The organism is Sulfuricurvum sp. PD_MW2 (assembly GCF_002633015.1).
Lineage (GTDB): Bacteria > Campylobacterota > Campylobacteria > Campylobacterales > Sulfurimonadaceae > Sulfuricurvum.
On the sequence record NZ_NSIU01000009.1, the window covers coordinates 1 to 57,527 of the forward strand.

The 57,527-nt window shown below is 43.4% G+C and carries 64 protein-coding genes (1 of these 64 running past the window's edge); 37 read left to right on the forward strand and 27 right to left on the reverse strand.

Going from position 1 to position 57,527, the window contains the following annotated elements:
* From CJD30_RS05645 to CJD30_RS05695, 11 genes are all read left to right on the forward strand, one after another.
* Positions 1-541: hypothetical protein (locus CJD30_RS05645; RefSeq protein ID WP_294917221.1), on the forward strand; the 541-nt coding region annotated here is incomplete at its 5' end.
* 71 nt (positions 542-612) lie between these two features.
* Positions 613-1,101 carry a hypothetical protein gene (locus CJD30_RS05650; protein ID WP_294917223.1) on the forward strand — a complete coding sequence of 163 codons (489 nt, stop codon included), beginning with the start codon at positions 613-615 and terminating at the stop codon, positions 1,099-1,101.
* A gap of 156 nt (positions 1,102-1,257) precedes the next feature.
* Positions 1,258-1,584, forward strand: coding sequence for a hypothetical protein (locus CJD30_RS05655; protein ID WP_294917225.1), 327 nt, complete (start codon positions 1,258-1,260; stop codon positions 1,582-1,584).
* A gap of 91 nt (positions 1,585-1,675) precedes the next feature.
* Positions 1,676-1,981 carry a hypothetical protein gene (locus CJD30_RS05660; RefSeq protein WP_294917228.1) on the forward strand — a complete coding sequence of 102 codons (306 nt, stop codon included), beginning with the start codon at positions 1,676-1,678 and terminating at the stop codon, positions 1,979-1,981.
* Positions 1,982-2,020: 39 nt separating this feature from the next.
* Positions 2,021-2,647, forward strand: a complete 627-nt coding sequence (locus CJD30_RS05665) for a phosphatase PAP2 family protein (protein ID WP_294917231.1) — start codon at positions 2,021-2,023, stop codon at positions 2,645-2,647.
* The gene (locus CJD30_RS05670) at positions 2,647-3,033 is read left to right on the forward strand and encodes a diacylglycerol kinase (protein ID WP_294917233.1); all 387 of its coding nucleotides are present in this window, start codon (positions 2,647-2,649) and stop codon (positions 3,031-3,033) included. Before CJD30_RS05665 ends, CJD30_RS05670 begins: the two co-directional genes overlap by 1 nt.
* Before the next feature lie 54 nt (positions 3,034-3,087).
* Positions 3,088-3,327 carry a hypothetical protein gene (locus tag CJD30_RS05675; protein ID WP_294917235.1) on the forward strand — a complete coding sequence of 80 codons (240 nt, stop codon included), beginning with the start codon at positions 3,088-3,090 and terminating at the stop codon, positions 3,325-3,327.
* 137 nt (positions 3,328-3,464) lie between these two features.
* Entirely contained in the window at positions 3,465-3,899 is a 435-nt protein-coding gene (locus tag CJD30_RS05680) for a hypothetical protein (protein ID WP_294917238.1), read from the forward strand.
* Between the two features lie 11 nt (positions 3,900-3,910).
* Positions 3,911-4,933, forward strand: a complete 1,023-nt coding sequence (locus CJD30_RS05685) for a sensor domain-containing diguanylate cyclase (RefSeq protein WP_294917240.1) — start codon at positions 3,911-3,913, stop codon at positions 4,931-4,933.
* A 30-nt stretch (positions 4,934-4,963) separates the two neighbouring features.
* Positions 4,964-5,794 carry a DNA/RNA non-specific endonuclease gene (locus CJD30_RS05690; RefSeq protein ID WP_294917243.1) on the forward strand — a complete coding sequence of 277 codons (831 nt, stop codon included), beginning with the start codon at positions 4,964-4,966 and terminating at the stop codon, positions 5,792-5,794.
* Positions 5,795-5,813: 19 nt separating this feature from the next.
* Positions 5,814-6,050 (forward strand): hypothetical protein, encoded by a 237-nt coding sequence (locus CJD30_RS05695; RefSeq protein WP_294917244.1) that lies wholly within the window; start codon positions 5,814-5,816, stop codon positions 6,048-6,050.
* Between the two features lie 48 nt (positions 6,051-6,098).
* On the opposite strand, the gene CJD30_RS05700 is transcribed toward CJD30_RS05695, so the two are convergent.
* Entirely contained in the window at positions 6,099-6,476 is a 378-nt protein-coding gene (locus CJD30_RS05700) for a hypothetical protein (protein ID WP_294917246.1), read from the reverse strand.
* 97 nt (positions 6,477-6,573) lie between these two features.
* On the opposite strand from CJD30_RS05700, the gene CJD30_RS05705 reads away from it, so the two are divergent.
* From CJD30_RS05705 to CJD30_RS05760, 12 genes are all read left to right on the forward strand, one after another.
* Positions 6,574-7,140, forward strand: a complete 567-nt coding sequence (locus CJD30_RS05705) for a hypothetical protein (RefSeq protein ID WP_294917249.1) — start codon at positions 6,574-6,576, stop codon at positions 7,138-7,140.
* Between the two features lie 43 nt (positions 7,141-7,183).
* The gene (locus CJD30_RS05710; protein ID WP_294917250.1) at positions 7,184-8,098 is read left to right on the forward strand and encodes a DUF234 domain-containing protein; all 915 of its coding nucleotides are present in this window, start codon (positions 7,184-7,186) and stop codon (positions 8,096-8,098) included.
* 283 nt (positions 8,099-8,381) lie between these two features.
* Entirely contained in the window at positions 8,382-9,026 is a 645-nt protein-coding gene (locus CJD30_RS05715) for a GNAT family N-acetyltransferase (protein WP_294917252.1), read from the forward strand.
* A gap of 27 nt (positions 9,027-9,053) precedes the next feature.
* Positions 9,054-9,332 carry a peptidylprolyl isomerase gene (locus tag CJD30_RS05720; RefSeq protein WP_294917254.1) on the forward strand — a complete coding sequence of 93 codons (279 nt, stop codon included), beginning with the start codon at positions 9,054-9,056 and terminating at the stop codon, positions 9,330-9,332.
* A gap of 38 nt (positions 9,333-9,370) precedes the next feature.
* Positions 9,371-9,583, forward strand: coding sequence for a hypothetical protein (locus CJD30_RS05725; protein ID WP_294917256.1), 213 nt, complete (start codon positions 9,371-9,373; stop codon positions 9,581-9,583).
* Between the two features lie 6 nt (positions 9,584-9,589).
* Complete coding sequence (locus CJD30_RS05730) at positions 9,590-10,858, forward strand: NAD(P)/FAD-dependent oxidoreductase (protein WP_294917258.1); 1,269 nt, start codon at positions 9,590-9,592, stop codon at positions 10,856-10,858.
* A gap of 8 nt (positions 10,859-10,866) precedes the next feature.
* The gene (locus CJD30_RS05735; RefSeq protein ID WP_294917260.1) at positions 10,867-11,823 is read left to right on the forward strand and encodes an HlyD family efflux transporter periplasmic adaptor subunit; all 957 of its coding nucleotides are present in this window, start codon (positions 10,867-10,869) and stop codon (positions 11,821-11,823) included.
* A complete protein-coding gene (locus CJD30_RS05740) occupies positions 11,810-12,736 on the forward strand; it encodes an ABC transporter ATP-binding protein (RefSeq protein WP_294917262.1) in 927 nt (308 codons plus the stop codon). Before CJD30_RS05735 ends, CJD30_RS05740 begins: the two co-directional genes overlap by 14 nt.
* On the forward strand, positions 12,714-13,856 hold the full coding sequence (locus CJD30_RS05745) for an ABC transporter permease (protein ID WP_294917264.1): 1,143 nt from the start codon (positions 12,714-12,716) through the stop codon (positions 13,854-13,856). The genes CJD30_RS05740 and CJD30_RS05745 overlap by 23 nt, the downstream gene beginning before the upstream one ends.
* A gap of 39 nt (positions 13,857-13,895) precedes the next feature.
* Positions 13,896-14,672, forward strand: coding sequence for a polysaccharide deacetylase family protein (locus tag CJD30_RS05750; protein ID WP_294917267.1), 777 nt, complete (start codon positions 13,896-13,898; stop codon positions 14,670-14,672).
* A 109-nt stretch (positions 14,673-14,781) separates the two neighbouring features.
* Positions 14,782-15,921, forward strand: a complete 1,140-nt coding sequence (locus tag CJD30_RS05755) for a hypothetical protein (RefSeq protein WP_294917269.1) — start codon at positions 14,782-14,784, stop codon at positions 15,919-15,921.
* Positions 15,922-16,003: 82 nt separating this feature from the next.
* Positions 16,004-16,417, forward strand: a complete 414-nt coding sequence (locus CJD30_RS05760) for an Rrf2 family transcriptional regulator (protein ID WP_294917271.1) — start codon at positions 16,004-16,006, stop codon at positions 16,415-16,417.
* Here CJD30_RS05760 and cobA read toward each other — a convergent pair.
* The 9 genes from cobA to CJD30_RS05805 form a co-directional block, all read right to left on the reverse strand.
* Positions 16,410-17,219, reverse strand: a complete 810-nt coding sequence (gene cobA, locus CJD30_RS05765; protein WP_294917273.1) for a uroporphyrinogen-III C-methyltransferase — start codon at positions 17,217-17,219, stop codon at positions 16,410-16,412. The genes CJD30_RS05760 and cobA overlap by 8 nt on opposite strands.
* A complete protein-coding gene (locus tag CJD30_RS05770; protein ID WP_294917275.1) occupies positions 17,216-18,523 on the reverse strand; it encodes an aminotransferase class V-fold PLP-dependent enzyme in 1,308 nt (435 codons plus the stop codon). Before CJD30_RS05770 ends, cobA begins: the two co-directional genes overlap by 4 nt.
* Entirely contained in the window at positions 18,495-20,075 is a 1,581-nt protein-coding gene (locus CJD30_RS05775) for a nitrite/sulfite reductase (RefSeq protein ID WP_294917277.1), read from the reverse strand. The genes CJD30_RS05770 and CJD30_RS05775 overlap by 29 nt, the downstream gene beginning before the upstream one ends.
* Before the next feature lie 12 nt (positions 20,076-20,087).
* Positions 20,088-21,497: a sulfate adenylyltransferase subunit CysN gene (cysN, locus tag CJD30_RS05780; RefSeq protein WP_294917280.1), complete on the reverse strand. Its 1,410-nt coding sequence runs from the start codon at positions 21,495-21,497 to the stop codon at positions 20,088-20,090.
* Complete coding sequence (gene cysD, locus CJD30_RS05785) at positions 21,497-22,408, reverse strand: sulfate adenylyltransferase subunit CysD (RefSeq protein WP_294917282.1); 912 nt, start codon at positions 22,406-22,408, stop codon at positions 21,497-21,499. The genes cysN and cysD overlap by 1 nt, the downstream gene beginning before the upstream one ends.
* A 120-nt stretch (positions 22,409-22,528) precedes the next feature.
* Positions 22,529-23,236, reverse strand: coding sequence for a phosphoadenylyl-sulfate reductase (locus CJD30_RS05790; protein WP_294917284.1), 708 nt, complete (start codon positions 23,234-23,236; stop codon positions 22,529-22,531).
* 8 nt (positions 23,237-23,244) lie between these two features.
* Complete coding sequence (locus CJD30_RS05795) at positions 23,245-23,475, reverse strand: DUF2061 domain-containing protein (RefSeq protein ID WP_294917287.1); 231 nt, start codon at positions 23,473-23,475, stop codon at positions 23,245-23,247.
* A gap of 23 nt (positions 23,476-23,498) precedes the next feature.
* Positions 23,499-24,434: a cysteine synthase A gene (gene cysK / locus CJD30_RS05800; RefSeq protein WP_294917288.1), complete on the reverse strand. Its 936-nt coding sequence runs from the start codon at positions 24,432-24,434 to the stop codon at positions 23,499-23,501.
* A 225-nt stretch (positions 24,435-24,659) separates the two neighbouring features.
* The gene (locus CJD30_RS05805; protein ID WP_294917290.1) at positions 24,660-25,217 is read right to left on the reverse strand and encodes a bifunctional precorrin-2 dehydrogenase/sirohydrochlorin ferrochelatase; all 558 of its coding nucleotides are present in this window, start codon (positions 25,215-25,217) and stop codon (positions 24,660-24,662) included.
* A 120-nt stretch (positions 25,218-25,337) separates the two neighbouring features.
* Here CJD30_RS05805 and CJD30_RS05810 point away from each other — a divergent pair, with 120 nt between their 5' ends.
* Positions 25,338-25,907: a hypothetical protein gene (locus CJD30_RS05810; RefSeq protein ID WP_294917293.1), complete on the forward strand. Its 570-nt coding sequence runs from the start codon at positions 25,338-25,340 to the stop codon at positions 25,905-25,907.
* On the opposite strand, the gene CJD30_RS05815 is transcribed toward CJD30_RS05810, so the two are convergent.
* Positions 25,904-27,523: a YcaO-like family protein gene (locus tag CJD30_RS05815; protein WP_294917295.1), complete on the reverse strand. Its 1,620-nt coding sequence runs from the start codon at positions 27,521-27,523 to the stop codon at positions 25,904-25,906. The genes CJD30_RS05810 and CJD30_RS05815 overlap by 4 nt on opposite strands.
* Before the next feature lie 105 nt (positions 27,524-27,628).
* On the opposite strand from CJD30_RS05815, the gene CJD30_RS05820 reads away from it, so the two are divergent.
* Both CJD30_RS05820 and CJD30_RS05825 read left to right on the forward strand, forming a co-directional pair.
* The gene (locus CJD30_RS05820) at positions 27,629-27,961 is read left to right on the forward strand and encodes an SHOCT domain-containing protein (RefSeq protein WP_294917297.1); all 333 of its coding nucleotides are present in this window, start codon (positions 27,629-27,631) and stop codon (positions 27,959-27,961) included.
* A gap of 106 nt (positions 27,962-28,067) precedes the next feature.
* A complete protein-coding gene (locus CJD30_RS05825; protein ID WP_294917298.1) occupies positions 28,068-28,553 on the forward strand; it encodes a rhodanese-like domain-containing protein in 486 nt (161 codons plus the stop codon).
* 51 nt (positions 28,554-28,604) lie between these two features.
* Here CJD30_RS05825 and ppsA read toward each other — a convergent pair whose 3' ends face one another.
* Both ppsA and CJD30_RS05835 read right to left on the reverse strand, forming a co-directional pair.
* The gene (gene ppsA / locus CJD30_RS05830; RefSeq protein WP_294917301.1) at positions 28,605-31,001 is read right to left on the reverse strand and encodes a phosphoenolpyruvate synthase; all 2,397 of its coding nucleotides are present in this window, start codon (positions 30,999-31,001) and stop codon (positions 28,605-28,607) included.
* Positions 31,002-31,092: 91 nt separating this feature from the next.
* Entirely contained in the window at positions 31,093-31,623 is a 531-nt protein-coding gene (locus tag CJD30_RS05835; protein ID WP_294917302.1) for an EF-hand domain-containing protein, read from the reverse strand.
* A 170-nt stretch (positions 31,624-31,793) separates the two neighbouring features.
* Here CJD30_RS05835 and CJD30_RS05840 point away from each other — a divergent pair, with 170 nt between their 5' ends.
* A complete protein-coding gene (locus CJD30_RS05840; RefSeq protein WP_294917305.1) occupies positions 31,794-33,296 on the forward strand; it encodes a B12-binding domain-containing radical SAM protein in 1,503 nt (500 codons plus the stop codon).
* Between the two features lie 132 nt (positions 33,297-33,428).
* Here the strand turns inward: CJD30_RS05840 and CJD30_RS05845 are convergent, their stop codons facing one another.
* The 4 genes from CJD30_RS05845 to CJD30_RS05860 all read right to left on the reverse strand — a co-directional run bounded on the left by CJD30_RS05845 (position 33,429) and on the right by CJD30_RS05860 (position 37,677).
* Positions 33,429-34,742 (reverse strand): hypothetical protein, encoded by a 1,314-nt coding sequence (locus CJD30_RS05845; protein WP_294917307.1) that lies wholly within the window; start codon positions 34,740-34,742, stop codon positions 33,429-33,431.
* Positions 34,743-35,034: 292 nt separating this feature from the next.
* Complete coding sequence (locus CJD30_RS05850) at positions 35,035-35,451, reverse strand: hypothetical protein (protein WP_294917309.1); 417 nt, start codon at positions 35,449-35,451, stop codon at positions 35,035-35,037.
* A 12-nt stretch (positions 35,452-35,463) separates the two neighbouring features.
* Complete coding sequence (locus CJD30_RS05855) at positions 35,464-36,189, reverse strand: sulfur oxidation protein (protein WP_294917311.1); 726 nt, start codon at positions 36,187-36,189, stop codon at positions 35,464-35,466.
* Positions 36,190-36,273: 84 nt separating this feature from the next.
* Complete coding sequence (locus tag CJD30_RS05860) at positions 36,274-37,677, reverse strand: FAD/NAD(P)-binding oxidoreductase (protein ID WP_294917313.1); 1,404 nt, start codon at positions 37,675-37,677, stop codon at positions 36,274-36,276.
* Between the two features lie 328 nt (positions 37,678-38,005).
* Between CJD30_RS05860 and CJD30_RS05865 the strand changes: the two genes are divergently transcribed.
* Positions 38,006-38,305: a chorismate mutase gene (locus CJD30_RS05865; RefSeq protein ID WP_294917315.1), complete on the forward strand. Its 300-nt coding sequence runs from the start codon at positions 38,006-38,008 to the stop codon at positions 38,303-38,305.
* A 32-nt stretch (positions 38,306-38,337) separates the two neighbouring features.
* Here the strand turns inward: CJD30_RS05865 and CJD30_RS05870 are convergent, their stop codons facing one another.
* Entirely contained in the window at positions 38,338-39,555 is a 1,218-nt protein-coding gene (locus CJD30_RS05870; protein ID WP_294917317.1) for an amidohydrolase family protein, read from the reverse strand.
* A gap of 62 nt (positions 39,556-39,617) precedes the next feature.
* Between CJD30_RS05870 and CJD30_RS05875 the strand changes: the two genes are divergently transcribed.
* Genes CJD30_RS05875 through CJD30_RS05885 form a run of 3 tightly spaced genes read left to right on the forward strand, consistent with a single transcriptional unit; the run spans position 39,618 to position 41,544 of the window.
* Positions 39,618-39,977: a c-type cytochrome gene (locus CJD30_RS05875; RefSeq protein WP_294917319.1), complete on the forward strand. Its 360-nt coding sequence runs from the start codon at positions 39,618-39,620 to the stop codon at positions 39,975-39,977.
* The gene (lpxB, locus tag CJD30_RS05880; protein ID WP_294917322.1) at positions 39,974-41,017 is read left to right on the forward strand and encodes a lipid-A-disaccharide synthase; all 1,044 of its coding nucleotides are present in this window, start codon (positions 39,974-39,976) and stop codon (positions 41,015-41,017) included. The genes CJD30_RS05875 and lpxB overlap by 4 nt, the downstream gene beginning before the upstream one ends.
* Positions 41,017-41,544, forward strand: coding sequence for a hypothetical protein (locus CJD30_RS05885; RefSeq protein WP_294917325.1), 528 nt, complete (start codon positions 41,017-41,019; stop codon positions 41,542-41,544). Before lpxB ends, CJD30_RS05885 begins: the two co-directional genes overlap by 1 nt.
* A gap of 4 nt (positions 41,545-41,548) precedes the next feature.
* Here CJD30_RS05885 and CJD30_RS05890 read toward each other — a convergent pair whose 3' ends face one another.
* The 3 genes from CJD30_RS05890 to dsbD form a co-directional block, all read right to left on the reverse strand.
* A complete protein-coding gene (locus CJD30_RS05890) occupies positions 41,549-42,301 on the reverse strand; it encodes a hypothetical protein (protein WP_294917327.1) in 753 nt (250 codons plus the stop codon).
* Positions 42,302-42,428: 127 nt separating this feature from the next.
* Entirely contained in the window at positions 42,429-42,812 is a 384-nt protein-coding gene (locus tag CJD30_RS05895; protein WP_294917329.1) for a thioredoxin family protein, read from the reverse strand.
* 2 nt (positions 42,813-42,814) lie between these two features.
* Positions 42,815-44,617, reverse strand: a complete 1,803-nt coding sequence (gene dsbD, locus CJD30_RS05900; protein ID WP_294917332.1) for a protein-disulfide reductase DsbD — start codon at positions 44,615-44,617, stop codon at positions 42,815-42,817.
* Positions 44,618-44,756: 139 nt separating this feature from the next.
* Between dsbD and CJD30_RS05905 the strand changes: the two genes are divergently transcribed.
* Positions 44,757-46,670 carry a thioredoxin domain-containing protein gene (locus CJD30_RS05905; RefSeq protein ID WP_294917335.1) on the forward strand — a complete coding sequence of 638 codons (1,914 nt, stop codon included), beginning with the start codon at positions 44,757-44,759 and terminating at the stop codon, positions 46,668-46,670.
* Between the two features lie 22 nt (positions 46,671-46,692).
* Entirely contained in the window at positions 46,693-47,640 is a 948-nt protein-coding gene (gene ppk2 / locus CJD30_RS05910) for a polyphosphate kinase 2 (protein WP_294917338.1), read from the forward strand.
* A 19-nt stretch (positions 47,641-47,659) separates the two neighbouring features.
* Here the strand turns inward: ppk2 and thrC are convergent, their stop codons facing one another.
* Entirely contained in the window at positions 47,660-49,129 is a 1,470-nt protein-coding gene (gene thrC / locus CJD30_RS05915) for a threonine synthase (RefSeq protein ID WP_294917340.1), read from the reverse strand.
* Positions 49,130-49,244: 115 nt separating this feature from the next.
* Here thrC and aas point away from each other — a divergent pair, with 115 nt between their 5' ends.
* Positions 49,245-51,374, forward strand: a complete 2,130-nt coding sequence (aas, locus tag CJD30_RS05920) for a bifunctional acyl-ACP--phospholipid O-acyltransferase/long-chain-fatty-acid--ACP ligase (RefSeq protein WP_294917342.1) — start codon at positions 49,245-49,247, stop codon at positions 51,372-51,374.
* Positions 51,371-52,633, forward strand: a complete 1,263-nt coding sequence (locus tag CJD30_RS05925; protein ID WP_294917344.1) for an MFS transporter — start codon at positions 51,371-51,373, stop codon at positions 52,631-52,633. Before aas ends, CJD30_RS05925 begins: the two co-directional genes overlap by 4 nt.
* Before the next feature lie 7 nt (positions 52,634-52,640).
* Here CJD30_RS05925 and argB read toward each other — a convergent pair whose 3' ends face one another.
* The 5 genes from argB to CJD30_RS05950 form a co-directional block, all read right to left on the reverse strand.
* Positions 52,641-53,492, reverse strand: a complete 852-nt coding sequence (gene argB, locus CJD30_RS05930; protein WP_294917347.1) for an acetylglutamate kinase — start codon at positions 53,490-53,492, stop codon at positions 52,641-52,643.
* Positions 53,476-54,390, reverse strand: a complete 915-nt coding sequence (locus CJD30_RS05935; RefSeq protein ID WP_294917349.1) for a tetraacyldisaccharide 4'-kinase — start codon at positions 54,388-54,390, stop codon at positions 53,476-53,478. The genes argB and CJD30_RS05935 overlap by 17 nt, the downstream gene beginning before the upstream one ends.
* Complete coding sequence (locus CJD30_RS05940; protein ID WP_294917351.1) at positions 54,387-55,505, reverse strand: DegT/DnrJ/EryC1/StrS aminotransferase family protein; 1,119 nt, start codon at positions 55,503-55,505, stop codon at positions 54,387-54,389. The genes CJD30_RS05935 and CJD30_RS05940 overlap by 4 nt, the downstream gene beginning before the upstream one ends.
* Positions 55,506-55,519: 14 nt before the next feature.
* Entirely contained in the window at positions 55,520-56,320 is an 801-nt protein-coding gene (locus tag CJD30_RS05945; RefSeq protein ID WP_294917353.1) for an NAD+ synthase, read from the reverse strand.
* Between the two features lie 61 nt (positions 56,321-56,381).
* The gene (locus CJD30_RS05950; protein WP_294917356.1) at positions 56,382-57,194 is read right to left on the reverse strand and encodes a ferritin-like domain-containing protein; all 813 of its coding nucleotides are present in this window, start codon (positions 57,192-57,194) and stop codon (positions 56,382-56,384) included.
* A gap of 50 nt (positions 57,195-57,244) precedes the next feature.
* Between CJD30_RS05950 and CJD30_RS05955 the strand changes: the two genes are divergently transcribed.
* Both CJD30_RS05955 and CJD30_RS05960 read left to right on the forward strand, forming a co-directional pair.
* Positions 57,245-57,508, forward strand: a complete 264-nt coding sequence (locus CJD30_RS05955; RefSeq protein WP_294917358.1) for a GIY-YIG nuclease family protein — start codon at positions 57,245-57,247, stop codon at positions 57,506-57,508.
* A protein-coding gene (locus CJD30_RS05960) for a transglutaminase-like domain-containing protein (RefSeq protein ID WP_294917360.1) crosses the window boundary here: on the forward strand, positions 57,493-57,527 show its start. 727 nt of this gene lie beyond the right edge of the window; 35 of the gene's 762 nt are visible here — the first part of the coding sequence; its start codon is at positions 57,493-57,495; its stop codon lies beyond the right edge, outside the window. The genes CJD30_RS05955 and CJD30_RS05960 overlap by 16 nt, the downstream gene beginning before the upstream one ends.

A 57,527-nucleotide genomic window follows, 5' to 3' on the forward strand; every position in this document is an offset into this window, starting at 1 on the left:
ACTGTTAGTGATTCCAGTAAGCTCCAAAAATTCACTTGCAGATATTTATGATAAAGCAAAAGAAATTCACACAGAAAAATATACATATGATACTACAACGAGAGAAGAAGAAAGTGGGAATGATAAAACTCCAATACATTCACAAAGTTATGTCATCTCAAAATTTAATGGTATTTCTACGGTTCAAATTGGCTCTATTGTATATTCAAAATATGACAGCAATAACACAGTTGGAGCAAAAGAATCAATTCACGCTATTATCAATTGTGATATTGAACGTAATACAGGAAAAGATTGTCTCGATAATACCGATATGCTTGGAAATGGAATTATGTTCTCTTTCTTAGAAGCTTACGATGCAAATAAATCTGAGATATATCATCAAAAGATCATGAAATGTATTCATGACCAAACATGTAATAATGAAGTAGAAGATGGAAACTTAATTTTTCATGTCTTTCGCAAACCAATCAAAATTACGGAAAACAATATTGAATGGAGTGATATTATTGATGATATTTCTATTACTATCATAAAATAATTTTTTCCCTCCTTTCCACTCTCCTGAGTGGGAATATGCTACTATTCCGCCAAAAAATCTTTAAGAGTCTTATGCATATACTTCCCGTCACCGAAACCAATCTCCATATCTATCATAATCTCGCCCAATGCTATGAGGCTGAGTTCTCTCCCCTCACGGGTAAAAAACCCGATGAATCAGGGTTCTTTGCCCTCGATACCGCTATAAGAGATCATGTACTGGGCTATCTGCTCTATATCGGTGAGACTCCCGCTGGGCTCGCCGCGATTGCATCCAAAGAAAACAATTGTTTCGAAATGTGCGAATTCTATGTCGTTCCCCTCTTTCGCAAAAATGATGCTGGGATGCGCTTTGCTCACGCAATCTGGACACGCCACCATGGAACATGGGAGATTAAACAGATCGAGGGGGCTGAGTACGCCACGGCATTTTGGCGCAAAGCGATCCAACGCTTTCACGATACTCCCTATAATGAAGATCACTACAACGACCCGTATTGGGGCAATGTCCTTCGTCAAACATTTACTATCACTTCATCAAGCATACAAAATCTCTCTTGATTTCAATCAATCCCTTTTCTCTGTCTCTCTCGTATAATTCCCTATTATTGATCTAAAGGGGTCACCATTTTTTACACGACCATTCATACCATTCATCTCCTCTCGGCATTTGTCTATGGAGGATTTTTATTTGTTGATTATCTGTTCCTCTCCAAAATGACGCAAACACTTACACGCGAAGAGCATGCTCGGGCTCGCGAAGCGATCATGATGCACGTGCGCAAAGTTGTCCCTTATGCGCTCTTTGTCGCTGTTGGGAGCGGAATGTACCTTATCACTCAAGTATTCGGTGAAATACGTCCTGAGGGATTGAGTATGTTTCAAACCCTTTTACTTATCAAAGCCCTATTTGGAATGTGGCTTGGGATACGGGGATTTAACCAAAAAATATTCGGCATAAATCCATGGGTATTTAAAACGCATACCCTCCCCTTTTTTCTTGTCGTTGCAATACTCATCCTCTCCCAATTTATGCATTTATAACTCCGCCTATTTTATCTTTGAATATTCAAAGATAACACTATCCTACTTTGCTACAATATAGCACTTCAATCTATTTCACACGGAGATATGTATGAAACAAAAATACCTTCTTACGGCGCTTTTAACCCTCCCTCTCACGGTATTCGCTTACGGACCGATCAACACATGGTACGGCGGTACCACATACGTCGGCAATGTAGAAACATCCGGGTTGATATGGAATTGTACGGGTGGAACCTGTATCCTAAAAGGTCCTTATGGCGATGGGTTGAACATGGCTGTCTGCCAAGATCTATCACGCAAAGTCGGAGGTTTGAGCTACTACTATAATGATACGGGAATGGTCTGGAGCAAGACGAAAAATTCAGCGCTTTTGGATCAGTGTAACGGGAAATAATAAACCCGCGTAAATCCAAGAATATCTAGGAGGGTCATTGTGAATCGGATAATGCTCGAATCGGAATTCTTTCCAATACTCGTGATTTTATTCCTAGGCGTAGCTCTATGGCTGCTCCATATCGGTGTCCAAAACCATTATCTGCTCTCACTTGATCAAAAAGCAGCAGAGTGGTTTCATTCCATCCGAAATCATCGATTGGACGATTTCTTCTCAACCGTTACGTGGATGGGATCGCTTTGGATTCTTCTGCCGTTGTACATTGCTATCATCCTTGTATTTCAACATGACAATACCTCTTTAGAAAAATCACTTGGGATTGCTTTTTTCGGTACGATTGTTACCACATACGCACTCAAATATATGCTGAATCGTCCTCGTCCTCACCTATATGCAATGATAGAGGAGGTACCTCTCGACCCCTCGTTTCCAAGTGCCCATTCTGCCCAAATTGCCGCTTTTTCACTGGGGATTCTCCTCGCTGTCCATCATAATGCCGGATTATTAACCGTTATGACAATCGTGCTTGGGAGTGTTTGCCTCTTGGTTTTCATGTCGAGGATGTATCTTCAGGTTCATTTTCTAACTGACGTTCTATCTGGAATTTTAGTCGCTCTCATCTGGGGAGTCATCTCTTATTCGATTGTACGCAAAGGGGGCATATAATGAAAAATAAATTTCTCGAAACTGGCGAACAGGGATACCATCCGCTACGCAAATTTAAAATCATACTCTCGGGACTGCGATACGCCGTACTCCATGATTTCAGTGTCCTTTATAAAATTGTCGTATCACTGATTTTGCTCATTCCGGTAATGATCTATAGAGAATGGCTTGACGCTTCACTGATTATCCTCGCCACCGGTTTTATGATTGCCGGAGAGATTTTCAATACCGCTATCGAAGCCGTTTGTGATTTTATGGAAACCCGTTATAACGAGAAGATAAAAATCATCAAAGATATCTCCGCAGCCGCAGCCGGAATCACGATATTTGTATGGATGGCTGTATTGGGATATGAGTTGTTTAAAGTGTTACCTCATTTAAGATAGCATCATTGAACAACACAGAAAATTATTACCGGATATTTTTCAAAAAGGCAAAAAATGAAACATTTTGATACAGGTTCTATCGTCGTGATCGCTATCACCTTTATCCTCTTTTCGCTGGCTCTGTTTTTTACGGGATTTACACACGATCTCCTACTGGAAGCGGGAGTTTTTCTGGTTTCGGTGAAATTGATCATCATGAACTATAAATCAAGTGTCTCAGCAGAACGTATCCACAATGAGCTTGGAGAGATCAAAACATTACTTGAAGAACTCAAACACACGAAAGAGCTATAAAAACTATCTCTATCAGGGAAGTATTTCACGCCAAAACTTTTTCGTTATCGGTTAAAACACCTATTTAATTCGTCAATTACTGTTATGTTTCATTTTATTATGCTATAGTTATTGCATCTTGATCTAAAGGGGAGATAATGAAACGTTTGTTTATGGCAACAGCGCTTGCCGCAATAACTACTTCAACGCTAACATTTGCAGCCGATGTGGGGGTTTCGATCAGCATCGGTCAACCCGGATTTTACGGTCGAATCGATATCGGTGATTTTCCAAATCCCAGACTCATCTATGCACAACCTGTCATCATAGATCGGGGAGTACGAATGCACCAAGGACCAATCTACTTGCGTGTTCCGCCTGGGCATGCCAAACATTGGAAAAAACACTGTCACGAATACAATGCCTGCGGTGAGCAGGTTTATTTTGTCCATAATGATTGGTATGAACGCGAGTATGTTCCACGCTATCAAGAACAGCATCGCGACCGTAGAGATGAACGTCAAGACGATTACAGAGACGATCGTCATGCCAACCAAAAGAATGAAGGCAAAGGTCACGGACATAATCATTAAGGTATTTACCTATGGAAATCACATACGCGCATGATACCCTTAAAGACGCTGATTTTACTCTCAACAGTATCCTCGATATCTCCAATCAAGGGTTCTGGGACTGGAACGCCTTAACAGGACATGTTTATCGCAGTATCGGTTGGTATCGTATGCTCGGATATGATCATATTGTGTTCAAAAACGATGTATTTACATGGGAGAACATCATCCATCCCGAAGATTATGATAGAGTAATGGAACATTTTGAATCTTATATTCATGGAGACATCCCTGAATATAGGATCGAATATCGATGTCGAAAATCAGACAACACCTATCTGTGGATTCAAGACAGCGGAAAAATCATCCAAAAAAACAGTGATGGAACCGTCCTGCGTATGATCGGGGCTCATACCAATATCCATGATTTCAAACGCTCTCAAGAAAAGCTTCTCCACCAAAACGAATTGCTCATGAACGATAATCTTTCTCTGGATGCTCTGGTAAAAGAGAGAACCGAAGAGCTCAATCTCATCAATAAAAAACTCCAAGTGCAAATCCAAGAGGTCGAATACAATGCTTCACATGACCGTCTGACAGGATTGTACAACCGACGGGAATTTGAATCGATTTTTGAAAAAGAGATGCATCGCGCCAAACGCTATTTGTATCCTCTTAGTGTCGTTTTGTTCGATATAGATGATTTCAAAAAAATCAATGATACGTATGGACATAAAATTGGAGATGAAGTTTTAATCGGAATCTCTATTCTAGTCCAAAAAATCATTCGGCAAAGTGATACTATCGCTCGATGGGGCGGAGAAGAGTTTATCGTCATTTTTCCCGAAAGTGATTTAGAAAACACCAAAGTAAAAGCCGAAACCATCCGCGCTGCGATTGATCGTGAAATATTCCCTAAAAATCTCCATGTAACCTGCAGTTTCGGTGTCACAACCTATCTCAAAGAAGATACATCTGATTCCTTGTTTATACGATGTGACAATGCGCTCTATCAAGCAAAAAACCTAGGGAAAAACAACGTCCAAGAGGGATAAGCATACTGAAAATGATGGTAAAATTCCTCCATGAAACTTTATCTTACACTCATAACATCATTAACGTTCACCACCGTACTATTTTCCGCATCAACACAGTGTGACGGATTCTACTACAGCAACGAAGCTCCCGATATTGTAAATGCCAAACTGTTCCCTAAAACCAAAGAGCTCTGCTACAGCGGCTTTGCCATCATGCACTCCGGAGTATCACGCACACCGCTTTGGAGCGCTGAGCATCTTACCCGCGAGGGACTTCAGCATAAAAGCAAACGGACCAACGATTTTCATCCTGAAGAGCAGTTGCCCCCTGATGAGCGTGCTGAACTTGAAGATTATGCACGATCGGGCTATGATCGCGGGCACTTAGCACCTGCAGCCGATATGGGAAACAAACAAGCGCAGCATGAATGTTTTACACTCGCCAATATGGTTCCACAAGTGTCCGAGAACAACCGCGGAATTTGGTCGGCTATCGAAGGTTCAACTCGCCATCTGACCAATCAAAAAGGCTCCCTTTACGTAATCACCGGACCAATTTTCAGCGGTTCGCAAGTGAAACGGATCGGAGGTCGTGTCCTCGTTCCTACCAAACTGTACAAAGCGATTTATGATCCATCCAGCGGTGAAGGTGCCGCTTATCTGGTTACAAATGCAGCGGGTAATAACTATGAAGTGATCAGCATCGCTGAACTTGAAAAACAAAGCGGAATAAAATTTTTCCCGAAAATGAGTACATCTGCCAAAGAAAAAACCATGACTTTACCCGAACCGCAGGGGTACAAAGGCAATTCTTACCAGAATAGATCAAATCAGGATATAATCGATATGATCGAAAAAATTTTAAAACGGATGTTCTGAAATGCCCACACAATCTTTTATGGCATACGAAAATGAAACTGATGCTTTCCAAATCGATTCGCTCACAGTCGAGAATCGTTTGGATCGCATCTCGATTTACGGCTCGCTGGACCTCACGAAAAATCGTCACGGTCTCGAATCGGCATTGAAATTGAAACGTATCATCGATGCGTCGATTGATGCACTCAAGCGAGACAAAAACCTACCTGATCAAATTACAACCGTTGCAGCAGAGAGTGTTGAGAACCCTTTTTAAAAAAATTTACTCAACGAGGGTGTAGCTACATTCATTGAAAACATTGTTCTATGCATCCGTATGGACGATATGATTTGCCTGAACCATCCGTTCACAGACAGAATCTATACTTTCCCCTTTTTTCAAAAAAATCAAACTCCCTTTTAATCCGAATTGGGGATAAAAATTGATCAGTTTCTCCAGCGCGCGACCTGCACCGATATGATCTACAAAAGTAAATAATACGGCAATGTAGTGTTCATTCACCTTTTTTATAATATCGCTTTGGCGTACACTGTCCATCAAATGTGCTTTATCTATATCGTATTCATCACATGCTACTAAGGCAAAATTGGCTTCAATGTTATATCGCTCGAGTGTGTAAAGTGCCATTTTAATATCTTGTTCAAATGCAAGTTTCAAATCGACGACACTAAGCTCTTTCATTTCATTCTCTCTTCAAATAATGGTTAAAAATCGTATTTTATCGCATTTAACTCTTATCTCAATGAAGATAAAATAACTCTTTTCAAAAGGGATCAAGATGTTCAAAATAAAATCACTCGTAATAGCATCATGTTTATGGTTCGGTTCTGCCTACGGAGCAGAAAATACAACCGCATGGGAACTATTCGCATGGATGGAAGATTCTCTCAAAGGGGAATGGAAACTCTCATCAGCACAAACCGGTACCGAATCGTATAAACATAAAGCGGTTCTCCCTCTCCTCGGTACCGATACGACGGCTATGGCATTCAAACTCATCGGTGGAGAAGTGACCCTCCAAGAAGATCTCCTCCCGGGTACCGCTAAACAAATGGTGAGCATGTATCATTGCAAAGAGATCGCGTGCACCAATATCAAAGCGACCCATTACTGCTCGAAACAAAATCAACCCGAATTTATCGCCAATTTGCGCGAAAGCACCCCGAATCGAATCGTATTTGACTGCGATATGAGTACTGAACTCTGTCAGTCGGATGAAGACCATATCCACCAAATCATCCATGAACTCTCTAACAACGGCAAACATCTCAAAAGTTCCTATTTTTCGTGGAAAGATAAAAAACTAAGTTCCACCCATTCCATCTACCATTTCGACCGCAAATAGCCATTTGGCTATAATGCGCTAATTATTATAAGGGTATCCATCCATGTCTACATCCCCAACACTTCTCCAACAATTCCGTTCGTTTTGTTTTCAAAACAATGCTACCGATGTCGAAAAAGCAATCGAGTATTTCGCCGTTTTCGGAGGGATGGGGTACAGTGTCGATATGTCCAAGCCCCTCGAAGAGCTAATCGATGAGAAGATACTCAAAAACTATCGCTATATCCATGCCGATTTGACCAAAATCACCCAAAGCAACAAAGCGCATCATGCCCTCCTCTCGGCAGTCGCTTTAGGTGATCGCCGTGAGTACTCAGCCTACCGACGTGCCGATCTCAGTCGAAAAGAAGGAGAGGAGTCGGCTGCCTTTTTAATCAAATTCGGATTACTCTCTCGACAATCTTCCCAAGCAGATCCCGTCGATGAGAAGGAAGAAGTCTCTCCCCGCCTTCTCTTTACCGCTCCGTTTTACCGTTTCTGGTTCGCTTCCGTTTCTCCGTATTACAAGGGGGTCAAAGAGGGAGATTTCAACGAAATGAAATTGAAGTGGGAAAATACCAAACAAAGCTTCTTCGATCAGATCTACGAAGGGTTGGTCATTGCTCTTGTCAAACAAAGTTTCAAAGAGGACTGGATTGTTAAAATCGGTTCTTACTGGGATAAAACGAACGAAATCGAAATTTTAGGAAAAACCAAAGGGGGAAAAGTAATCGCGGGATTGTGCAAATATTCAAAATCCAAGGCCAATAAAAGCGAACTTGCCAAGCTTCAGGAAAAATGTGCAAAAGCCTCACTCACAGCCGATATTTTTATAGTTTTTTCAAAAAGCGGTTTTTCCAGCGAGTTCAAAAAAGAGAAAAGCGAAACACTCAAACTTTACACCCTAAAAAATTTAAAAAGTTTGTTAGAGGATCTTAGCGACAAAGATCTCCTCGTCCACACCAATAAAAAGTACTAAAATGCAAAAAGCCTATAATCATATTCTCCTAATCAAGAAACCATGAGGTGTCGACGGAACAATAGGTCGACTACAAAATGGGGGGCATTCCACTGCGCTATTAGCGATTCTTTCCCTCACGCTTATACCGAAATTCCGTTAATTGTCGTCAAAAAAGGGGGAAAGTGCTTAATTTTTAATCTCCCCATCTTCTCTCAAACGGATATAATTACTTTACTCAACTTAAATTAATCGGCTCCGATAAGGGAACTTTTTACTTCGATTGAGAGTAAAAGGATCCTCTATGTCAGATTATCACCTTCAATCTCTGGGGCGTAAAGAGTACATAGCATCCACCGCGTTGATCCAAGATGGCCCTTCTCTTCGTTTTTCCGATCAATCCTTAGCATGGTGGGATCGCCATTTCAGTTGGAACGCTCAAGGGTGCTATGTCTTATGTGATGAAAACAATACCCATTTGTGCTATCTATTTAGTAAAATCGATCGTTATGCCGAATACTTAACCCTTTATAATATCTTTACCCCTCTGGTTCATCGACGCAACGGGTACGCGACACTACTGCTCAAAATGATTTTAGATGCGGCACTGAAACAACATGTCAAAAGGATAACGTTTTCTTCAATTTCTACCTCACTCGATTTTTATACCGTTTTAGGATTTATCTATTGGGGAATCAATGAAATCGGAGACTATTATTGCAATCTCCCCCTCCCAAAAGAGGGACTAGATGGTATCATCTCCATGACACAAAAAAGCGATATTGAACTGCTCATAGGAAAACACATTGATACCATTTTCACAAAAATAGACGGTAACGAGCATCGTCTTTCTGCTGAACAAATTCTCCTTTATGAAGCGGATATTGTGAAACTCGGAGCACATTACGCACATGATCGATTACAGGTTCTAAAAGCCAGAACAGTGTAGTATGTCAAAAAAAACTAAAGGATCATCATGGCATGGGCAACCGCGCGTCATATCTTAGTCAGCACCGAAGCAGAATGCAACGAACTTAAACAACAAATTGAAGAGGGGCTCTCATTTGCCGAAGCGGCAGCAGATCACTCTCAATGTCCATCAGGGCGCAAAGGGGGCGATTTGGGTCGTTTCACTCCGGGACAAATGGTTCCTGAGTTCGATAAAGCGGTATTTACCGGTGATGTCGGCGTTCTCTACGGTCCGATCAAAACCCAATTCGGCTATCACTTGCTCGAAGTGACGGCACGAGGCTAATCTCTCATTTATAGCACCTCCTGTGCTATAATAAATCCATGCAAAAATATATCCACTACGATCCTTCTCCCGAAGAGATACACACCTACTGTATGCAAGTTACCCGTGACGACAACCATCATTACTACAAAATTCATCTATCCGAACTCACCGAAGGTCAGCGCAAACATTTCTCCCAAAAATTCGGCATCTCCCTCAACATCTTAGAGAGTGAACAGTACCTCACGTTGGTTCGAATCACCGATATTTGAGGGATTATGAAAAATGCTAATCAAGCTTCGTTTGATGTGATCGTCGTCGGTGCCGGAGCGGCGGGAATCATGGCAGCCATTACCGCTGCACGACAGGGAAAACGGGTACTTCTACTCGAAAAACTTTCCAAAATAGCCGCCAAGCTCAAAGCAACGGGAGGCGGTCGATGCAATCTCACCAATACCCTCAGCAATGAGGATTTTATGGTACGTTTTGGACGCAACGGACGGTTTATGACCCCTGCTTTGAATGCCCTCGATCATAAAGCACTCATCGCATTTTTTGCCGACATCGGTGTTGAGAGTCATGCACCAGATGGCTACCGTGTTTTTCCCGTGTCGCACAGTTCTGTGAGTATCATCACCGCCCTTGAAGAGGAGATGGAGCGACTCGGAGTGTGTCTCATCACCTCTGAGCGGGTCGAGAAGCTCGAACACGACGGTGAACGTGTCTGCGGAGTGAGTACATGTGAGCACACCTACACCGCCCCTAACGTCATACTCGCTAGCGGAGGACTCGGATACCCGCAATTAGGTGCCGAAGGGGATGGTTTTACGATCGCTTCGTCAGTGGGACACAAGGTAACCGAACTCTACCCCGCCATGATGCCCCTTCGGACACAGGAGAACTGGGTAGCCGATTGTCGCGCCGATACGATCGCCAAAGTCGAAATCCGTATTGATCACCCAAAAGCCAAAGCTATCCGCGCCCATGGAGATCTTATTTTTACCCAAAACGGTATCCGAGGACCCGTCGTTCTCGATGTTGCCCGTGAAATCACCCCCCTGATCGAAAAATACGGCACTGTTGCACTCCTCATTAATATGACCAAAGGGCTTAACGAAGAGCAATTGCGTGCTCATATCAAGCGTGAGATCGATAAACATCCAGAGCAGTCCGTTCTCACCCATATGATGACTCTGCTCCCAGAATCGGTGTGCCGTGCGCTATGTTCCCTTGCCCAAGCCGACCCCGACAAAGGTTTTAACCGTCTTGAGGGGGTCGTGCGTGACAGTCTCATCAAGCTTCTCGCATGGACACCGCTCACCGTGATCGGTCATGACGGGTTCAAAATGGCGATGATCACCCGAGGCGGTATATCACTCAAAGAGATCTCTCCCGATACGATGGAGAGCAAAATTCTCAAAGGGCTCTATTTTTGCGGAGAAGTGATGGATTTGGACGGTCCCTGCGGCGGCTATAATCTGCAATGGAGTTTTTCAAGCGGATATTTGGCAGGATTTCTGGGTGAAGTTTCCACGAAAGCGCTATAATAATTTTTATGAAAAAGACAGCTCTTCTATCGCTATTTTTTGTATTACTGATGAGTGGGTGCCAATCCACCGATCCTCAGATGTACAACGGCTACGCTGAGGGGGAGTTTGTCAACGTCTCCTCCACCCAAAGCGGTAAACTCGACAAGCTTTTTGTGACGCGCGGTGCGCAGATCTCTGCAAATGACAATCTCTTTGCTCTGGAGTGCGAAAGCGAAGTGTTGGCACTCCAACAAGCCCAGGCTGATCTCGCCGCCGCCGAAGCGACCCTCAGCGATTATCAAAAAGGGGCTCGTCCCGAAGAGATCCGTGTCATCGAAGCACAACTTTCCCAAGCAGTCGCTTCGGCTGAGAATGCTGCCAGAGAGTTTGAACGAAACAGCGCCCTCTTTCCAACCAATGCCGTCTCCAAAACCCAACTGGATGCTTCAGAAGCGTTAGCCAAATCGACCTCTGCCAAAGTCAAAGAGCTCAAAAACAGCCTCAATGTTGCCAAACTCTCCAAACGCCCCGATCAAATCAAAGCCCAAAAAGATCGGATTGCTCAATTGCGCTCTGTACTCAAACAAGCACAATGGAAAATTGATGAGAAAGGGGTCAAATCACGCTATCAAGCGCTCGTATACGACACCCTCTACCGTGAGGGGGAATTTGTCCCGCAAGGGGGGATTATCGTCCGTCTCCTCCCTCCGCAAAATATAAAAATCCGCTTTTTTGTCCCCCAAAAGATTGCCGAATCGTTGCAAATCGGAACCAATATTTCCATTACTCAACGCAGTGACGGCAAAAAAATCACTGCACACGTCACCTACATCTCACCCGAAGCAGAATTCACCCCTCCTATCATCTACAGCAACGAGTCCAAAAGCAAGCTTTCCTATATGATCGAAGCCTATCCATCGAAAAATGATGCTCCGTTGCTCCATCCGGGGCAACCTGTGGAAGTGACACTTGAGCACCACTGACGCGGCCATTGAGGTTCGGGGACTAAACAAATACTTCGGCGACAAACACGTCGTCAAAGATCTCTCCCTCTCAGTCGGACGGGGAGAAATCCTCGGTTTTTTAGGTCCAAACGGGAGCGGAAAAACAACCGCGATCCGAATGCTGTGCGGATTGCTCACCCCCGATAGCGGTGAGGGGCATTGTCTGGGATACGATATTCGCACCCAAAGCGACGCGATCAAACGAGATGTCGGGTATATGACCCAAAAATTTTCCTACTGGGAAGATTTGAGTATCCGTGAAAATCTCGATTTCGTCGCACGGGTGTATGAACTCGCCAACCGTAAACACGTCGTCGATGAGGCGCTCGAAACCCTCGGACTCACCTCCCGTGCCTCTCAGCTCGCACGTTCCCTCTCGGGGGGATGGAAACAGCGTCTTGCACTCGCGGCGTGTATGCTCCGTCATCCAAAACTGCTGCTGCTGGATGAGCCCACCGCAGGGGTCGATCCGAATGCACGGCGCGATTTTTGGGAAGAGCTGCATGAGCTGGCGGCAAAAGGGGTATCGGTACTCATCAGCACCCACTATATGGACGAAGCGGAACGATGCCATAAACTCGCCTACATTGCGTATGGTAATCTCCTCGCGCAGGGGAGTGCACACAGTATCATCGAGAGCCAAAACCTCTCAACCTATGAAATCACTGGTAAGTCACTGATGGAAGTTTCCAAATCGCTTGAAAAGCATGATGCCATCGAACAAACGGTCATTTTCGGCTCGACCCTCCATATCAGCGGAAAAGATCCTCACTCTATCGAATCGCTGCTCCAAACCTATCCTCACAAACCGATTCCGACTTCGCTCGAAGATGTCTTTATTTATCTGATGCGTCAGAGCCGAGACAATTATGGAAACAGCCATGAGCTTTAGTTTCAACCGCTGGTGGGCCATCGTCCTCAAAGAATTTTTACAGCTCAAGCGTGATCGGGTTACCTTTGCGATGATGCTCGTTCTGCCGATCATCCAACTCGCACTGTTCGGATTTGCAATCAATACCGATCCAAAACATCTCCCGACTGCTGTTGTAGCGTATGATCAGAGCGAGTTTACCCGCAGCTTTATCTCTTCGATGGAGACCTCGGAATATTTCGCGATCGATACACGCTATAGCTCAGAGCAACAAGCCCAAGAAGCATTGCAAAAAGGGGAAATCCAGTTTATCCTCACGATCCCATCGGATTTCACCAAAAAACTTTTGCGGGGAGAAAAACCTACACTGCTGATGGAAGCCGATGCGACCGATCCGGTAACGATCTCAATTGCCCTATCCTCGGTTCAAGGGATCACCGAACAAGTGATGAAAAAGGATTTGAAAGGTTCCCTCTCACCCCTGTGGAGCCAAAAAGAGCCTTTTGATGTGCGGGTTCACCGTCTCTATAACCCCAACGGTATCAATCAATACAACATCATCCCTGGGCTCATGGGAACCGTTATGACAATGACCCTCACCATGATGACGGCACTTGCTATCACCCGAGAACGCGAACGCGGAACAATGGAAAATCTCCTCGCTACCCCTGCCCGACCGCTGGAGATTATGAGCGGGAAAATCATCCCCTATGTCTTTATCGGGCTGATTCAAGCTTCACTGATCCTTTTTGCCTCCCACATCGTGTTCGGAGTTCCCTTCAACGGTTCGATCCCTCTGGTATATATGGTGGTTCTTCTCTTCATCGCCGTCAATCTGACCATCGGAATCACCATTTCCTCGTTGGCGCAGAACATGCTTCAGGCGTTGCAACTCACCATTTTCTATTTTCTTCCCAGTATTCTCCTCTCAGGATTTATGTTTCCCTTCTCGGGAATGCCGACATGGGCACAGCATATCGGCGAACTCCTCCCCCTCACCTATTTCAATCGTCTCATTCGGGGAATCATCCTCAAAGGGAACGATTTTTGGTATCTTTGGCCGAACATTTGGCCGTTGATGATTATCGGTGCGGTGATGATGACCTTAGCGGTTCGATTTTACAAAAAGACTCTCGATTAGCGGGTATAATTTCTCTTTATTTTGACACGAAGCGACCTTATGCGAAAACTTTTTGTACTTTTTGCCCTTGTTTTGCAACTTACCCTCTTGGCAGATTCACCGATAATTTATGATATTCGAGGCGCTTCACCGCTGCTTGATGCCAACATGAGCCAATTTTTGGATAACTGGAGAACCAAAACGATCACTCCCATCAAGTCGGGCGAATACCAAAACGTCATTGTCAACGGAGATACGACGAAAAAAAGTATTTCCCTCACCTTTGATGACTCACCTGATGAAAACAATACGGCACAGCTTCTTGATATACTCAAAACACACCGTGTAAAAGCCTCTTTTTTCATGATCGGCAATACGATGAAAGATACCAATATCACCGTTGTCAAACGGGCAAGCGATGAAGGGCATCTGGTGCTCAACCACTCTTTTACCCATCCAAGATTGAGCAATCTCGATGAAAACGGTGTCATTACCCAACTGGATCAAGCCGCAACGCGGATAGAAAGTATCACCGGACATTACCCGATCCTCTATCGCCCACCGTATGGCTCGATCAATTCACTCGTCGTCAAAAGTGTGAATGCTCAGGGATTCACTACGGTACTTTGGTCGCTCGATTCACTCGATTGGACCCTCAAAGATCCCAATGCCATCATCGACAATGTTCTCTCCAACATTCGCAATGGAGATATCATCCTGATGCACCGCACCCCGGCCAGTGTGGGTGCACTTGCACCGATTATAGAAAAACTCTCGGAAAGAGGATATACCTTTGTTCGGTTGGATGAATTCTTGGGGATGAGGGCGTATCGCTAAAATCACGCTATAATTGCACTATCATTTGCGTTTTCGGTCTACGCTTGAGTTTCCTCACCGACCGCTTATCTCCCCTCTTGAATGAGGCTTAATTATCCAAGGACTTTTTATGTCATCTACCATCAAACGCCAAAACCACCGTATCCATCCGTGTAACACCGAGCAAAAAAATGCCCTCATCCAATTTTTGATTCAAAACCATGCCGGCAAAAATATCCTTATCGTTACCTCAGATAACGCTGAAGAACTCACCGGTCTTGTAAGCGCTAAAACCATCACGCTCGTCAGCGATGAACAATTATCAAAAGCACCTGATCTTCGCTGTGATGTTCTCATCAGCTACGATCTTCCTGAAAAAGCGATCCTTTATATGTCTCGCTTTGCACGTGCCAGCGAATATGCCCTTATCCTCCTCGATACGGAAGACCAAAAACGGCTCTACCCTATCGAACTGCTTAACGGACGCACCATTGTCCAAGAGGTGATCAAAGGGTTTGAACCGAACTTTGGAATTGCCGTTGAAAATGTTCAAAAAGCGCAAGTACAAGCAGAAAAAGAAGCTCGAAAAGAGTATTTTGCTATCCAAGATGCAAAAAAGAAAGAGTCACGCCAAAAACGCGATACCCGTCCTGAACGCAACCGTGATGATGCACCGCGCAACGATCGACGTCCTCAACGTAAAGAAGACGATGGTTTTAGCGCCAAAAAGCAACAAAACGCAAAACCGCGCTATCTCGGTAAGGACGAAAACGGGAAACCGATCTTCGAGGGAAAAACCCGCGAACGAAACCACTATATCGACGGAACACCGCGCACTGATGAAGAAAAGCGTTCACGCTCAAAATTTGACAGTAAACCGAAATTTTTCGGAGATAAAGCGAAAAGTTCGGATGAACGAAAACCATCCGATGGAGAAAAGAAACCTTATGGAGAGAAAAAACCATTCGATAAAGATAAAAAACCATTTGGTGACAAGAAAGCATACGGAGACAAACCCGCTTTCGGAGAGAAAAAACCGTACGATAAAGACGGCAAAAAACCATTCGGTGAGAAAAAGCCTTACGGGGATAAACCAGCTTTCGGTGAAAAGAAAGCCTATGGGGATAAAAAACCTTACGGAGACAAAAAACCGTTTGGGGATAAAAAACCCTACCAAGATCGAAAACCCTCCGAAGCACCTGCGGCACCGAAACGTGCTCCACGCCGCATCGATGTGAAATCGTTCAAATCACCGAAAGAGAGTGAATAATCTCTTTTAAATCGATGTCCTTAATAGAGTATTAACGCTAACTCTATTACAATATCTTCACTATTCCCTACAGGAGAAGACATTGGCAGGAATTTCGACAAAAGGCAGCTACGGCCTTGCAGCGATGTATGAGTTGGCACTCCATTACGGGCAGGGACATCTCCAAATTCGTGATATTGCGGAAAAAGCACATATTCCTCCAAACTATTTGGAACAAATTCTTGCGACACTGCGTAAAGAGGGGTTGATCCAAAGTATCCGTGGAGCAGGTGGAGGGTATTTGCTCGCAAAAGCACCTGCACAAATACATATCTATGAAATTCTATTTACACTCGAAGGTGAATTGTGTACTCCTGCTGATGAAGGTCTACAACCTATTTTGCATCTGTATTGGGGACGTGTCAAAGAAGATATGAAGAGTGTTTTTCATGAGAGCCTGCAAGATCTTGTCGATCAGGGAAATGCCCTGAATCAACAATCGATGTACTTTATATAATTTCGACCGATTGGGAGACGAACTCCGGCAGTTTCCCATGAAGTTTGACTACATTTCCAAAAACGATAACAGCAGGACCGTTAAGTGTTTTGGCCGCTTTCGTCAATCCATCCAATGTCGTTACAACACTTTCTTGTTCAGGACGAGAAGCATTCGATACGATAGCTACCGGAAAATTTTTCGGTATTCCTGATTTTAATGCACAACGACGAATAATACTCGCCAAACCAAGCCCCATCAACACAACTGTCGTGTGATTCGGAATTTTAAGCAGCGGAAACCAATCCGTATTAAATTTATTGTCTTTCAAATGGGCTGATACCACTGAAAAACTCGATGCATATCCTCTCGCGGTGGGAGGTATTCCTGCACATGCAGGTCCTGAGATCGATGAGGAAATACCCGCTACCACATCGACTTCATATCCGCGTTCGCCCAAATAAATGGCCTCTTCCGCAGCCCGTCCGAAAATATAAGGATCACCGCTTTTGAGTCGTGCCACCGTAAATCCCTGAGACGCATAATCAACAATAAGCTCATTAATCCGATCCTGACTAATATTGTGACTTTTTTGAGGTTTACCTACATAAATTTTACGTGTTTCATGCGGTACCAAAGCCAAAATCTCATCGGTAATCAGATGATCATATAAAATGATTTGCGCTTCTTTGATAATCCGATACGCTTTTAGTGTCAACTGTTCTACATCCCCCAGACCGCAGCCCACAAGATATACTTTTCCTTTTCTCGCCGAAAACGATTGATTCGATTCGGCTGAATTATTTTGAATTATTCTTGTCATTCTAGCCTCCTTATCGATTTTCTAATAGCTTCCAACAACGCTTCAATATCACTAATTTCTTGCGAATAATGGATACTAATTCGCAACCATCCTGGTCGCGTTTGGAAAGGGGTATCGTCTTCCAACCCCAACAAATCATGCCCATACGGCCCTGCACACGAACATCCAGCCCGTGTTTGGAATCCATCTGATTCCGATAAAACTTCACACAATGCATACGGATCGATATCTTTGATATTGAATGAAACAATACCGATGTTGTCTGCCTTGCGACATCCGTAACAGGTTGATCCCTCAATCTCTCTCAATCCGTCGATAAAATGAGTATACAAACTCTTTTTACGCGAAGCGATCCACTCAAATCCGAGTTCATTGCGTAGTTGATACGCCAATGCCGCGCGAATCAGCTGTAATATTCCCGGTGTTCCTGCATCTTCGCGATCTTCCACTTCATCAATGAAAAAATGACTGGTACGACTCACATAACGGACCGTTCCGCCACCGGCAAACGTCGGTTTTGCATCTGTGTCAAACAAATTCTTTCGAATTGCCAATAATCCGCACGATCCCGGTCCACCCAAAAGTTTATGCGGCGAGTAAAACATTGCATCATACAACTCACACGGAATATTAAGATACGGCGATGACGCAGCCGCATCAAAACAGACAATCGCCCCATAACGTCGTAATATTGCTGAAATCTCAGCGTACGGTGTAATCGTACCCGTTACGTTCGAAGCGATACAAAACGTTCCGATGATCTCCCGATCAATATTTTCCCGAAGAATCGATTCAAGTTGTTCAAGATCAACCAACCCTTTATCATTCAATCCGATCCGAACCGTTTCACAAAGTGCTTCGCGATAACTGATATCGTTTGAATGATGTTCATACGGTCCGATTATCACCAACGGTAGTTCACTGCTGATCGGCAATGCCTGATACCGTGCCCGTGTTGCGGGTGGTATATAAAGCCCCAATATCTCTTGTAGCCGTTTAACCGCACCTGTAGCACCGCATCCGCACGGCATAAGGGCAAACTCTTCATCCAGCCCCAAAAGCGATTTTAAATGCTCTCTTGCATCACGATAGTACTGATCCGTTCGAGCAGCCATCGAGGCCTCTTTTGAATGGGTATTTGCATACGTTTCAAGTACTTCATGAATACGTGCTTCAATCGGCTCATACGCCAGTCCTGATGCGGTAAAATCGAAATACGTTTTTTTATGTACGCCAATCGTATTGCGTACTATCTGCTCAAGCTTATCACCCTCTTCAAGCAGTGGACGAAACAATGGATTCATGATCGTATTTCTCCAATAAAAAATGTCCAAAGTTTTGGCTATTGCTTGACTCAAACTCATGAATCAGCGATTCAATCAATGGTGCTACCTCATCGCTCGTCACTTTGACTCCGGTTTTCACAGCAAATCTGCTCGATTCACCTTCCAGATGACCTCCGACGATAAGATCAAAACCTTTGTGGCGTTCATCATCCCGCTTGACAATTGCTCCCACAAATCCCAAATCAACAATGTGAGGATGGGCACATGAGTTTGGACAGCCGTTGATACTGATGCTCACCGGTTCGTCAAAGTCACTAAAGCGCTCATTGAGATACTTTACTACATCTATCGCCAAATCTTTGGTTTCACTCACCGCAAACTTACAAAAATTGAGTCCCGTACACGCTAATGTACGTGCTTCAAATACCGACGGATACGGATGGAATCCGACCGCTTTTAGCGTATCGATCATCGCTTCGGTGGCATCGCTTTCGACATTCAAAATCACAAAATTTTGAGTCGTTGTGAGCGTAATTCCTTCTGCTTTGTAAAAATCGAGAATTCGACCAAGTTTTAAGAGCTTATCTCCACTGATCCGTCCGCTCGTAAGTGCACAACCAATGGTATTGTACCCTTTGCGTACAGTTGCACCGACGCCAAAATGACTGCGTCTTGGATACGGAGTAAACGGTGCCGAATCGTATCGTTCCAACACAACACCCGATTCTTTTTCTAACTCTTGAACAAATTTTTCAACACCCCAGTCTTCGACCAAATGTCCCAAACGGGCTTTTGTTCGGTTGTCACGGCGTCCGGAATCACGATAAATTCGGGCAACAGCCTCCGCAATTTTGATGATATCTTCACGTTTAGCGTATCCGATATGATCGGCAATACGGCGATTGCTCGCCTGTCCTCCACCGACACTGACACTGAAGCGAAGGGTATTATTGTTTTTTACCGCGGTAAAAGCCAAATCCTGAACTTCATGCTGGATACAATGTTTATTACACCCGCTCACACCAATTTTAAACTTTCTAGGCAAGTTTGAAAAATCGTGATTTCCACGATACAGATCGGTTAATGCATGGACAATGTCACGAACATCATCAATCTGATCATGATCGATCCCATTTACCGGACAGCTCACAATATTTCGCGGACAATCTCCCGATGCACCCAAAACACTCAAATCTACGGATGAGAGACGTTTTAAAATTTCCGGAAAATCCTCAATTTTCAACCAATGAAACTGGATATCCTGTCGGGTCGTCAAATCCCCGCTTCCGCGGGCAAACTCAACTGAAATTTCTCCCAGTACTTCCACTTGTTTGGCGTTTAAATATCCACCTTCGAGCTTGACTCGAATCATGTAATACTGTGTCTCATCCTCAGGATCTTGAAGATTACGGTTTTGGGTATAGATTCCATACCATTTAAACCGATCAACATCTTCAGGATCAATCTCTTCCCCTGTTTGTGCGTATCGATAAATGTCGGCGATGACTTCTAAACCGTCTTTTTCGCGTTTGATACGCTCTATTCGTTCTGCTTTTGTTTCATTCGCCATATTCATCGCTCCTTAAACGATTATTGCTGCATTCCAATGTGGGAAATGCTTGCGTATAAGAGCATTGAGCTCTATCTCAAATTCTGATGCACTGCTTTGTTGCGTCGTACCCTCTTTTTCGGTACTTTGCGTGATCATTCCGGCCGCAACGGTGTTATTGGTGATTTTATCAATCAAGATAAACCCTCCCATTTGACGATTTTCATCGTATAAATCAAATGCTATCGGCTCACCTAAAACTAAACGAACCGATCCGATGTCGTTAAGTCCCAATTCTACCGCATCATGTCTTTCTTGCGTATTGACATCTACACGGTAATCAATTCCTTCGACATAAACCGTCGTACTTGTTGATCCCCGTTTGATCAAATAACTTTTGCCCGGCAAAAATTTTTCATCATCCATCCATACCAAATTCGCTCTAATCGCATTGCTTTGCAAAATAGACTCATCCGCTTTGATCAAAACATTACCGCGACTGATATCGATCTCTTCGTTCAATGTCAACGTAATCGCATCGTTTGTAGATGCGGATTCGAGATTTCCATCATACGTTACGATCTCTTTAACCGTCGCTTGTTTGAGTGACGGATAAGCTGTAATACGATCTCCTACTCGAATCGTCCCAGAAGCAATCGTTCCGGCAAATCCTCTAAAATCAAGATTTGGGCGATTGACGTATTGAACCACCAATCTAAACGGACCGTCCACCGCAGCCGAGGCTAATGGAACCTCTTCGAGAATGTCCAGCAACGTTTGTCCCTCATACCATGGAGTTTTGGCGCTTTTTGTAACGACATTATCTCCATCCAATGCCGAAAGAGGAACAGAGTAAATCTCTTTAATCCCTAACTCTTCTGCAAAAGCTCGATATTCTGTATCAATTTTTTGAAAAACATTTTGATCGAAATCAACTAAATCCATTTTATTGATGGCTACGACAACATTACGGATCCCCAAAAGGCGTACGATATAGGAGTGCCGACGCGTTTGCGTCACAATTCCGTATCGCGCATCGATCAGAATAATCGCCAAATCGGCAGTCGAAGCACCGGTTGCCATGTTACGTGTATACTGTTCATGACCCGGAGTATCTGCGATAATAAACTTCCGTTTATCCGTCGAAAAATAGCGATACGCTACATCAATAGTAATCCCCTGCTCACGTTCGCTTTGCAATCCGTCAACCAGAAGTGCCAAATCGATTTTGTCTCCCGTCGTACCCGATTTTTTACTGTCGTTTTTGATCGATTCGAGTTGATCTTCAAAAATCATCTTTGAATCGTGTAATAATCGTCCGATCAAGGTACTTTTACCATCATCCACGCTACCGCAGGTTATGAAGCGGAGCAACTCTTTGTGTTCTTGTTCTTTAAGATAGCCCTCGATATCGGTGGCTATCAATTCGCCTTGATGTGCCATTAAAAATATCCTTCAATTTTCTTCTTTTCCATTGAGCCGGCACTGTCTGCATCGATCAGACGTCCTTGACGCTCACTTGTTTTCGTTAACAACATCTCTTGGATGATTTCCGGCAAAGTCGCTGCATCACTCACAACGGCTCCGGTCAACGGATAACATCCCAGAGTACGGAAACGGACGTTTTCTAAAGTCGGAGTTTCTCCCTCTTTGAGCGGGAGACGTTCATCGTCGACCATGATTTTTACCCCGTCACGCTCGACAATCGGACGTAATGCGGAGAAGTACAACGGAACAATCGGAATCTCCTCAAGATAGATGTATTGCCAAATATCAAGCTCTGTCCAGTTTGAAAGAGGAAAAACACGAATGCTCTCCCCTTTATGAATCCGTCCGTTATACACATTCCACAATTCCGGACGCTGATTTTTCGGATTCCATCGGTGATTTTTATCACGGAATGAATAGATCCGCTCTTTCGCACGACTTTTCTCTTCATCACGTCGAGCACCGCCGAACACCGCATCGAATTCATAATAATTCAATGCTTGTTTCAACCCTTCCGTTTTCATCACATCGGTATGAACCGCACTCCCATGGATAAACGGGTTAATCCCTTGAGCAACCCCATCCGGATTAACATGGGTCAACAATGTAAGACCCAACTCTTTGACACGACGATCTCGAAATTCGATCATCTCTTTAAACTTCCATGTCGTATCAACATGCAATAGCGGGAACGGCAACTTTGCCGGATAAAACGCTTTGATCGCCAAATGGAGCATCACGGATGAATCTTTACCTATCGAGTAAAGCATTGCAGGGTTCTCAAACTCTGCAACGACTTCACGCATGATGTGAATCGCTTCGGCTTCCAATGCCTTTAAATGTGTTTTTCTCTCATCAGGTATCATCGTTTCTCCTTTTCTACCTTAGTGATCAAATAAAAATAGCCCAATCGGCCAACTCTTTGCGTCCCGAATACTCGTCATCATCGAGTATCCCATCCAAAAATTCCAATAAGAATTTCATTGTTACTTCCCTTTTAGGTGGAGTCCACACTCCTTATGCTCAGGGTTTTCCCACCACCATCGTCCGGCGCGGATATCTTCACCCTCGCGTATTGCACGGGTACATGGGGCACATCCGATACTCGGATAGCCTTGATTATGTAACGCGTTATAAGGGACTTTATTCGTTTTGATATAATCCCAAACTCTCTCTTCATCCCATTCAATCAATGGATTCAATTTGATAAGATGATTTGTTTCATCCCACTCAATGAGTTGCATTGTCTCTCGTGTCGGAGACTGAGCTCGTCGTAATCCCGTAATCCATACATCCAATCCGCTCAATGCTCGGCGAAGCGGTTCCATTTTTCTTACCTGACAACACGCTTTTCGATTTTCAACACTCTCTCTAAAGCCGTTTATCCCTTGTGTTTGATACAGTGCTTCTACCGCTGCTCTATCGGGACAATACACTTGAACTTTTATCCCATATTTTCGATTGGTCTCTTCCATCACCGAATAGGTTTCTTCAGGAAGTCTTCCCGTATCAAGTGTAAAAATCTTTACCGTAGGATCGATTCTGAGCAAAATATCGGTTAAAACCTGATCTTCAACCCCAAAACTCGATGCCAATGCAATACGTCCTTTATGAGCTTCTAAATACGTCCCCAACAAAAATCCAATCGATTCATCTTTGAATCGTTGATTGAGTCCTTCTATACCTGTGCTCATCTCGTCTCCTATATTTGATAGTCGTTTTCTACTACTTTTACACGACCAAAATTTGTTTTGTCCCAAGCTCTCTCATGCAAGTAATATAAAAACATTTTTGTTATCACTTCGATCGATCCGATTGAAACGGCCATCACCAAATCACCTGTAATGAAGTAAGAAACGATCATCGTATCGATCGTTCCTACGGTTCTCCATGAAATCGCTTTGATGACACTTCTATAATGTTTGTCCGCCATAATGATCCTTCTTTAATACTCGTTTATCCGTTCTCAGAAGGAAATTCATAAAGCTCTGTACTCAGATATCTCTCACCGGTATCGCACAGAATTGTTACTATTGTTTTCCCTTTATTTTCAGGACGGTCTGCTATTTTCTTTGCGGCTGCTACATTTGCACCTGCCGAAATTCCAACCAAAAGCCCTTCTTTTTTCGCAATCGTTCTTGATGTTGCGATCGCTTCATCATTGGTGATACGAAGAATTTCATCGTAAATACCGCGGTTGAGAACTTGAGGAACAAATCCCGCACCAATCCCTTGAATTTTATGCGGTCCAGCCGGTTCACCGGAGAGAACCGCCGAGGCATCGGGTTCAACTGCGATAATCTGTATATTTGGGTTATACTTTCTCAGTACCTCACCCACACCGGTAATCGTTCCGCCTGTTCCGATCGCCGCGACCAAAATATCGATTTTTCCATCGGTATCTCTCCAAATCTCTTCCGCCGTACTCTGACGATGGATATCCGGATTATCTCCATTATTAAACTGTTGCAAAACAACCGCACCCGGTATAGATGCACCGAGTTCATTCGCTTTTAGCACAGCTCCACCCATCCCCTTTTCAGGTTCGGTCAAAACGATCTCTGCACCTAATGCTGCTAAAAGACGTCTTCTTTCCAAGCTCATGGAGCTCGGCATTGTTAGAATCAATTTCAATCCAAGACTTGCGGCTACGCTTGCCAAGGCAATCCCAGTATTACCGCTGGTCGGTTCGATGATAACGCTTTGTTCCGTAATCTCACCGCGTTGAATGGCCTGAAGAATCATGTTGCATCCAATTCGATCTTTAACCGAACCTGATGGATTCATAAATTCACACTTTCCTATGACCTTTGTTGATCCGTCTGAAAAATGATTTAACGTAATGAGCGGCGTATTTCCGATCAACTCTGTAACATTGGCTGCAACTTTCATTGTTCACTCCTTTCACTGATGAGATTTCATATTTAATGAACACTCATTCATATTTTGAATAGAGAAATTATAGAGGATTTTTTTTACAATGTCAAGTATTTCTATAGGATTAGTATATTTTGTTGATATTATTTTGATTAAACCCCTAAAAATAGGGGTTTTTAATTCTTAGTAAAACAATATGTTTTTAGGAAATTTTAGCATACACAACTATTTTAGTTGGGTTTATAGGTCGAAAAAAGCTTTACACTTTGCAATTATTTTCTCTTGACGCGTTCTCCCGACAGGCTCACTCTGACGGATATGATCGACTTTATTGATTAACTCACCGATCCCCTGCGGAATCATTTTAGTGAGATACTGCCTCAATGCAGAACTCACCGCAGGAGCACGCCCTGCGGTATTGATTCCTATACACAGATCCTCACTAACAATCAATGCAGGAAAAATAAATGAACACCATGCAGGCGAATCGACACAATTGACATGAATATGATGCGTCATACAAAAATGGAATATTTTTTCTTGTTCCGATAAATCATCCAAAGCACCGATTACTATAAATCTTCCGCTTAAATCATCCATAGTATAAGGACGCTTCTCTAATACAAAGGAGTAGTTCTCTGCAAGTATTTCGATTTCAGGATGAATAGAGGGTGCAATAACCTTCAACCCTGGTGAAAACTTCACGAGTTGTTCTATCTTTCGCAAAGCGACCTCTCCGCCTCCCACAACCAAACAATCTTTCCCTTCGAGATTCAAAAACATCGGAAAATAAGCCATATCAACTGCCCCTGTACATATCTATCGTGCTGAAGTATACTAAACTTTTGACACTATGTCAGATTTTTGACGACAAAACACTCTTTATGCTACGATACTGAAAAAATAACGCAGGAAACTATGGCCATCATTTCAATCGCATCTACCAAAGGGGGAGTTGGCAAAACATCTCTCGCCTTTTCTCTTGCTAAAGATCTGCGTTATCGCTACGCGACCAACGATATGTCGGTCGCACTGAACAAATACAAAAATGCGCGCTATTATCCCAACAAAATTCCCCTCTATCCCGATACCGTTTATGATTTTGGAGGATTTGAAAACCCCCATGCCAATGAAATTTTGAAAGAGTCGGATATCATCATTCTGCCAACGACGAATGATCTCAATTCGATTATGAAGAGTTTGATTTTTATCAAGAACTTTCGGGAAAAGACCATTCTCGTATTTGCCAATATGATCGATTCTCCCACTGATGCGATGATGATCCGTGAAAAAATTCATGAACACTTTCCAAACCTTGCTTTTACCTATCTGCGACGGACAAAATTGCTGAAAAATGCGTTAGAGAGCGGTATGAGTGCAACGGAACTCTATGTGAGCAGCAACCATACGCAGCATCTTTATAAACAAGCGTATGCGGAATACTCAAAAATTCTCAATCTTTTTACGGGGGAACAAGAAGGGTTTTAAAGCCCTGCTTGTTTTTTCACCTCAAGCCGATCGTACATCTCCAACATATTTCGATAATCTTGATGTAATGCACTAGTGACCAGATACTCTTCACCGTTGAGAATGTTCACCGCTTTTGCAACCCGCTCTTTTCCGTACAAATCACACAAAGCTTGGGTGTAATCTTCCAGCTCTAATCCCAATTCTTCCATGCGTACCAATTCGGCGATCAGGTTTCCTAATGGTTTGTTCCCAAATTCGAGATAACTCACCGCTTCATCGAAATTTTCCATAGAGAGATGAAGCTGCGCTTTGAGTTCACCGATCGTGAAATTCTCCTCAAATATGACCCCGATAAATTTCTCAACATTGAGATGATCTTCGAGCGCTTCGATCTCATCCAGCACCGTTTCCGGATCATACTGATCAAAATTCAAAATGATCTCCCGATAAAATTTCCCACGATTTCGGTTGTTGTAGATTAAATCATCGATCGGATACACTTCAGAAACACCGGGAACGACAATCTGACACGAATAAAATCCCAAATACTCATAATCACGAATATAGAGTTCACGCCCCATCGATTCAAAAATCGACGTTAGATAATTAAACTCATCATCCGTAGTCTCACCGGTGTATTGCCATGGTACAAGTTCAAAACTCTTTTTGGCACTCAAAAACTGAATCCCCATTTTGCCGTTGGAGTCGATAAAGTGCGATTCGAGATTGAAACTCTCGGAGACAAGCGACATGTCGAATGTCGGAACCTCAAAACTCTCCAGCGCATTCAAATCACGTCCCTGCATTAGCTCCGTCATCGTACGTTCCAATGAAACTTCAAGGATCGGATGGGCACCGAAAGAGACAAAAAGGGTCGCATTGGCAGGATTGATAAACGAGATTGCCGTAACAGGAAATTTGCCTCCAAGCGAGGCATCCAAAACATTTACGACATACCCTAATTCTCGAAGCTTGGTCAAATCACCGTAAAGACGCTCAAACTGCGAGAGAAACTCATCGTCATAAGCCGGCAAAGCATAACCGTTTTTGATGATCTCAATCTTTGCATACCGTTCCAAAATTTCACTCATGGACTGCACTTGTGCTTCTTTAGGGGTATTTCCGGTTGCCAAACCGTTACTGACATAGAGATTGCTCAAAATATTGATCGGAAAATAAACCACTTCCCCACTCATTAGCTTTTTAAAAGGTAATGCAACGATTTTATCTTCGATATCGCTGTTAAAATCGATCAGTTCATCCATACTCAGCTCGCCAGATGGATCATAAATATTGATCAATTCGGGACTCAGATATCCACCCTCAAAATCAAATTCCACCTCATCAGGATAATATTTGCGCGCAGGCAAATGAAAATCGATAAAAAAATTATTCGTTTGAAGCCGCTCGATATATTCACCTAATGCACTTGCCGTTGATGCTTCTGAATAGACCCCTTTTCCGTTGGAGTAAATATGTCTTGGTGCTTCTGCAGAAGCAAGATTCACCGAAAAACAGTGATTTAATGGATGTTTCTCATGTGAATAGGTGACATTGCATCCCATCTCTTGAAGTATCGCTTGCATGCGATTTATCGAAACTTCTACAGGGGCATTTTTGGAGGTTAAGTTCATATCGGTTCACTTTAAATAAATTGTCAGGAAGTATAGCCAAAAGAGTTTACGAGTTATTGTCGTATTTACGTTAGGATATCATCCTAAATTATTCAGAGGCTAATTATGATGGATCTGTTTGTTGGATTAAATCTGTTTTTACTGTTTATTATCATCGGATTGTTCGCGATATGGATATGGGCTTTGATCGATATACTCACCTCAAAATTCAACGAAGACCTGATGCAGATCGTATGGCTGCTCGTGGTCTTCTTTTTGCCATTTATCGGGGTATTACTCTATTTACTGATCGGTCGAACGATGAAACGACAATCTCCAAATGAATCGAATCCGAGTGACAAATACGATCACCTTACCAAGCTCAAATCATTGCTCGATGAGGGGATTTTAACCACCGAAGAGTATGAAGCGGAAAAAGAGAAAATTCTAAAGCACTAAAAAATTCTTAATTAAATATTCATATTCCATACATATAATATTTTATTATATATAGTTAATAATTGATGCTCTATGATTAAGGCATTACATGTCAAAGGAGTCAATTATGTTACGCAAACTCTCACTATTGATATTGTCTGGACTTCTTAGTTCCGCAATTCTTTGCGCGGTCGATTACGATGGTGAAAAAAGTATGTTGGTTGAAGCCCCCTATAATATGTGCGTTATACCACCACAAATAAGCGAAGCACAAGCACAGGGGATAAACGTTGTCAATACAAAAAAAGCAAAAGTTCTGTATGAGCAAAATGCTGTTTTTTTTGATGCACGTGAAAAGCGACACTATGCAAAAGAACGTATCAAGGGTGCATACCCCGTCTATTTTGATGTTTCTAAAGCAGAGTACATTGTAATCCAGTTACCTCAAGACAAAAAACAACCTCTCGTTTTTTACTGCTACGGTGAATCATGCGCCAATTCGTATGAAGCCGCTTTGGCAGTACGAAAGCTCGGATATACAAACGTTAATTGGCTTCTTAACGGGTTCGGCGAATGGAAAGCAAGCAGGTACCCGCTCCAATCTCAGTTTTAATTGGATTCACCCAAAGGGTTATTCACTCGCCTTCGCGGGAATGACGAGTCGCTACTTCTTAGCCTCAAACGCGCTCACTACCTGCCGCATTTTCAGGAGCGAATCGGGATTGAGAGAGATCGAATCGATCCCCTCTTCTACCAAAAATCGGGTAATCTCCGGATAATCCGAAGGTGCCTGACCGCAGATACCGATGTATTTTCCTCGCTCTTTGCACGCGCGTATCGCCATCGAGAGCATCCGTTTCACCGCTTCATTGCGCTCATCAAAGACGGAAGCGACCAGAGTACTGTCCCGATCAACCCCGAGGGTAAGCTGGGTCAGATCGTTGGAGCCGATACTGTAACCGTCAAATATCTCTAAAAACTGATCGGCGAGAATAACATTCGAGGGGATTTCGCACATCGCGTATATTTCCAGAGCGTTCTGTCCCTGAACCAATCCCGCTTCATTCATCACCGCAATCGCTTTACGTCCCTCTTCGGGTGTACGGACAAAGGGGAGCATCACTTTGACATTTGTGAGTCCCATCTCATCACGCACACGCTTCAGTGCTTCACACTCCCATTCAAATGCTTCACGGTATTGTGCGGAATAATAGCGGCTTGCTCCGCGAAACCCGATCATGGGATTTTCCTCATCAGACTCATACGCTGCGCCGCCCACCATATGTTTATACTCATTGGATTTAAAATCACTCGTTCGAACGATGACCGGACGAGGATAGAATGCGGCAGCAATCATCCCTACCCCCTCGGCAATTTTATCGATAAAAAACATTTTTGGATCTTTATACCCCCTCATGGCTGAGCGGACCGACTTGACATCAGAGATTTTTTTACCGTGAGAAAGTTCTACCAATGCCATAGGATGCGCTTTGACCGTGTTGGTGACGATAAACTCCATCCGTGCCAATCCTACTCCGTCATTAGGGAGTTTTGAAACGTTGAACGCGCTATCCGGATTGCCGACATTCATGTAGAGTTTTGTTTGCGTAGGGGCAAAATTCCCCACATCGATTTGATGTATTTCATGAGAAATAATCCCCTCATATACCCGTCCGATCTCTCCTTCCGCACAGCTCACACTCACCGCATCCTCTTCATGCAGGACTTCGGTCGCATTAAATGTACCGACGATAGCAGGAACACCGATCTCACGTGCTACGATAGCGGCATGACACGTTCTGCCTCCTCGATTGGTGATCACGGCTGAAGCTTTTTTCATGATCGGTTCCCAATCAGGGTCGGTGATGTCCGCGACCAAAACATCCCCCGCATTGAAACGTTCTCCCTCGGCAGGAGAGTGGATAATTTTGACACGGCCTGAACCGATTTTCTCGCCGATTGCCTTACCGCTAAGCAATACTTTGGCGCTCACATCCGATGTAAAACGGTACTGCTCCAATATCGTATTGCTAAGTTTTCGACTTTGTACCGTCTCAGGACGTGCTTGAACGATAAAAAGCTCCCCGCTTAAACCGTCTTTCGCCCATTCGATGTCCATCGGACGGTATTCCCCCGCAATCGCAGTGTAATGCTCTTCGATAAGCAGAGCATATCGAGCAAGTGTCGCAACCTCTTCGTCAGTAATCGAAAATGTCTCTTGAAGTTCTTTGGGTGTGGATAGGTTCATCGTATGATGGCGTTCATCGTAGGTCATCGTAAGGGCTTTGGAGCCGAGTTGACGTTTAAGAATCGAGATTTTCCCCTCGCGAAGGGTCGGTTTAAAGACGTAAAATTCATCAGGGTTGACCCGACCACCCACAATATTCTCGCCAAGTCCCCAAATTGAGTTGATGAGGATGAGATTTTCCGAACCGTTTTCGGTATCGATGGTAAACATGACACCGCTGCTTGCTTGGTCACTGCGCACCATTTTTTGTACCCCGACGGAGAGGAAAACAGCAAAATGATCGTATCCCCTGCTATGACGATAACTTATTGCACGGTCGGTAAAGAGAGAAGCAAAACAGCGCTTGACATGCTCAAGCAACATCGTCTCGCCCCGTACATTGAGATAGCTCTCCTGCTGACCCGCGAAACTCGCATCGGGCAAATCTTCTGCCGTTGCGGAAGAGCGCACCGCGACATCGACGGAGAGCGTTGCGTACTCTTCTTCCATTCTGCGATATCCAAGAACAATCTCATTTGTGAGGAGTTCTGGCATCTCACCGCTTAGCATGAGGGTGCGAATCTGCTCACCACATCGATTGAGCGCTTCAATATCGGTGAGATCGACCCCTTCCAATGCGAAACGTATCGGAGACTCGAACCGATTGTGCTCTATAAATGCACGATACCCCTCTGCCGTAACGGCAAATCCACTAGGAACATTGACCCCAAGCGATTTAAGCGAGCTTATCATTTCGCCAAGTGAAGCGTTCTTTCCCCCGACCAAAGGGATATCTTCTAATCTCAACGAATCCAGAGTGCGAATATAGTTCATAATCCTCTCCCCCTATTCTTTTGTATAGCATACCATAGATATTCATACGTATGAATAAGGGAGAAAAGTGTTGAATTTATCCACTTAATCCTTATGCAGTCGCAAGTGTTGTTGAGCTGCTTGCAGCATTATCCGTGCTGTATGCCGCCATTACCCGCGCCAAAAGTGCCATCTGTATTTTTGACAACGAAGACTCTTCTGAAGCGCTTTGTGTCGTGTCGGTTGTCGCCGATTGCGCCGTAGTATCCAAGACTTCCGGTTTTGGACGGTGATGTCCGCCATGTGCATGTTTGCTTTTTGATTGTTGAAGCGCTTTCATCAACTCATCCGCACTGATTGAACCATCACTGTTATTATCGATACTTCCAAATACAGTGTTTGCATCGTTGTACGTTTTACCGGTCTTTTCTGACAAAGCTTGTGCCGCTTGTGAAAACTCTGATTTATCAATCGTACCGCTTTTATCGCTGTCGAGTGAAGAGAGCAACATATCTGTCGCTTGCTGTAACATCGATGTATAGTCAGTCGATGCACTTTGGCTTGCACCGCTTTGATCTTGGACACTGCCTTTGCCGTAAGATTGATTAGCAGCTGCCCACGCAGTTCCGCCGTTAATCGTCATGGTATCTCCTCAAAATAAAATACATATGAAAATAAAACCTTACAAGATCCGTCTTACGGCTTTTGTGCTTCGAATATGTTACGTTGTACAAGCAAAAATCGTACCGTAGAATCTTCCAATAAGCTTCTAAGCGTTACCATACGCTATTCAAACTTTGATCGGAAAACGCTATGCGCCCTATTCTCCTCACCACCCTAAACGCCCGCTATGCCCACACGGCTTTGGGACTTCGGTATCTCTATGCCAACATGGGTGAATTACAAGTGATGACGAAGATCGTCGAATTTACGATGAACGAACAAATCCAAAGCATTGCCGAAGAGTTGCTCAAACACTCCCCTCGCATCATCGGGATCGGTGTCTATATTTGGAACGCATCGCAATGCTCCGAACTGATCCAGACACTCAAAAAAGTCTCACCCGATACCATCATCATCCTCGGAGGTCCTGAAGCGGGACATCTGCCGCACCGAGTCGATCTGAGCCACGCCGATTACATCATCAGCGGAGAGGGAGAAGTTGCATTTTATGAGCTCTGCCGTAACATCCTCTCCGACACGTTCCCCTCAGAGCGTTTTATCAAAGCTCCCCTTCCTGATCTCAAAGCGATCTCTCTTCCTTACAGCGCTTACAACGATGAAGACGTTGCACATCGCTATATCTACGTCGAAGCCTCACGGGGCTGCCCTTTCGAGTGTGAGTTCTGTCTCTCCTCTATCGATGAAAAAGTACGCAATTTCCCCCTCGATCAGCTCCTCGAAGAGTTTGAAACCCTTTGGCAGCGGGGTGCTCGAAGCTTCAAATTTATCGACCGTACCTTCAACCTCAACATGACGTTCGCTAACCGTATACTCGATTTTTTCCTCTCCAAAGAGCCTCCTTACTTTGCTCATTTCGAAGTAATCCCCGATCACTTCCCCGACGTGCTCAAAGAGAAAATAAAACTTTTCCCCGCCGGATCGCTCCAACTGGAGATCGGTATCCAAACAATCGATCCCATCATCGCCAAAGGGATCAATCGACCGCTAAAACTTGAAAAGATTGTCGAAAATCTCCGTTTCTTGGAAAACGAAACCCATGCACACATGCACCTCGATCTGATCGTCGGACTGCCGGGTGAGAGTATTGAGGGGTTCGGTCGCAACCTCGATACCCTCGTATCGCTCACCCACAGCGAAATACAGATCGGTATTCTCAAAAACCTCTCCGGTACGACACTCTCCCGTCACGATCAGGTTCACGGCATGGTGTATAGCGATATTCCCCCCTACGATATTTTGCAAAACAATCTCCTCAGCTTCGAGCAAATCCAAAAAATGAAACGCTTCGCACGCTTTTGGGATATTTTTTACAATAGCGGAAGCTTCACGAAAACCGTACCGTTGATATGGAAAAATGGAAGTGTTTTTGAGGGATTCTATGCCTTTAGTGAGTGGATCTATACTCAAACCCTCTCAACGTGGAAAATTTCACTGGAGCGTCAAATTGCACTGATTCATGCTTATTTATGTTTGTACCATGACAAAGAGCATGTTGAAGCGGCATTAATCAATGATTTATCCTCACGACCGGAGAAAACGATACCGTTTTTTCTACGCCAATCAACCCAAGAAAAACAAATAAAAGAAGCTAAAACAGTAATACCAAAGCGGCAAGCAAAAAGATTGGATTAAAAGAGTGCCTGAGGGTGACGAATCCTCAGGCGGTAAATATATGTGACGAGCATATACTCGAAAAGCTTAACATAAGAAGAATGTAGGGCCCGAAGGCCCTGAAAGAGAGAAATTACTTGTCCCCGATGGGTATTAGAATTTCAATGAAGCGATAAGACGGAAAGTATCCGTTGTTTTGTCAGATGTATCATTTGCTTTTACATCTTTGTCAAATTGAGTATAGATCGCAGTCAAATCAACCGGCCCAACTTTCGTTGCAGCGACAACGTCCCATGCTTTGAAATCAGTGTTGACAGAAGCTGCGCCTTGAACTGCACCAGCAGTACCTTCATTGTTACCAACTTCAGCTGCACAATAGCTTGTTGAAAGGGTTACACCCGGAACCATTTTAGTTGAAGCTCCAACTTTCCATGCTTTTGTATCCGGAGCGGCTACGATTTCACCATCCATATAGATGCTTCCAAGACCTGTGTAAAGGCTCGTTTTGTCACCCGTTGCAACGTTTGCAAATCCGAGAGTACCGGTACTTACTTTTGAGTATGCAGCATAAAGATTTACACCCGCAACATCAACAGCACCTTTAACCGCAACTACAGTTGAATCTCTGTGACTTGTAGCAGCAGCGCCAAGAGTTGTAATAGCTGAATCTGTATTCATTCCAGCAAATTGTACACCTAAATCAACCATACCGGCAACTTTAGTATCCGCTTGCAACCAATACGCATCTGCGATATCAGGTACATTGTAATACCATGCTTGCAATGTTGTATTTGGAACCGATTTGTTGATCGCTGCAGCTGCATACGCACCGCTTACGCCAAAATTATGGAAATCCCCACCATACGCTACGGTTGTACCACGACCAGCAGTTGGTTGAAGTAAACCTACACCATTGTGTTTACCAACCCATGCCGCTGCCAAAATTGTGTCACCGACATACGCGTGTGCAACTGCGGCTTCGAACGTGTTATCAACAACGTTCCAGTTTTCAGAAAAACACAACGGAGTGTTCAACGCCATACGACCCGCTGCAACGTCAAACTCTTTCGTTGCGTATTTGATGTTTGCAACTTCCATCCATGATTGATCGTTCAATGCATTTGCTGCTGAAGTTCCATCATTGTTATATTTAGCTGCCGGGATAGCACCAACAAGATTGTTTTCCAATCCCAACGTTGAGATTGCTGTCATTTTAACGTTCAAGCTAATGTTTTGAACCAAATCTGCTGAACCGCCAACACTCAATTTTGCTAATGCACTCGAGTTGTTTGTTTTGTCAAAAAAATCTTTTGCTGCGTCAGCTGCTGGTACTGCTGTTGCACCACCACTATATTCACTTGTTTGGTACCAAAGTTTTGCTTCACCGTTTACTTTAATGTTATCAACCGCAAATGCGCTTGTTCCAAGAGCCATTACAGCTACAAGACTAAGTTTTCCTAATTTCATTCATTCTCCTTCAAGAAACCGTTCGAGATAAGATTTAATTATTTCGAATCATGCAGTAATCATAACTATTAATTCTTAATCATTTCTTTATATTTATTTATTTTTGTAATATAAATACAATTTTGTAAATTCATTAGATAAAAATGTGATGAATGATTATTCAGTTCTATTTTTATGGCTTTTTACAGTCAGCAGGATTATATTTTTTTATAAATATGTTTGATTTTTTTTTGTTATCGGAGTATTGATTTATAATCGGAATAGTACTCCGATTATAAAATGAAGAAGTAAATTACCAGTTACGAATACGGATATGGCACGAAGTACATTGTTTCAGAAGTTGCGAGTAATCATCCAATGCATTGTCCATTTTGCCCGCATCAATCGAAACAACCATGTCATCCGAATACATACGTAGCATTTGAGCTGTTTTTTGAGCGAATTTATAGGCATAGACCTGATCCTTTGGCAAAATCGCTTTTACCTCTTCACCCTCTAATGATTTAAGTGTCCCTTGCAATTTTTTGACACCCGCTTTCATTTCATCTGTCGAACTGTATAAACCACCGCGTTGAATTTGTTCCATAGCATCCAACATGGTACGCATATCTTTCATCAATTCAAGTCTCGGATCCGTATTTTTTGGCGTTGCCTGTAATGAAGCCGCCAAAAGTGTTCCAAGAGCCAATAGGGATACTGCTTTTTTCATGATGCCACCTTTTTAATATTGGATAATTTCTTTTGAATACTCTGTCAATTTAACTGTTTTAGCTGAAATCGACACCAATTTTTTTGCTTCTGCCGGTCCGCCGTAAAACTCTTTTAACTCCGGACGAAACTCTTTGAAATAATCATGAAACTTATCCTGTCCTAAAACACCAATCGCCCAAATCGTATCATCAGCCGCGACTTCCAGTACAACAGATGCTAAAGGCTGAGTTGCCGCTCCACCGAGTACTTTGGCCCCTGCTCCCGCATCAAACGCTGAAAGGTGTGAAGAACAAACAATGATACCGCTTTTATCGTATGCCATTGTTTTCTTAGCTTTAGGGACATAACCGATAAAACTGTCATTCGGTGTCGGATGGGTCATTTGATGGGTACAGATAGCTACATAAGAGACGATTGTACGCTCTTTCCCTACTCCGCTTTTCCATACATAAGTCTCACCGCTGTCTGATTTCAATGTTACCTCTTTATCCGTTGGCTGAGGAAGATTGATCAACATACATGGGGTAGACGCGTATGGATAATTGAAAATATAGGTCACCTCTTTTGCAAGTGCCGAAGCTTTAATCGGTTTTCCTGCTGCATCTACTAATTGTGCTTTTTCGTATGTTTGATACAATGCGCCATCGGCAGCATAAAGATTCCCGCGAATCAATGAAGGATTCACCGCAATAACCGTTGCACCGGCAACTACTTTTAAAAAATTTCTTCTATCCATGAATGTATCCGTATTGAGAGTTTTGTAAAGAATAAGTGTAGCAGATTTTAAACTAAATCCCCCCAAAGAAGGGGAGAATATAAATTAGCTGAACAAGTCGCGCATTGCACCTTTGTACCAGTCTCGAGTTGCTTTTCCAAGTCCGGTTGAACGGAACTTATTACCAGCTTCATCACCTTTTGGAACTGAACCTTTTGAACCGATAACCGGCCCTTGTACCATAAATTCGTGATTAACCATAATCGCTTCTTCCGGATTCCCGTTAACCATTGAATAACAAACGTTTGCACTTTTGTATGGAAGAGCTGATGCGACACTGTATGATTTGCCGTGAAGTTTATGTGCAATCTCTTTCGCACACTCTTTACCTGACCAAATAGCCGATTGCCCGCTTGGAGGAATCGCATGTCCAACAACGTCACCTACCGCAAATACATTGGCATCAGTAGCGGTTGCAAAAGAAACCGGTTTTTCAGGGCTGGTTGCCATTTTAACTTTTTTAAATCCGTCCGGAGTTGTTGCGACACCTGCCATCTCAATAACCGGATTTGACATGTTGTGCGGGATAAAGTTGAAAATGCCGTATTTCAATGTTTTGGTCGTTTTTACACCCTCAACATCATCTTTGTTAGCAAATACTGTTTGAACGTATGTAATCTCTTTTTTATCAAAATCGACATCTACGATTTTACAGTTATCTTGGTGTTCTACTACACCTGCATACAAATCTTTCCATGTTTCTTTAAACGCAGCACCTTTTGCAACTTCGGCAGTTTCATTCAAAATGATAACTTTACCTTTAAGTCCTTCATTTTTCATGTAATTAGCGATCATACTTGCACGTTCAAACGGCGCCGGTGGACAACGATATTTTCCAGCTGGAACAGTGATAACGACATCACCTTCTTCCATGTTTTTCACCATACGATCCAACGCCACGTGTTCACCGCCCGGAACCAATGCAGCTGGTGCTACGCGGCGAGCTTTTGCGATTTTAGCCGCATCCCATGTCGGAAATTGACCTTTGTAGTTATAATCGATCCCCGGAGCAAGAACCAAGATATCATAGCCTACACCGCCTTTTGAAGTATAAACCACTTTGTTTTCACGGTCAATTCCGGTAACAACCGCTGTCAACATACCATAACCGTTTTTCTCAACTGCTTGTGAATAGTCGTAGGTCAAAGTACTAAGACTTACACCTTTGATACCGCCAAGATTACAGTTTGAAAATGGGCAAGACATAAAGCTATCGTTTTTCTCAATAATCGCTACATCAAAATTAGGGTCGATTTTTTTCAACTCTTTGGCAACGGTCAAACCGCCCCAACCTCCACCGATAATAACGACTTGATGTTTACCAAGCATTTTGCTAGTTGCATTTTGTGCACCCGGAGCAGCACCTGTAGCGGCTGTACAACCTGATACGGCAGCTGCCGCTACGCTGATACCGGCAAACTTAAATAAGTCACGTCTTGAAATGTTCATAATGAATTCTCCTTCATTTTCAAGTATAAGATTTTTGTATCAGACGGCAGTCTAACTGCGCTAAGCTTAATGCTTTTTAAATATCAAAAACCTTAATTTTATAGAAAGTATAAGCTGCAATTAAATATCACATTTCAACCTTTTAAAAGTACGTATAATAGGGGTAATTGCTTTATTGAATCACATTTTTAACACAAAATAAATTCTCATATTTTTATCAATTTATCTTTTTATGTGATACAAATGTGATGATTAAAATTGCATTTATAATTTGTACTGAACGTGATATGATTACATATCAAACTATTACTAGAGGGAGAATACGAAAATGGAAGTCATTACATGCACAAGTTTGGACGAAGTACGCACTCAGATTGATCAATTAGACGATCAAATCGTTGAACTCATTGCCGCACGAAACGGCTATGTGAAACAAGCTGCAAATTTTAAACACTCTGTTGAAGAGATCAAAGCTAATGAGAGAATGGAAGCGGTAATGGATCGAGTACGGTTGCGAGCAATGGAATTCGGTGTTTCCCCTAATCTTCTTACAAAGCTCTATACGATTATGATTGATGCAATGGTCGAAGCGGAAATTTCCGAATTTCAAAATGCCAAGTCACTCTAAATAAACGGCATAGGAGTAAGTCCTTTTCCTATTTAGAATGTTGTCACTTCTCCCCGACAAATCGCCATCGTCACATTTCCTTTCAAAGTCTCGTTTTTATACAGACTGTGATGATGCGGAACAGTTGTCGTTCCAGATGGATTAAACACAATACAGTTACACTCTGCACCCACTTTTATCTCTCCCGCATCCAATCCTATCTGTGCGGCTGGGGCGTACGAGGCTACCTTGATAAGCTGCGACATATCAATAATATCGGTAGACACCAAATAGGTATAGAGTAACGGTAAATACTCACTGATCGATGTTGTACCTACATGCGCATCATAAAACGTAATGTCTTTATAGATATCTGAATTTGGCTGATGCAATGCACTAAGAGAGTGGATATCACCCCGTTTCAATGCTTCGATCAATTCAAGCCGTTTCGGCTCATTCACCAACGGCGGATTTATTTTTGCATCTGTATCAAATCCTGCACATGCTGTATCATTTTTCAAGAGGTGATGAATAGCGACTTCACACTCCACTGCAACTCCAGCTTTACGCGCATCTCTGATCAATTCAATCGATCGAGGCTCAGTAATGCTTTTGAAAACTATTTTGATTCCAAAATAGCGGGCAATCTCAATCATAGAAGCAACATGGACCACTTCTGAAATCGGTGGTATCCCCGGCAATCCAAGATGTGACGCCATGAGACCATCACTCATCACACCACTTTCAATCAAACTTTTCTCTTCTGCCTTATAGAACAAGGCTTTATTCGCCATCTTAGCATATTGAGCAATTCGGCTTATTAGATTGTAATCATTGATAGTAGAGGTATGAATAGCGACACACCCTTTTTTAAGCATGATTGCAATGTTACTCAACGATCCCGTATCATTTAGTGCACTCACCGTGGATTCAATCGTCGCACCGTTTGAAGAGTAACGATGTTGCTGAACGAATTCAAGTGTAATCTCATCATCGATACACGGAGAGGTGTCACTTGCCAAAACGGCTGTCGTCACTCCGCCGCTCAATGAGCGTTTTGATAGCTTTTCAAGATTGGTACGGCTAAGCTGAGCATCTTTTAATCTTACATCGGTATCTACCAAGCCAGGGATCAGATAGCACCCCTCCGCCGATATAACCTCATCTCCGCTAAGATTCTCTCCGATCTCGGTGATAATCCCCTTCTCAATACGAATGTCACCTCGACGCTCTCCGTTGATATCGCAGATAATTGCCCCCGTTATGATCATAATCGCTCCCATTCGCTATAATTACGCTATTTTAATCAAAGAAACGTTTAAAAAGGGTTAGAGTGATCAAAATCATCCTGTTGATCTTACCGATCTCACTCCTTGCAACAGCACCTTCCTTGTATGACCAAGGAAAAAATCTCTATTTGACAAAAGGGTGCAGCGGCTGTCATGGCATCTCAGCGGGCGGAACCAATCAATACCCCGCCCTCGCCTATCGCCGGAAACCCTTTTTAATGAGTAAACTGCAAAGCTATCGTGCAAAACAAGGATCTACACAACAATCTCAACTTATGATCCCTTTTGCAATGGGGCTGAGTGATAAAGAGATTGATGCGTTAACCACATTTTTTAGTGAATACCACGAAAATAAAAGCAACTATAAACCTGATTTAGCCGCTAGAGGCGATGGAGGATCATGAAATTATTAGTCAGTGCATTGGAACACTCTGCAAATGTTCATCTGAAATATCTTCTCAAAGAACTTGGAGATGACGTCCTCTTATCGGGAATTTTTGATAATTCACTAGGCAATAGTATTATCGATTTGCGTTCGACATCCATCATGGGCTTTGTCGATGCCATCAAAAAACTTCCGTTCTTTTTCCGACTCAAAGATCAAATGATGGAATTAGCCGCCGATGCGGATAAAGTGCTCCTCATCGATTCATCGGGATTCAATCTCCCTTTGGCAAAAGCGATCCGAAAACGCTATCCGGATAAAGAGATCATCTACTATATTCTCCCTCAAGCATGGGCTTGGAAGAAAAAACGGATCCCAGTTCTTGAAAAAACGATTACAAAATTATGTTCTATTCTCCCGTTTGAGCCCTCATATTATTCAAAAAATGCTCCGATCGAATATGTCGGTCATCCATTGCTCGATGAAATAACCCTTCGAAAAATCGATCTCACACCCAGCGGGAAAATCACCTTTATGCCCGGAAGTCGTCCCGGTGAGATCAAACGCCTTATGAGTGTTTTCCGTGAATTGAGATCTATGATCGATGCACGTGCATTGATTGTCATTCCTCCCCATTTTAACGATGAACAAATCAAAGAGCTCTATGGGGATATTTCAACGTTTGAAATTACCCACGAAGCGCATCAGAGTTTAGCAGAGTCCGATTTTGCCTTTATCTGCAGCGGTACGGCAACTCTGGAAGCTTCTTTGATCGGAACACCCTTTATTCTTGTTTATATTGCCAAAGCGCTTGATTATGCGATTGGAAAACGGTTGGTTAAACTCGATTATGCGGGGCTTGGCAATCTCTTATTTTTTCATCAATACAATCGGGCCATTCATCCTGAATTCATTCAAAACGAAGTCAATGCTCAAAATCTGTATAATGCGTACCAACAAATGGATAAAGAGGCATTTTTCAAAGACGCTTCACATCTACGAGAACTTTTAGGGCATGGCAGTGCCAAACGTGTCAGCCAAATTATCAAGGAATCATAATGCTTAGACTATTTTCATGGATGAAAACAAAAACACGTTCTTTCAGCGATGAGAAAATCATCCCTTATGTCTTCACCCTTAGCGATGGTCCGATGCTTTTTCGCGATCTTCTAAAAACCAATAAAATGTATCAAGAGGGGTTAAAGCTAGAGGGAAAAATTCCGGGATTTCGCCTCAGTATCGGACGAAGTTACCTTGTTTTTATCGGACTTTGGCACCTTTTTATTTTACCTGTTTCAATCGTATTTCATCCGTTTTTGGCAAAAATCGATTGTCATTTACTTATTATTATGGCAATTTTATTTACGGGGATGTTTTTTGCGACGTACGCTATTTTTAAAGAGTATCTTATCGATACCGTTGCTTTAAAAATAATTCGTCATGCCTGGGAAAACCACTTCCCCCATTTTGATTACGAGCTCCATGCTGCTGAAGTAGCAAAAATATATTCAGATGCATTAGAAAAAGAGATCCCTCATAAAAATATGCAACTTTATATATTGGATAAACTGGTAGAAAAAAACTGAGCTTCTAGAACGCATAACTAAAATTAAATAGTGCTCTGTTATCCGGTTGCGGGGTCTCCAAACTTTTTGTGACGCTGATAGATGTTTTCATTTTTTTATTGATTTTATGTTTATGCGCTACTTTGATTTTTTTGTTTGCTGCTAATGTCGGGTCAGCATACTGTTCTAGCACATATGAAGCATTAATCATGGTGTCATTACCGTCTGAATAAACTACTCCGGTAGTGTAACTGTAAGGGTTCCGATAAAGGGTATTTTCTGAAGCCGGAAGATCCAATAATGAATAGCTCCCCTCCGCAAAAAGATTATAAATCTCATTCACTGGATAATGTGCTTTGAGCATACTCGTGTATTTCGTAGGTTCAGGTAAATCATACGCTGTTTTTACGGGGATAGTGACGTTTTCTGATGCGTTTAGCAACAAAGAGTCCCACAGTTTTTGACGGTATTGAAGTGATACGTTGGTTTTTCCACTAGAGGGGGTATTATCCACTTTAGGTTTGATATAAGAACCTTGTACCTTTGCGACAAACTGATCGGCTGAGTATTGAGCACCCATAGATACAGTATCGGCGGTTGCATTTTTTTTCAAATCGTAATTGATACGTGTTTCGCCGCCAAAGAGAGGAGTTAACGAAGCATTTTTCGTGTACTGAAGTGTTTTTTTGCGGCACTCGTTTTGTGGATAGGCCCACGTAGGAAGTGAACTATCGCAGGGGGGGGCCGATGTATACTCGGCTGCGGATAACGAACTCATCACTATGCTTATGACTACACCGCTCCATCGCATTTACAGGTACCCTATTGCGTTCAAGATGTGAAAATATACCTCAAGAATGGTAAAAAAAGAGCCCAGACATCCTAAACAACAAAGAAAGGAAAATTTATTTTTTATATTTGTTCAAAAGTCCCATGAACGAAGGGATATTGGCTGCACCGTCATAACGTCCCACTTTTTTGCCATTTGCATCCAAAAAATGAAATGTCGGTGTTCCCATATATCCTAATCCATCAGGAATAAAGTCCTTGTGAATATCAATATGAACCGGAACATAGAATTTTGCAACTTCGCTTACCACCATTTTCTCTTCAAATACTATATCACTCATGTATTCACATGCCGGACAGTTTTCTCGCGAAAGCATCACCACAACGTTCTTTTTCTCTTTCTTTGCCTGAGCCAATGCCGTATCATAAGACGATGCCCATTTAAGATCCGCATAGGCAAAGTTTGCCAATAACAAAAGTACTGTTATTATTTTACTCATGATTATTTTCCTAGATGTTTTATAAATTCTTGCGGTTCTTTGAACCCTACGATATCGGCATCTTTTTTGCGTGTTCCGTTTTCATCGAAAAATAAAATCGCAGGAGGGCCGAAGATACCGAATTTACTGCTGATCGTACGTGCAGCTTCATCATTGGCTGTGAGATCTACCTGTACCAAAATGTATTGATCCATCGCCGTTTTCACACTCTCATCACTAAACGTTTTTTCTTCAAGTTCCTTGCAGGCGGTGCACCAGTCGGCATAAAAATCGACCATCACCTTTTTCCCTTTGCTTTCTGCCAAAATAGCATTCAATTCTTCGATAGAGGTGATTTTTTCAAATTTTTTATGCTCGAGTTTTATCGGTGCGGCCTGAGCTTGGGCAATAAACGGATCAAGCGGATGCAAGACATTTTTTGCCCCAGCCATTCCACCAATCAATAAACTGACTCCATACAGTAAAATCATAAATCCGAGAGCTTTGACATTCGCTCGAGAGCTCCATGAAGGGTGTGCTCCCAACGGTTCCAAAGCGTTCATATTGATCGCTACAAAAATCGCCAACCCACCCCATAGAAGCAATGTGGTGTTTTCATCCAATACACGACCGATCATCCATATCGCGATACCAAGGAGCATCACACCGAATACCGCTTTGATGATATCCATCCACATACCCGGTTTTGGCATAAAGCGACCCGATGTCGTTCCCACAATCAACAAAGGAATTCCCATACCTATAGAGAGAGAAAAGAGAGCTACACCACCTAAAAGCGCATCTCCCGTTTGACCGATATAAATCAACGCTCCCGCCAATGGTGCTGCAACACACGGTCCAACGATTAATGCCGATAAAAAGCCCATGATCGCAATCCCGATCACACCGCCTCTCTGAGATCCCATTTTGCTGAGACGCGATTGGATAAAGTTCGGAATTTGCAGTTCATACACGTCGAACATGGAAAGAGCTAGCAACACGAAAATAAGGGCAAATGAGGTAATGACCCATGGTGTTTGAAACGCCGCTTGAAGATTTGCACCGAATAATCCCGCTAAAATCCCGGCAATCGTATACGCAACTGCCATTGAAAGGACATAAACCAAGGAGAGGAAAAATGCTTTTTTAGCCCCCATCCCTTTGCCCTGAGCCAAGATAACCGACGAGATAATCGGTATCATCGGGAATACGCACGGCGTAAGTGAGAGAAGTATTCCAAAGCCAAAAAAGCTGACAACGATAACCCAAAGGCTTCCCCCTTTGATCACACTGGCGATTTGATCGGTTTCAGATTTCTCCGCAATCACCGGCTTTGCTACCGGAGGCGGTGCGATATCAATCGATTTTTGTTCGACTGCCGGAGCTTTTAGGACTGAAGATTCGCTCATAGGGACTTTCGACGCATCAAGTGATACTTCTAATGTTTTTTCCATCGGTTCATAACACAGTCCTGCGCTTGAACACCCTTGATAAGAGAGTTTGATTTTTACCTTTTTTTCACCTGTAAGTTCTTTTGTTCTAAATAATGCAATACGGATAGCAGGAGAGGATTCATAGACTTTTTCACCATCCAAAACAATCGGTTCAACCATTGTTACCGATTTAAAGTCTATCCCGTCTTTTTTATCGGCATCTTCTACTTTGAGCTTATCCGCATAAATATGGATCTGATCTCCCATGATAATCTCAACACCGATTGTTTTACCATCAACCATTTTGGCTGAGGGTTTAAATGCTTCATCCGGCTGTAGAAACCCTACCGCCCACATCTGTACTGAAATAAGCAAAAACAATAGTATACGCATACATAGCCTTCTTAAAAAATCATCTCTATTTTATCACAATTAACTGTTACAAAACTCATAGAGCAATATTGTTAATATTTTTCAGTTTACCTATAGCATCAGATGTTACACTACCCGCAATATTCACACGGAGCATACCATGTCCAACCGTCTTGCTTTTGAAGATTCTCCTTATCTGCAACAACATAAAAATAATCCGCTAGATTGGTATCCATGGTGCGATGAAGCATTTGAAAAAGCCCGAAACGAGCATAAAGCTATCTTTATCTCTATCGGTTACAGCAGCTGCCACTGGTGCCATGTAATGGAACATGAAGTATTCGAAAACACTCAAATTGCCGAGTTCGTCAATCAACACTTCGTTTGCATCAAAGTCGATCGTGAAGAACGTCCCGATATCGACAAGCACTACCAAGAGCTCCACAGCCTACTCAACCGACGCTCAGGAGGATGGCCTCTCTCGATTTTTTGTACACCAGAGAATAAACCCTTTTATGCTGCAACCTATATCCCTCCCTATAATCAAAATCAAATGATGGGCTTTAGTGAACTCACCGCTATCATCGCTGAAAAAGTAGCTCAAAATGACGAAAAATTGTTTCAAAATGCCGATGAAATTACTGCGTTTATGCAACCCAAAAATGAATCCGTCCAAGCAACGCTCTTAAATGATAAAATCATCCCTCTATTTGTCCAACAAGCTCAACATAACTACGATGAGATCAACGGCGGTTTTTCCAAATCGCCGAAATTTCCGCATGTCTCTACCCTAACTACGATCCTCACCATCGACAGGTTACAAAGCGACGAGAAGATCAAAACGATCCTCACCCATACTCTGGATTCAATGGCATTAGGAGGTTTATTCGACCACGTGGACGGTGGATTTTGCCGCTACAGTACCGACGAGTCATGGCTCATTCCCCATTTTGAGAAAATGACCTATGACAATGCACTCCTCTGCACGCTCTATGCACAAACGGGAGTAGTGTATAACGAACATCGATACCTCGAAATTGCCAAAAAAACTGCCGATTTTATGCTTCGATTTATGATGGAGGATGATCTGTTTTACAGTGCCAGTGATGCCGATAGCGAAGGAGAAGAGGGAAAATATTTCATTTATACCTACGATGAAATCATTACCGTACTCGAACACCTCTCCATTTCGAACCCGCACGAAGCGGCGCAATCGATTGGTGTGACGAAAGAGGGAAATTTTGAGGGGCACTGCATCATACGATTGTCATCAAATACACAACCCGAGTGGTTTGAACCGCTTTGTAGCGAATTAAAAATTTTACGCCAAAGCAGAGCTTATCCTTTCATCGACCGTAAAGTGATCACCGCATGGAACGCAATGATGATCGAGTCCCTCTTTATCCTAGGGAAAACGGATACTATCTATACAGAGCAAGCCATCCGTTCTCTCCATCGACTTTTACATACAATGCAGGTGGATGAGAAACTTAAACACTCCACTCTGATCCATAAAACACCAAAAATCGATGCTTTTTTGGAAGACTATGCCTATCTATGTCGTACGCTGATTGAAGCGTATCAATCAACGTTCGATGAACGCTATTTGATCGATGCACAGCGTTTCGCCAATAAAGCATTGGAGCTCTACTACGAAAAGGGAAAATGGTATTTCAGCCGAGGAACCTTTATGACCATTGCAGAACTCGATGATGGTACCTATCCGAGTGCTCTTGGGGTAATGGTGAATGTCTTGCAAAACCTCGGTCTCCTCGTCGATCCGAAATACTCCCATTTTGCGTTTAAAAGTCTCGAATATGTCTCTTTGAAACTGATGAAAACACCTATCTATTACCCTACCCTCACGACTGAAGTCATTCGTCATCTCAAAGAGCAACGCGTCATCAAAGGTAGCTCTGCAAATCTCTCACATATCGGTGTGATCCGCTATCCGTTTGTTTTGCTCAAAAATGATGAAACACTTGAAGAGTTTACCCTTTGCGGAGAGAATTCTTGTTTTGCCGCGACAAAAGATCCTTCAAAACTTGACGAATTAATTGCATCAACGTTATAATGAAAAAAAATTGGAGTATTTAATGGGTGCAAAACACTCTATGGCAACAGCAGAAATAGCAGAAGCAGCAAATATCGAAGACGTCATCCATGACGATCGACGCAAAACAGAAAAAGAGAATACCAAAGAGCGTCGAAAAAAAAGCACAGAAGAAGAGCGACTTCCGATCTGGGTCAAAAAATCGGTACTTGAATATGAAGAGGAGTTAAAAAATCTCCAAATAGAGCTTCTGAAACTCCAAAATCATGTCAAAGATCAAGGGCTAAAAATTTTGATGATTTTTGAAGGGCGTGATGCAGCAGGAAAAGGGGGAACCATCAAACGGATCACCGAACACCTCAATCCACGTGGTGCTCGGATTGTTGCACTGGAGAAACCTTCCGATGTCGAAAAGACGCAATGGTATTTTCAGCGCTACATCAAACATCTTCCGAGCGCGGGGGAAATCGTCTTATTTGACCGCAGTTGGTACAATCGAGGCGGCGTTGAACCCGTGATGGGATTTTGTACCCCGCAAGAGCATCAGGAGTTTTTGAACCACGTCAGCGAATTCGAGCGAATGCTGGTCAATTCAGGGATCATACTCTTTAAATTCTATTTTTCCGTTTCCAAAAAAGAGCAGGCAAAACGGTTCAAAGAGCGTAAAACAGACCCGTTAAAACAATTCAAACTCTCACCTGTAGACGCAAAATCGCAAGATATGTGGGATAAATACACCACCGCAAAACTTTCCATGCTTCGCGCTTCGCATACCGGAACTTCACCATGGATTATCATCCGTTCCGACAATAAGAAAAAAGCCCGTATCAACTGTATCAAGCATATCTTATCAAGTGTTCAATACCCATCTAAAAATCCGCCCAATTTAAAAACGTCCAAAAAAATTCTGATTTGGGGCGATGAAGAGATCAAATTGATGGAAAGTGTTTTAATCCATAACGAAGAAAAAGAAGGACAAAAAAACGGCTAACCCTTAGAGAGGGTTAGGATTAAAGAAATTTGAGAATTTCAGCTTCGATATTCTCTTTTTCGATAACCGTGTCTTGAGTGATCGGTTTTGAGAAAAGCCCTTTAATCATTGGAGGGATCGGTGTTGATGCCGTTTTAGCGATCGATTCAAGCGCATCGATATCATTTGCATCTTTTTCGCCGCTCAATGCGTTAGCGATGGTTGGAGAGAACTTCGTCCACTCTGCTGTTGAATAGACAATGGTTTTGAGCGGTTTTGTCGCACAACAATCATACGCTTTAAAACACGTTGCCGTATGCGGATCCATCAAGTATCCGGTATCAAACGCCTCTTTGATATACCCTTTTCCTTCCGCACCGTTACAATAATCGGCAGCAAAAAGGCTCTGAAGTTTCATTGTCTCATTGTCGCTTAACGCATAAAAACGTTCCGCTTCCAGACCCGCCATCAACTCTTTGGTACGTTCGCTTCCAAAGAAATCATACAAAATACGCTCAACATTGCTGGAGATTAAAATATCCATTGCCGGAGATGTTGTTGCTACGACACTCTCACCGCGCAAATCATAACGGCCTGTGTTGATCAGACGGGTGAGGACATTATTTTCATTCGATGCAATAATGATCTTCTCCACCGGAAGACCCATTTTATAGGCGTAATATCCCCCAAGAGCATTTCCGAAATTTCCACTTGGAACATCGAGGTAGACTTTTTCACCCATAGTAATCACATTTTGACGAACAAGTTCGAGATAGCTGTGAATATGGTAGATGATTTGGAAAATGATTCGACCAAAATTCACCGAGTTTGCGGCAGAAAGAGAGATGTTTTTTGCTTTTAGGGCATCTTTGAACGTCTGTGAACCCAAAAGACGTTTGAGTGCACTTTGTGCATCGTCAAAATCCCCTTTGATCCCGATCACTTTTAAGTTTTTTGCATCTTCTGTAACCATCTGAAGACGTTGAACATCCGAAGTTCCACCGTCCGGATAGAGACACGCAACACGGACATTCGCTCTGTTTTTAAACGTTTCCAATGCAGCAGGTCCCGTATCACCGCTTGTTGCAGCTAGAATCAGATATTCTTGTCCCCGTTTTTGAGCGATGGAGCTGAGAACCACACCGAAAGGTTGAAGCGCCATATCTTTGAACGCACGGGTCGGTCCGTGATAGAGTTCGCTCACGTAGAGATCATCGCGTACTTTGATAACCGGAACCGGATTGCTCGGATCATCAAATTTGTCATAGAGCGAAAGGGCTTCATCAATCACCGAACCCTCAATATCAATCGCCAATGTTGTAAGTAAATCTTTTGCCAGTTCTTTGTAACTCGAGTTTAAATGCTTTGTTAAAAACGGCTCTCCCAAATCAGGGAGTTGAGAAGGAACATATAACCCTCCAAAAGATGCGATAGGACTTAAAATCGCCTCTGAAAAGGTAACCTGTTGTGGATGGATTCCGTCATTTCCGCGTGTTTCAATAAATTTCATTGCTTCACTTTATACATTTTTCGTGATTATAACAAAGAGCCTATCATGTAACCCTTAGAAGCTTCAGAACATTTAGAGTAAAATGCATCAACTCTCGCTTTTCAAGGAAATAGGTATGATAAAAACGCTCCTCTATGTCATCGTCCGTCTTTTATTTCGGGTCAAAGTGGTAGGCAAATTTCAGCGTCAAGAGAATCATACGGTTATCATTGCCAATCATCAATCATTTTTAGACGGACTGATTTTGGGGTTAATTCTTCCGATTAAACCGGTGTTTGTCGTTAATACCGAAATCGCAAAACGCCCGTTAGTAAGAGCATTTTTATCGCTAAGCGAATATCTCGCCATCGATCCAGCCAATCCGATGGCGATCAAACAGATCATCCGACTCGTTGAGAGCGGTCGCGCTGTTGTTATTTTCCCGGAGGGGCGAATCACAACAACGGGAAGTTTGATGAAAATCTACGAAGGCTCAGCCTTCGTCACCCTCAAAACAGCTGCGACAATCCATCCGATCATCATCGAGGGAGCAACATTTAGTACCCTTTCACGAATGCATAACGAACATCCAAAACGGTGGTTCCCCAAAATCACCCTCACTTATTGCACTCCCACTCGTCTAAACATAACGGATGGCGGAAGCACGCATGAGCGACGAACCAAATCGGGTGAAGCAATGCGAACATTACTACAACAATCTATCTTTGAATCACGTACTCCAAATACCCTCTTTGGGGCTTTTATCGATGCCTCAGAAAGCTACGGATATGCACGTCCTATCGCTGAAGATACCAAACAAATCGAATACACCTATCGACAACTCCTCACGATGGCATTGGGTTTGGGAAAACTCCTATCTCATCATACCGCGACAGGAGAATCCGTAGGGGTACTCATGCCGACCGCCGTTCCTGCATTAGGGATTATCCTTGGGCTCAATGCATTTGGACGCACCCCTGCAATGCTCAATTTTACTACCGGAAGTGATGGACTTCAAAGTGCCTGCACTGCCGCACAAATCAAAACGATCATTACCTCAAAAGCATTCGTCACACAAGGAAAACTCGAATCAAAGCTGGAAGGTTTGGAGGGGATTGGAATCCTCTATCTCGAAGATCTTCGTCCTCAAATGAAACTCATGGATAAACTCTGGCTGATGGGATGGGGACGATGGTTTCCGCGAACCGTGATGCACAAATCCGTACCCAAAGATCCGGCAGTGATCCTTTTCACATCAGGCTCAGAGGGAAAACCCAAAGGGGTCGTACTCTCGCATGATGCTATTTTGGCAAACATCGCTCAATTACGTTCCATCGTCGATTTCTCGACTGAGGATAAGATGCTTAATGCCCTGCCGATTTTTCACTCTTTTGGACTGACTGCGGGGACACTGTTGCCGATTTTGGGTGGAATTCCGCTATTTTTATACCCCTCACCCCTACACTATCGAGTCATTCCTGAAATTGCATATGATAGATCATGCACCATACTTTTTGGAACCAATACCTTTTTAAACCACTATGGAGCACATGCCCATCCATACGATTTTTACCGCCTCCGTTACGTTGTCGCAGGGGCTGAAAAACTCTCGGAAAGTGTGAAAGAGCTGTGGTTTGAAAAATTCGGTCTTCGAATTTTCGAAGGGTATGGAGCAACGGAAACGGCTCCCGTCATCGCCGTCAATACTCCGATGGCATACCGAAGCGGTACCGTTGGACAAATTTTACCAGGGATTGAGTCCAAACTCATTCGTGTACCGGGAATTGAAGAGGGAGGCATCTTGCACGTCAAGGGACCAAATGTCATGAGCGGCTATCTACGCGCTGAACGTCCCGGTTTTCTTGAAAAGCCAACCTCGGAGGCAGGCGATGGGTGGTATGATACGGGTGATGTCGTCACCATTGATGAAGAGGGATTTGTCCGAATACTCGGTCGAGTCAAACGATTTGCCAAAATCGCGGGGGAGATGATCTCGCTCGAATCCGTTGAAAAGCTTGCGATCTGTGCATCGCCCTCACATTTTCATGCGATCACATCCATAAGTGATGAAAAACGGGGAGAAGCCCTTGTTTTATTTACAACCGATCAAGAGCTGGAACGTGAGCTCCTGCAACAAGCTGCTCGTGTAGGCGGGTATCCCGAAATCGCTGTACCACGTAAAATCGTCTTTCTCGATGCTATTCCTGTATTAGGAACAGGCAAAACCGATTATGTCACCTTAAAATCAATGGCACAAAACATATGAGCAGCCCGTTTTATCTTCTCAGAACCCGCCGTTTCGCTCCGCTTTTCGGAACCCAATTTTTGGGAGCTTTTAACGATAATCTCTTTAAAAATACCCTTGCGGTTCTCCTGACATTTCAAGCTTCAACGTGGACATCTCTCTCCCCTGCACTGCTTGCTCCGCTCATCGGAGCCGTTTTTATCCTCCCGTTTTTTTTATTTTCGGGTGTTGCAGGGGAAATAGCTGATGCATATGACAAAGCGCGCCTTGCACGTATTGTCAAGGTATGGGAAATCTTTTTGATGGTGATTGCTCTCATCGGGTTTGCTGCGCACTCTTTTGTCACCCTGATGATCGTAGTATTTGGAATGGGAATGCACTCTACCCTCTTTGGTCCGATCAAATACTCGATCATCCCTCAGCACATGGAAGAAAATGAATTGGTCACGGCCAATGCCCTCGTCGAGTCAGGAACTTTTGCCGCTATTTTACTGGGTACCATCCTTGGCGGAGCCCTCTCAGCCATAGAAAACGGAGGGGTTATTGCAGCGAGTGCGGCTATCGCTATCGCCCTCATCGGTTATGGGTTTAGCCGCTATATCCCTTCAACACCTGCACTTGCTTCTAGCAATAGATTTTCAATCAATATTTTTACCCAGACACTCCATGCTATCCGTCTCTCCTATCACAACAAAATGGTTTTTTTCTCAATCCTTGCCATATCGTGGTTTTGGTTGTACGGAGCGCTTCTTCTTTCACAATTTCCTGCTTTTGTCAAATCGGTTCTTATGGGAGATGAAAAGACCGTCACCGTTTTATTGAGTCTTTTTACCCTCGGTATCGGAATAGGATCACTTCTTTGTGAACGGCTCAGCAACCATGAACTCAAACCATCACTCATTATTGTCGGAGCTATCGGCATGGGACTATCGGGGATTGATTTTGCCCTTAGTGCTCAACACTTCAGCGCATTGGGGAACCTCTATGCTAACCCCGAATTTTTTCACATCCTCTTGGATCTGACTCTTATCGGAGTATTCGGAGGGTTATACAGTGTTCCTCTCTATGCCTTGATCCAAGCCAAAAGTGAAATGCAATCGCGTTCCCGTATCATCGCCGCAAATAATATCCTCAATGCTCTCTTTATGGTAGCCGGTGCGATAGTGACAATGATTTTATTGGGAAATGGATTTCATATCTCGACGATATTCTTAATGATTGCGATGGGAACATTGTTAGTGGCAGGAGCTATTACAATGTTTTTTAAAAAGAGCAATTAGGTGAGGGTTACAGAGTAATCTGTGTCCCTACACCCTCAGAAGTAAAGAGTTCAAGCAAGATCGCATGCTCAATCCGTCCGTCAATAATATGGGCTTTTTTGACTCCCATATCAACCGCTTCAAGACACGAATCCACTTTCGGCACCATTCCGCCGCTAATCGTACCATCCGCTTTTAGTGCTTCTACTTCGGCTTCGCTCAACGTCGAGAAAAGCTCTTTATCTTTGTTGAGTACCCCCGGAGTGTCCGTCATAAAAATCACCTTACACGCCCCAATCGCTGCCGCAACCGCTGACGCGGCCAAGTCGGCATTTATATTGTACCCCGGATGTCCTACGATCGGATCAGAACCGATCGGAGCGATAACAGGTATAAATCCCTCTCGTAAAAGGTTGTGAATCACATCCGCATTGACACTCTCAACCCGTCCTGTAAGTCCGAATTTTGCTTCATCTTTCGGTTTGGCGCGCAAGAAATGGGCATCTTTTCCGCTGATACCGATCGCTTTTGCACCATAAGAATTGAGTAATGAAGTGATCTCTTTGTTGATCTCTCCACTGAGTACCATCTCCACGATCCGCATCACTTCAGGTGTACTCACACGTTCACCGTCGATAAATTCGGTCGGGATTTTCAAATCGTTCAGGAGTTGAGAAATACGGCTTCCACCGCCGTGAACGATTACGACTTTTACCCCGACCAGATGAAGCAATACGATGTCCTGAGCAAATTTAGCTTTGAGTTCATCGGAGGTTTGTGCCGATCCGCCGTATTTAATGACAACGATTTCATCGCGAAACTCTTTGATGAAGGGCATCGCATCCATCAGCGTTTTGACAGTATCAATCTTTTTTTGCATGAACATATTCCTTTACTGTACTAATCAACGTTTCATCTAACACTACGGAAAGGTCCAGAAGAGAGAGGTTGAGTTTAAACATTGACATTTTAACGAAGTCTTTTGAAGTTACCAAGAGGCTGGTCGCATCATATTGCTTGATAATGCTTTCAAGCTCGCCTTGAGTGAAAAAATGATGATCTTCAAAGTAGATTTTTTCTATCCCTTCTGGCAAATAGGGATCGAGCCGTTCAGGACGGGCAATCGCGGTAACCAGTACCATCTTTTCAGTCGGGTTTTTGATACTAACCGAACGCTGAAATGCAACTCTCTCCATCAAAATAGTCGCTTTTTTCCCAAACCACAGCCGCTCACGATAAGCACCCGAGGGGAGACAAAATGGATTTGGCGTCGGAACGGCAATCACAAGATCGAGTTTTTCGATCGAATGTTTTCCATATCCATCATCAAGCAATATGACATCACATCCCATCGCTTTGGCCTCTGCAATCCCGCGCTCTCGGATTTCACTCACAATAACCGTCGCTGAGGGGAGAGACTCGGCATAGAGCATCGCTTCATCACCGCTTCGTATGACATCGCACAGTATGGTGGTTTTATCTTTGACGACAACCATCCCTTTGCTTTTACGTCCATATCCGCGCAGTACAATTGCCGGTTTGTCAAAATGGCGTGCCAATTCGATAACAACAGGAGTTTTACCTGTTCCCCCTACGGTGAGGTTCCCTACACTGACAACCGGTATACCTTGTGATTTTGGAGAACTGCGAAGATAGCGGATGTATGCCAAAAGGCAGTACAGCCAACTAATCGGCAAAAGCAAGATAGAGAGGATTTTTTGAATCAGCGAGGGGTTATACAGATACCTCTCGCCCCATTGAACAAAATAACGCTTCAAACGCGTGTGGAAGCAACATCCAAAATTGCGTCACAGATCTCTTCGACCTGAGCATCGCTGAGAGCAGCATAATTAGGAATGGAGAGAACCTGCTGATAGTTTCGAAGTGCAACCGGAAAATCATTGACCCGCAACGAATATTTCGCTTTGTAATAACTAAGCAAATGAAGCGGTATATAGTGCAATCCGCACTCAATTCCCCGTGCGGAGAGCTCACGCGCAAATGAATCTCGGTTTTTATCGATTTTGATAATGTAGAGTGAAAACGGATGTTCATCATTCGCAACCGGCGTTTGGATATGAGGAGCATCGGCTAAACGCTCGTTATATATCTCCGCAATCTCTCGTTGGCGCTCAATAATATCATCTTGTTTCTCTAGCTGTACCAAAATCGTTGCTGCATCGAGCGGACTCATCATATACTGGCTTCCGATGTCCGTTACGTCGTAGATATATCCCAATCCCTCATCTTCGATCACCATCGCGTGGTTACGAAGCGACCTAGCCCGCTCCATAATGTCTTCATCATCACACACGAGCATACCGCCGTTGCAGACATTGCGACGCAAATGGGGACTAAAATCAAAACAAGTGATATCAGCACCCGTTGAGCCGATTTTTTGACCGTTGTAGGTAGCTCCCAACGCATCCGAAGCATCTTCGATAATTCTGACCTCATGCTCTTTTGCCATCGCATACAAACGATCCAAATCAACACACTGCCCTGCAACATGAGAGACAATCACTGCTTTGAGTTTTTTGGATTTATTTTCTGCCAAATAGGCTTCGAGCTTGTCCAAATCGATCGTAAAAGTATCGGGATTGATATCGATAAAAATCGGTTCAGCATCAAAGTGACGAACCACTTCAGGAACGGAAGGATACGCATTGATCGAACAAAGCACTTTATCGCCCCGTTTTAGATCGATAGCGAGCATCGCCAAATGGAGCGCCGCCGTTCCGTGTGATGTTGCAAGAGCGTATCCGGCTCCTGTATACGATTCAAACGCCGCTTCCAGATCTTCGATGATCGTAGGGGCTTCACCGTCAAATACTTCGTCAATTTTTTCACGTTCATCACCGCCGACTTCTACGCGGTAAAATGGGATATTCATATCTGCTTCCTTTTTCATAGGGTAATATCTCTCGGATAATTGAAATCATGATTAAGCGTTCGCGAGGTCAATTTCGCGATAATCGGCATACGCCGTTTAAATTGATTCTGATAAATTCTCTTTATTATCATACCGACTAATTCAGGATTTTCACCACTCTCTATCATCTCTTCGGATGTATGTCTCTCTTCAACATAGCGTTTTAAGACACGATCAAGATCGCTGTAAGGATAGCCTATCTCATTCTCATCGCTCTGTCCTTCCCACAAATCTGCTGAAGGAGGTTTTGAAATAATTGACTCCGGAACTCCCAAATAACGGGCTAAATCAAATACTTCCGTTTTGTACAGATCACCGATCGGATTGAGCGCACTTGCCAAATCACCATAAAGTGTTCCGTATCCAAGCATCAATTCACTCTTATTGCTCGTCCCCAAAACCAAAGCACCTTCGCGTGCTGAAATATCAAACAATGTTACCATCCGTAACCGTGCTGAGAGATTTCCTATCCGTAACGGTGACATATCAGATGTTTCATATGCACGAAGCATCGGTTCAATACTCTTGATCTCTGAACGAAGGGAAAAAGCGTTACATAATTCATCCGCATCGTTCAACGAACTCGCAGAGGAGTAGTGAGAGGGCATTTTTACACATAACAGATCATCGCCGAATGCACGGTGTGCCAGAACCGCAACAACGGCTGAATCTATCCCCCCGCTTAATCCGACCACTACTTTTTTCAGTCCTGTTTTACGAACTTCCTGACTTAGAAATTCAACTAAATAGCGACTGATGAGTTCGTATTTACTCACTGTCAAACCTTATCTTCGCATTAATTTTTTGTATTATAACTCATTTTGGTTACCGAATATGTCAACACTGATTTAACGATATTTTAGCGAGCTCATCCTTATCAAATCCGGCACGTTGACGGGCATCGCAGTTGACATTCACTTTGCGGGGGAAACTATTGGGATAATGTTTATCGATGATGTCGAAATAGCTAGAGAGTTCTTGATGTTCTTGTTTGCAAGCGTATTCAAACCACACGTCCCCTTTGCGGACATGATCAACCTCTTCTTCCAAAATCACATGAAGCGCGGCAACGATCTTTTGTATCATCGCATCACCCATATGCGGCTCTAATTTACGCAAGATCAACGGAGTGGCATCCAAACCGTTTGCTTCAAGATAACGGGGGACAACCGCCATTCTTTCATGAAGACTCAATGTTCGCATAGAGGCTTCAAACAGTGCATCATGTACAGGGAACTCTCCATACGAACTTCCCAACTCTTCTAGCAACGAAACGATCATCTCAAAATGACGTACCTCATCATCCGCAACGACAAGCCAATCTTCATCAAACGCTTCACCTAATCCGCGAAAACGATATACAGCATCCAAAGCCAAATCAATAGCGCTGTATTCGATGTGGGCAATCGCATGAAGGAGTAAAATCTGTCCGTGAGGCGTATTGAGCTTGGTTCGTCTCGGAACATCCTGAGGATCAATAACCTTACAATGCTCGTGATATGAGGGATGGGTAAAAACGATCGGTTCTGTTGTGCATTCGCGTGTGATTTCACCGCGACGATATGCGGCATAAAATGTTCTAAAAAGAGATATCTTCTCACTGGGATCAGAAGTGGTTAAAAGAGTTTCTAAAGTGCTGTAAAGTTCCATAAACGCCATTATATCGTGTCCAAAGCGTTATCTTTGCTATACTCTTATTTATGAAACCATCCGAAAAAAGCTATACCCTCTATATTCTCAAATGCAGTGACAATACCTACTATACTGGAATCGCACTCGATGTGGAAAAACGGCTAAATGAACACAATTCCTCAGACAAGGGAGCCAAATACACCCGCCATCGCCGTCCGGTCACACTTATGTACAGTGAACTATGCGATAATAAAAGCAGCGCCCTCAAACGAGAACGTGCCATCAAAACAATGAAACGATCCGCGAAGGAGGCTCTATGGAATTGTGGGTAAAAATCGCCGTCGTTTTGCT

Bases quoted from the DNA above. Each gene is read 5' to 3' on its own strand.
- CJD30_RS05655 (WP_294917225.1), top strand. From the start codon at position 1,258: ATGACGCAAACACTTACACGCGAAGAGCATGCTCGGGCTCGCGAAGCG.
- CJD30_RS05890 (WP_294917327.1), bottom strand. From the start codon at position 42,301: ATGAGTTCGTTATCCGCAGCCGAGTATACATCGGCCCCCCCCTGCGAT.
- lpxB (WP_294917322.1), top strand. From the start codon at position 39,974: ATGAAATTATTAGTCAGTGCATTGGAACACTCTGCAAATGTTCATCTG.
- CJD30_RS05775 (WP_294917277.1), bottom strand. From the start codon at position 20,075: ATGGCGAATGAAACAAAAGCAGAACGAATAGAGCGTATCAAACGCGAA.
- CJD30_RS05755 (WP_294917269.1), top strand. From the start codon at position 14,782: ATGTCATCTACCATCAAACGCCAAAACCACCGTATCCATCCGTGTAAC.
- CJD30_RS05810 (WP_294917293.1), top strand. From the start codon at position 25,338: ATGGCCATCATTTCAATCGCATCTACCAAAGGGGGAGTTGGCAAAACA.
- argB (WP_294917347.1), bottom strand. From the start codon at position 53,492: ATGCAAAAAAAGATTGATACTGTCAAAACGCTGATGGATGCGATGCCC.
- thrC (WP_294917340.1), bottom strand. From the start codon at position 49,129: ATGAAATTTATTGAAACACGCGGAAATGACGGAATCCATCCACAACAG.
- CJD30_RS05750 (WP_294917267.1), top strand. From the start codon at position 13,896: ATGCGAAAACTTTTTGTACTTTTTGCCCTTGTTTTGCAACTTACCCTC.
- CJD30_RS05850 (WP_294917309.1), bottom strand. From the start codon at position 35,451: ATGAAAAAAGCAGTATCCCTATTGGCTCTTGGAACACTTTTGGCGGCT.
- CJD30_RS05650 (WP_294917223.1), top strand. From the start codon at position 613: ATGCATATACTTCCCGTCACCGAAACCAATCTCCATATCTATCATAAT.
- CJD30_RS05865 (WP_294917315.1), top strand. From the start codon at position 38,006: ATGGAAGTCATTACATGCACAAGTTTGGACGAAGTACGCACTCAGATT.
- CJD30_RS05940 (WP_294917351.1), bottom strand. From the start codon at position 55,505: ATGAATATCCCATTTTACCGCGTAGAAGTCGGCGGTGATGAACGTGAA.
- CJD30_RS05745 (WP_294917264.1), top strand. From the start codon at position 12,714: ATGGAAACAGCCATGAGCTTTAGTTTCAACCGCTGGTGGGCCATCGTC.
- CJD30_RS05670 (WP_294917233.1), top strand. From the start codon at position 2,647: ATGAAAAATAAATTTCTCGAAACTGGCGAACAGGGATACCATCCGCTA.
- CJD30_RS05835 (WP_294917302.1), bottom strand. From the start codon at position 31,623: ATGACGATTAACGGCGGAACTGCGTGGGCAGCTGCTAATCAATCTTAC.
- cobA (WP_294917273.1), bottom strand. From the start codon at position 17,219: ATGACAAGAATAATTCAAAATAATTCAGCCGAATCGAATCAATCGTTT.
- CJD30_RS05815 (WP_294917295.1), bottom strand. From the start codon at position 27,523: ATGAACTTAACCTCCAAAAATGCCCCTGTAGAAGTTTCGATAAATCGC.
- CJD30_RS05805 (WP_294917290.1), bottom strand. From the start codon at position 25,217: ATGGCTTATTTTCCGATGTTTTTGAATCTCGAAGGGAAAGATTGTTTG.
- cysK (WP_294917288.1), bottom strand. From the start codon at position 24,434: ATGAAAGTTGCAGCCAATGTTACAGAGTTGATCGGAAATACGCCGCTC.
- CJD30_RS05715 (WP_294917252.1), top strand. From the start codon at position 8,382: ATGTCAGATTATCACCTTCAATCTCTGGGGCGTAAAGAGTACATAGCA.
- CJD30_RS05770 (WP_294917275.1), bottom strand. From the start codon at position 18,523: ATGAATCCATTGTTTCGTCCACTGCTTGAAGAGGGTGATAAGCTTGAG.
- CJD30_RS05925 (WP_294917344.1), top strand. From the start codon at position 51,371: ATGAGCAGCCCGTTTTATCTTCTCAGAACCCGCCGTTTCGCTCCGCTT.
- cysN (WP_294917280.1), bottom strand. From the start codon at position 21,497: ATGGCACATCAAGGCGAATTGATAGCCACCGATATCGAGGGCTATCTT.
- CJD30_RS05905 (WP_294917335.1), top strand. From the start codon at position 44,757: ATGTCCAACCGTCTTGCTTTTGAAGATTCTCCTTATCTGCAACAACAT.
- CJD30_RS05955 (WP_294917358.1), top strand. From the start codon at position 57,245: ATGAAACCATCCGAAAAAAGCTATACCCTCTATATTCTCAAATGCAGT.
- CJD30_RS05680 (WP_294917238.1), top strand. From the start codon at position 3,465: ATGAAACGTTTGTTTATGGCAACAGCGCTTGCCGCAATAACTACTTCA.
- CJD30_RS05690 (WP_294917243.1), top strand. From the start codon at position 4,964: ATGAAACTTTATCTTACACTCATAACATCATTAACGTTCACCACCGTA.
- CJD30_RS05950 (WP_294917356.1), bottom strand. From the start codon at position 57,194: ATGGAACTTTACAGCACTTTAGAAACTCTTTTAACCACTTCTGATCCC.
- CJD30_RS05885 (WP_294917325.1), top strand. From the start codon at position 41,017: ATGCTTAGACTATTTTCATGGATGAAAACAAAAACACGTTCTTTCAGC.
- CJD30_RS05720 (WP_294917254.1), top strand. From the start codon at position 9,054: ATGGCATGGGCAACCGCGCGTCATATCTTAGTCAGCACCGAAGCAGAA.
- CJD30_RS05700 (WP_294917246.1), bottom strand. From the start codon at position 6,476: ATGAAAGAGCTTAGTGTCGTCGATTTGAAACTTGCATTTGAACAAGAT.
- CJD30_RS05855 (WP_294917311.1), bottom strand. From the start codon at position 36,189: ATGGATAGAAGAAATTTTTTAAAAGTAGTTGCCGGTGCAACGGTTATT.
- CJD30_RS05840 (WP_294917305.1), top strand. From the start codon at position 31,794: ATGCGCCCTATTCTCCTCACCACCCTAAACGCCCGCTATGCCCACACG.
- CJD30_RS05735 (WP_294917260.1), top strand. From the start codon at position 10,867: ATGAAAAAGACAGCTCTTCTATCGCTATTTTTTGTATTACTGATGAGT.
- CJD30_RS05725 (WP_294917256.1), top strand. From the start codon at position 9,371: ATGCAAAAATATATCCACTACGATCCTTCTCCCGAAGAGATACACACC.
- CJD30_RS05825 (WP_294917298.1), top strand. From the start codon at position 28,068: ATGTTACGCAAACTCTCACTATTGATATTGTCTGGACTTCTTAGTTCC.
- cysD (WP_294917282.1), bottom strand. From the start codon at position 22,408: ATGATACCTGATGAGAGAAAAACACATTTAAAGGCATTGGAAGCCGAA.
- CJD30_RS05675 (WP_294917235.1), top strand. From the start codon at position 3,088: ATGAAACATTTTGATACAGGTTCTATCGTCGTGATCGCTATCACCTTT.
- CJD30_RS05705 (WP_294917249.1), top strand. From the start codon at position 6,574: ATGTTCAAAATAAAATCACTCGTAATAGCATCATGTTTATGGTTCGGT.
- CJD30_RS05870 (WP_294917317.1), bottom strand. From the start codon at position 39,555: ATGATCATAACGGGGGCAATTATCTGCGATATCAACGGAGAGCGTCGA.
- CJD30_RS05860 (WP_294917313.1), bottom strand. From the start codon at position 37,677: ATGAACATTTCAAGACGTGACTTATTTAAGTTTGCCGGTATCAGCGTA.
- CJD30_RS05820 (WP_294917297.1), top strand. From the start codon at position 27,629: ATGATGGATCTGTTTGTTGGATTAAATCTGTTTTTACTGTTTATTATC.
- CJD30_RS05795 (WP_294917287.1), bottom strand. From the start codon at position 23,475: ATGGCGGACAAACATTATAGAAGTGTCATCAAAGCGATTTCATGGAGA.
- CJD30_RS05685 (WP_294917240.1), top strand. From the start codon at position 3,911: ATGGAAATCACATACGCGCATGATACCCTTAAAGACGCTGATTTTACT.
- CJD30_RS05845 (WP_294917307.1), bottom strand. From the start codon at position 34,742: ATGAAATTAGGAAAACTTAGTCTTGTAGCTGTAATGGCTCTTGGAACA.
- CJD30_RS05895 (WP_294917329.1), bottom strand. From the start codon at position 42,812: ATGAGTAAAATAATAACAGTACTTTTGTTATTGGCAAACTTTGCCTAT.
- CJD30_RS05660 (WP_294917228.1), top strand. From the start codon at position 1,676: ATGAAACAAAAATACCTTCTTACGGCGCTTTTAACCCTCCCTCTCACG.
- ppk2 (WP_294917338.1), top strand. From the start codon at position 46,693: ATGGGTGCAAAACACTCTATGGCAACAGCAGAAATAGCAGAAGCAGCA.
- CJD30_RS05790 (WP_294917284.1), bottom strand. From the start codon at position 23,236: ATGAGCACAGGTATAGAAGGACTCAATCAACGATTCAAAGATGAATCG.
- CJD30_RS05730 (WP_294917258.1), top strand. From the start codon at position 9,590: ATGAAAAATGCTAATCAAGCTTCGTTTGATGTGATCGTCGTCGGTGCC.
- aas (WP_294917342.1), top strand. From the start codon at position 49,245: ATGATAAAAACGCTCCTCTATGTCATCGTCCGTCTTTTATTTCGGGTC.
- ppsA (WP_294917301.1), bottom strand. From the start codon at position 31,001: ATGAACTATATTCGCACTCTGGATTCGTTGAGATTAGAAGATATCCCT.
- dsbD (WP_294917332.1), bottom strand. From the start codon at position 44,617: ATGCGTATACTATTGTTTTTGCTTATTTCAGTACAGATGTGGGCGGTA.
- CJD30_RS05710 (WP_294917250.1), top strand. From the start codon at position 7,184: ATGTCTACATCCCCAACACTTCTCCAACAATTCCGTTCGTTTTGTTTT.
- CJD30_RS05695 (WP_294917244.1), top strand. From the start codon at position 5,814: ATGGCATACGAAAATGAAACTGATGCTTTCCAAATCGATTCGCTCACA.